The sequence below is a fragment of the Paraburkholderia sp. XV genome, assembly GCF_020177535.1.
GTDB classification, from domain to species: Bacteria; Pseudomonadota; Gammaproteobacteria; order Burkholderiales; family Burkholderiaceae; genus Paraburkholderia; species Paraburkholderia caribensis.
This window is the reverse complement of sequence record NZ_JAGUUD010000034.1, coordinates 1-56,101: the sequence shown is the minus strand read 5'-3', so window position 1 is coordinate 56,101 and position 56,101 is coordinate 1. Positions and strand designations below refer to the sequence as shown.

Annotated in this window: 60 protein-coding genes (1 of these 60 cut by a window edge); 53 read left to right on the top strand and 7 right to left on the bottom strand. The window is 61.2% G+C overall.

Annotated elements, in window-relative coordinates; genetic code table 11:
- The 37 genes from rpoC to dsbD all read left to right on the top strand — a co-directional run.
- A protein-coding gene (gene rpoC, locus KFO72_RS18195; protein WP_054929170.1) for a DNA-directed RNA polymerase subunit beta' crosses the window boundary here: on the top strand, window positions 1-2,579 show its 3' portion. The gene continues 1,663 nt to the left of window position 1, outside the view; the window shows 2,579 of its 4,242 coding nt (coding positions 1,664-4,242); the start codon falls outside the window, past its left edge; the stop codon is at window positions 2,577-2,579.
- 220 nt (window positions 2,580-2,799) lie between these two features.
- A complete protein-coding gene (gene recQ, locus KFO72_RS18190; RefSeq protein WP_054929169.1) occupies window positions 2,800-4,647 on the top strand; it encodes a DNA helicase RecQ in 1,848 nt (615 codons plus the stop codon).
- Between the two features lie 219 nt (window positions 4,648-4,866).
- On the top strand, window positions 4,867-5,247 hold the full coding sequence (gene rpsL / locus KFO72_RS18185; RefSeq protein ID WP_006053290.1) for a 30S ribosomal protein S12: 381 nt from the start codon (window positions 4,867-4,869) through the stop codon (window positions 5,245-5,247).
- Between the two features lie 184 nt (window positions 5,248-5,431).
- A complete protein-coding gene (gene rpsG, locus KFO72_RS18180) occupies window positions 5,432-5,902 on the top strand; it encodes a 30S ribosomal protein S7 (RefSeq protein WP_006053291.1) in 471 nt (156 codons plus the stop codon).
- Window positions 5,903-6,032: 130 nt separating this feature from the next.
- Window positions 6,033-8,135 carry an elongation factor G gene (gene fusA, locus KFO72_RS18175; protein WP_054929168.1) on the top strand — a complete coding sequence of 701 codons (2,103 nt, stop codon included), beginning with the start codon at window positions 6,033-6,035 and terminating at the stop codon, window positions 8,133-8,135.
- Between the two features lie 48 nt (window positions 8,136-8,183).
- On the top strand, window positions 8,184-9,374 hold the full coding sequence (tuf, locus tag KFO72_RS18170) for an elongation factor Tu (protein ID WP_028371383.1): 1,191 nt from the start codon (window positions 8,184-8,186) through the stop codon (window positions 9,372-9,374).
- A gap of 126 nt (window positions 9,375-9,500) precedes the next feature.
- Window positions 9,501-9,812: a 30S ribosomal protein S10 gene (rpsJ, locus tag KFO72_RS18165; RefSeq protein ID WP_006998489.1), complete on the top strand. Its 312-nt coding sequence runs from the start codon at window positions 9,501-9,503 to the stop codon at window positions 9,810-9,812.
- A 188-nt stretch (window positions 9,813-10,000) separates the two neighbouring features.
- A complete protein-coding gene (rplC, locus tag KFO72_RS18160; RefSeq protein ID WP_035991100.1) occupies window positions 10,001-10,660 on the top strand; it encodes a 50S ribosomal protein L3 in 660 nt (219 codons plus the stop codon).
- Window positions 10,660-11,280, top strand: coding sequence for a 50S ribosomal protein L4 (rplD, locus tag KFO72_RS18155; RefSeq protein ID WP_007730523.1), 621 nt, complete (start codon window positions 10,660-10,662; stop codon window positions 11,278-11,280). The genes rplC and rplD overlap by 1 nt, the downstream gene beginning before the upstream one ends.
- Window positions 11,277-11,591 carry a 50S ribosomal protein L23 gene (rplW, locus tag KFO72_RS18150; protein ID WP_007730525.1) on the top strand — a complete coding sequence of 105 codons (315 nt, stop codon included), beginning with the start codon at window positions 11,277-11,279 and terminating at the stop codon, window positions 11,589-11,591. Before rplD ends, rplW begins: the two co-directional genes overlap by 4 nt.
- A gap of 2 nt (window positions 11,592-11,593) precedes the next feature.
- On the top strand, window positions 11,594-12,421 hold the full coding sequence (gene rplB, locus KFO72_RS18145) for a 50S ribosomal protein L2 (RefSeq protein WP_060599589.1): 828 nt from the start codon (window positions 11,594-11,596) through the stop codon (window positions 12,419-12,421).
- A gap of 10 nt (window positions 12,422-12,431) precedes the next feature.
- A complete protein-coding gene (gene rpsS, locus KFO72_RS18140) occupies window positions 12,432-12,707 on the top strand; it encodes a 30S ribosomal protein S19 (RefSeq protein ID WP_006998484.1) in 276 nt (91 codons plus the stop codon).
- Between the two features lie 12 nt (window positions 12,708-12,719).
- Complete coding sequence (gene rplV / locus KFO72_RS18135; RefSeq protein WP_007730533.1) at window positions 12,720-13,049, top strand: 50S ribosomal protein L22; 330 nt, start codon at window positions 12,720-12,722, stop codon at window positions 13,047-13,049.
- An 11-nt stretch (window positions 13,050-13,060) separates the two neighbouring features.
- A complete protein-coding gene (gene rpsC / locus KFO72_RS18130) occupies window positions 13,061-13,855 on the top strand; it encodes a 30S ribosomal protein S3 (RefSeq protein WP_012402193.1) in 795 nt (264 codons plus the stop codon).
- Between the two features lie 2 nt (window positions 13,856-13,857).
- The gene (rplP, locus tag KFO72_RS18125; protein ID WP_007730545.1) at window positions 13,858-14,274 is read left to right on the top strand and encodes a 50S ribosomal protein L16; all 417 of its coding nucleotides are present in this window, start codon (window positions 13,858-13,860) and stop codon (window positions 14,272-14,274) included.
- Window positions 14,275-14,284: 10 nt separating this feature from the next.
- Entirely contained in the window at window positions 14,285-14,479 is a 195-nt protein-coding gene (rpmC, locus tag KFO72_RS18120) for a 50S ribosomal protein L29 (protein ID WP_007180130.1), read from the top strand.
- Window positions 14,476-14,748, top strand: a complete 273-nt coding sequence (rpsQ, locus tag KFO72_RS18115; RefSeq protein ID WP_007730563.1) for a 30S ribosomal protein S17 — start codon at window positions 14,476-14,478, stop codon at window positions 14,746-14,748. Before rpmC ends, rpsQ begins: the two co-directional genes overlap by 4 nt.
- A 292-nt stretch (window positions 14,749-15,040) precedes the next feature.
- Window positions 15,041-15,409: a 50S ribosomal protein L14 gene (gene rplN, locus KFO72_RS18110; RefSeq protein WP_012402188.1), complete on the top strand. Its 369-nt coding sequence runs from the start codon at window positions 15,041-15,043 to the stop codon at window positions 15,407-15,409.
- Between the two features lie 9 nt (window positions 15,410-15,418).
- On the top strand, window positions 15,419-15,727 hold the full coding sequence (rplX, locus tag KFO72_RS18105; protein WP_054929163.1) for a 50S ribosomal protein L24: 309 nt from the start codon (window positions 15,419-15,421) through the stop codon (window positions 15,725-15,727).
- Between the two features lie 16 nt (window positions 15,728-15,743).
- Window positions 15,744-16,283, top strand: a complete 540-nt coding sequence (rplE, locus tag KFO72_RS18100) for a 50S ribosomal protein L5 (RefSeq protein ID WP_006052214.1) — start codon at window positions 15,744-15,746, stop codon at window positions 16,281-16,283.
- A gap of 7 nt (window positions 16,284-16,290) precedes the next feature.
- Window positions 16,291-16,596 (top strand): 30S ribosomal protein S14, encoded by a 306-nt coding sequence (gene rpsN / locus KFO72_RS18095; protein ID WP_007730586.1) that lies wholly within the window; start codon window positions 16,291-16,293, stop codon window positions 16,594-16,596.
- Window positions 16,597-16,610: 14 nt separating this feature from the next.
- Complete coding sequence (gene rpsH / locus KFO72_RS18090; RefSeq protein ID WP_006477185.1) at window positions 16,611-17,006, top strand: 30S ribosomal protein S8; 396 nt, start codon at window positions 16,611-16,613, stop codon at window positions 17,004-17,006.
- Between the two features lie 19 nt (window positions 17,007-17,025).
- Window positions 17,026-17,556 carry a 50S ribosomal protein L6 gene (gene rplF / locus KFO72_RS18085; RefSeq protein WP_035988814.1) on the top strand — a complete coding sequence of 177 codons (531 nt, stop codon included), beginning with the start codon at window positions 17,026-17,028 and terminating at the stop codon, window positions 17,554-17,556.
- Between the two features lie 12 nt (window positions 17,557-17,568).
- Window positions 17,569-17,934 (top strand): 50S ribosomal protein L18, encoded by a 366-nt coding sequence (gene rplR, locus KFO72_RS18080; RefSeq protein WP_008923336.1) that lies wholly within the window; start codon window positions 17,569-17,571, stop codon window positions 17,932-17,934.
- Window positions 17,935-17,948: 14 nt separating this feature from the next.
- Window positions 17,949-18,467, top strand: coding sequence for a 30S ribosomal protein S5 (gene rpsE / locus KFO72_RS18075; RefSeq protein WP_007730604.1), 519 nt, complete (start codon window positions 17,949-17,951; stop codon window positions 18,465-18,467).
- 10 nt (window positions 18,468-18,477) lie between these two features.
- Complete coding sequence (rpmD, locus tag KFO72_RS18070) at window positions 18,478-18,660, top strand: 50S ribosomal protein L30 (protein WP_004202755.1); 183 nt, start codon at window positions 18,478-18,480, stop codon at window positions 18,658-18,660.
- Window positions 18,661-18,690: 30 nt separating this feature from the next.
- On the top strand, window positions 18,691-19,125 hold the full coding sequence (rplO, locus tag KFO72_RS18065; RefSeq protein ID WP_035988819.1) for a 50S ribosomal protein L15: 435 nt from the start codon (window positions 18,691-18,693) through the stop codon (window positions 19,123-19,125).
- Between the two features lie 46 nt (window positions 19,126-19,171).
- Entirely contained in the window at window positions 19,172-20,518 is a 1,347-nt protein-coding gene (gene secY / locus KFO72_RS18060; protein WP_225032707.1) for a preprotein translocase subunit SecY, read from the top strand.
- A gap of 8 nt (window positions 20,519-20,526) precedes the next feature.
- Entirely contained in the window at window positions 20,527-20,745 is a 219-nt protein-coding gene (gene infA / locus KFO72_RS18055; RefSeq protein ID WP_004521905.1) for a translation initiation factor IF-1, read from the top strand.
- A gap of 20 nt (window positions 20,746-20,765) precedes the next feature.
- Window positions 20,766-20,882 (top strand): 50S ribosomal protein L36, encoded by a 117-nt coding sequence (gene rpmJ / locus KFO72_RS18050; RefSeq protein ID WP_004199844.1) that lies wholly within the window; start codon window positions 20,766-20,768, stop codon window positions 20,880-20,882.
- A 41-nt stretch (window positions 20,883-20,923) separates the two neighbouring features.
- Window positions 20,924-21,289, top strand: a complete 366-nt coding sequence (rpsM, locus tag KFO72_RS18045; RefSeq protein ID WP_035988822.1) for a 30S ribosomal protein S13 — start codon at window positions 20,924-20,926, stop codon at window positions 21,287-21,289.
- 28 nt (window positions 21,290-21,317) lie between these two features.
- Window positions 21,318-21,722, top strand: a complete 405-nt coding sequence (rpsK, locus tag KFO72_RS18040; RefSeq protein ID WP_006052224.1) for a 30S ribosomal protein S11 — start codon at window positions 21,318-21,320, stop codon at window positions 21,720-21,722.
- Between the two features lie 146 nt (window positions 21,723-21,868).
- Entirely contained in the window at window positions 21,869-22,492 is a 624-nt protein-coding gene (gene rpsD, locus KFO72_RS18035; RefSeq protein WP_035988825.1) for a 30S ribosomal protein S4, read from the top strand.
- Window positions 22,493-22,616: 124 nt separating this feature from the next.
- Window positions 22,617-23,594 (top strand): DNA-directed RNA polymerase subunit alpha, encoded by a 978-nt coding sequence (locus KFO72_RS18030; RefSeq protein WP_007730697.1) that lies wholly within the window; start codon window positions 22,617-22,619, stop codon window positions 23,592-23,594.
- A gap of 143 nt (window positions 23,595-23,737) precedes the next feature.
- The gene (gene rplQ / locus KFO72_RS18025; RefSeq protein WP_007730705.1) at window positions 23,738-24,133 is read left to right on the top strand and encodes a 50S ribosomal protein L17; all 396 of its coding nucleotides are present in this window, start codon (window positions 23,738-23,740) and stop codon (window positions 24,131-24,133) included.
- A gap of 156 nt (window positions 24,134-24,289) precedes the next feature.
- Complete coding sequence (gene cutA / locus KFO72_RS18020) at window positions 24,290-24,616, top strand: divalent-cation tolerance protein CutA (RefSeq protein WP_176956789.1); 327 nt, start codon at window positions 24,290-24,292, stop codon at window positions 24,614-24,616.
- Window positions 24,609-26,465 carry a protein-disulfide reductase DsbD gene (gene dsbD / locus KFO72_RS18015; protein ID WP_225032706.1) on the top strand — a complete coding sequence of 619 codons (1,857 nt, stop codon included), beginning with the start codon at window positions 24,609-24,611 and terminating at the stop codon, window positions 26,463-26,465. The genes cutA and dsbD overlap by 8 nt, the downstream gene beginning before the upstream one ends.
- Before the next feature lie 143 nt (window positions 26,466-26,608).
- Here dsbD and hemB read toward each other — a convergent pair whose 3' ends face one another.
- Window positions 26,609-27,607, bottom strand: a complete 999-nt coding sequence (gene hemB / locus KFO72_RS18010; RefSeq protein WP_035988834.1) for a porphobilinogen synthase — start codon at window positions 27,605-27,607, stop codon at window positions 26,609-26,611.
- 247 nt (window positions 27,608-27,854) lie between these two features.
- Window positions 27,855-28,517: a ribosome biogenesis GTP-binding protein YihA/YsxC gene (gene yihA / locus KFO72_RS18005; RefSeq protein WP_225032705.1), complete on the bottom strand. Its 663-nt coding sequence runs from the start codon at window positions 28,515-28,517 to the stop codon at window positions 27,855-27,857.
- Between the two features lie 267 nt (window positions 28,518-28,784).
- On the opposite strand from yihA, the gene KFO72_RS18000 reads away from it, so the two are divergent.
- The 5 genes from KFO72_RS18000 (at window position 28,785) to msrQ (ending at window position 34,946) form a co-directional block, all read left to right on the top strand.
- Window positions 28,785-29,438 (top strand): c-type cytochrome, encoded by a 654-nt coding sequence (locus KFO72_RS18000; RefSeq protein WP_225032704.1) that lies wholly within the window; start codon window positions 28,785-28,787, stop codon window positions 29,436-29,438.
- A gap of 129 nt (window positions 29,439-29,567) precedes the next feature.
- Window positions 29,568-31,802, top strand: coding sequence for a cytochrome c biogenesis protein ResB (locus KFO72_RS17995; protein ID WP_225032703.1), 2,235 nt, complete (start codon window positions 29,568-29,570; stop codon window positions 31,800-31,802).
- Window positions 31,803-31,806: 4 nt separating this feature from the next.
- Window positions 31,807-33,024, top strand: a complete 1,218-nt coding sequence (ccsB, locus tag KFO72_RS17990; protein ID WP_225032702.1) for a c-type cytochrome biogenesis protein CcsB — start codon at window positions 31,807-31,809, stop codon at window positions 33,022-33,024.
- Between the two features lie 195 nt (window positions 33,025-33,219).
- Window positions 33,220-34,212, top strand: coding sequence for a protein-methionine-sulfoxide reductase catalytic subunit MsrP (msrP, locus tag KFO72_RS17985; protein ID WP_054929155.1), 993 nt, complete (start codon window positions 33,220-33,222; stop codon window positions 34,210-34,212).
- On the top strand, window positions 34,212-34,946 hold the full coding sequence (gene msrQ / locus KFO72_RS17980; RefSeq protein ID WP_054929154.1) for a protein-methionine-sulfoxide reductase heme-binding subunit MsrQ: 735 nt from the start codon (window positions 34,212-34,214) through the stop codon (window positions 34,944-34,946). The genes msrP and msrQ overlap by 1 nt, the downstream gene beginning before the upstream one ends.
- Before the next feature lie 93 nt (window positions 34,947-35,039).
- Here msrQ and lysA read toward each other — a convergent pair whose 3' ends face one another.
- Together lysA and lptM are read right to left on the bottom strand one after the other, a co-directional pair.
- Entirely contained in the window at window positions 35,040-36,302 is a 1,263-nt protein-coding gene (gene lysA / locus KFO72_RS17975) for a diaminopimelate decarboxylase (protein ID WP_060599594.1), read from the bottom strand.
- A gap of 9 nt (window positions 36,303-36,311) precedes the next feature.
- Entirely contained in the window at window positions 36,312-36,629 is a 318-nt protein-coding gene (gene lptM / locus KFO72_RS17970; RefSeq protein WP_225032701.1) for an LPS translocon maturation chaperone LptM, read from the bottom strand.
- 35 nt (window positions 36,630-36,664) lie between these two features.
- On the opposite strand from lptM, the gene cyaY reads away from it, so the two are divergent.
- Entirely contained in the window at window positions 36,665-36,982 is a 318-nt protein-coding gene (gene cyaY, locus KFO72_RS17965) for an iron donor protein CyaY (protein ID WP_054929151.1), read from the top strand.
- Between the two features lie 102 nt (window positions 36,983-37,084).
- On the opposite strand, the gene KFO72_RS17960 is transcribed toward cyaY, so the two are convergent.
- On the bottom strand, window positions 37,085-39,478 hold the full coding sequence (locus KFO72_RS17960) for a penicillin-binding protein 1A (RefSeq protein WP_225032700.1): 2,394 nt from the start codon (window positions 39,476-39,478) through the stop codon (window positions 37,085-37,087).
- A 255-nt stretch (window positions 39,479-39,733) separates the two neighbouring features.
- Here KFO72_RS17960 and pilM point away from each other — a divergent pair, with 255 nt between their 5' ends.
- The 7 genes from pilM to KFO72_RS17925 all read left to right on the top strand — a co-directional run bounded on the left by pilM (window position 39,734) and on the right by KFO72_RS17925 (window position 46,858).
- Window positions 39,734-40,693 (top strand): type IV pilus biogenesis protein PilM, encoded by a 960-nt coding sequence (gene pilM, locus KFO72_RS17955; RefSeq protein WP_225032699.1) that lies wholly within the window; start codon window positions 39,734-39,736, stop codon window positions 40,691-40,693.
- Window positions 40,690-41,301 carry a hypothetical protein gene (locus KFO72_RS17950; protein ID WP_054929148.1) on the top strand — a complete coding sequence of 204 codons (612 nt, stop codon included), beginning with the start codon at window positions 40,690-40,692 and terminating at the stop codon, window positions 41,299-41,301. Before pilM ends, KFO72_RS17950 begins: the two co-directional genes overlap by 4 nt.
- Entirely contained in the window at window positions 41,298-42,212 is a 915-nt protein-coding gene (locus KFO72_RS17945) for a hypothetical protein (protein WP_107201955.1), read from the top strand. Before KFO72_RS17950 ends, KFO72_RS17945 begins: the two co-directional genes overlap by 4 nt.
- Window positions 42,209-43,792, top strand: a complete 1,584-nt coding sequence (pilQ, locus tag KFO72_RS17940) for a type IV pilus secretin PilQ (protein ID WP_225032698.1) — start codon at window positions 42,209-42,211, stop codon at window positions 43,790-43,792. The genes KFO72_RS17945 and pilQ overlap by 4 nt, the downstream gene beginning before the upstream one ends.
- 137 nt (window positions 43,793-43,929) lie before the next feature.
- Window positions 43,930-44,481, top strand: a complete 552-nt coding sequence (locus KFO72_RS17935; RefSeq protein WP_035988874.1) for a shikimate kinase — start codon at window positions 43,930-43,932, stop codon at window positions 44,479-44,481.
- Between the two features lie 16 nt (window positions 44,482-44,497).
- Window positions 44,498-45,580 (top strand): 3-dehydroquinate synthase, encoded by a 1,083-nt coding sequence (aroB, locus tag KFO72_RS17930; protein WP_054929166.1) that lies wholly within the window; start codon window positions 44,498-44,500, stop codon window positions 45,578-45,580.
- A 111-nt stretch (window positions 45,581-45,691) separates the two neighbouring features.
- On the top strand, window positions 45,692-46,858 hold the full coding sequence (locus tag KFO72_RS17925; protein WP_225032708.1) for a deoxyguanosinetriphosphate triphosphohydrolase: 1,167 nt from the start codon (window positions 45,692-45,694) through the stop codon (window positions 46,856-46,858).
- A 189-nt stretch (window positions 46,859-47,047) separates the two neighbouring features.
- On the opposite strand, the gene KFO72_RS17920 is transcribed toward KFO72_RS17925, so the two are convergent.
- Entirely contained in the window at window positions 47,048-47,431 is a 384-nt protein-coding gene (locus KFO72_RS17920; RefSeq protein WP_054929144.1) for a DUF883 family protein, read from the bottom strand.
- Window positions 47,432-47,762: 331 nt separating this feature from the next.
- Window positions 47,763-48,485: an OmpW/AlkL family protein gene (locus tag KFO72_RS17915; protein WP_054929143.1), complete on the bottom strand. Its 723-nt coding sequence runs from the start codon at window positions 48,483-48,485 to the stop codon at window positions 47,763-47,765.
- A gap of 187 nt (window positions 48,486-48,672) precedes the next feature.
- Here KFO72_RS17915 and KFO72_RS17910 point away from each other — a divergent pair, with 187 nt between their 5' ends.
- The 3 genes from KFO72_RS17910 to KFO72_RS17900 all read left to right on the top strand — a co-directional run bounded on the left by KFO72_RS17910 (window position 48,673) and on the right by KFO72_RS17900 (window position 55,962).
- The gene (locus tag KFO72_RS17910) at window positions 48,673-49,380 is read left to right on the top strand and encodes a transposase (RefSeq protein ID WP_035988887.1); all 708 of its coding nucleotides are present in this window, start codon (window positions 48,673-48,675) and stop codon (window positions 49,378-49,380) included.
- Window positions 49,381-49,690: 310 nt separating this feature from the next.
- Window positions 49,691-54,394 carry a glutamate synthase-related protein gene (locus KFO72_RS17905; protein WP_054929142.1) on the top strand — a complete coding sequence of 1,568 codons (4,704 nt, stop codon included), beginning with the start codon at window positions 49,691-49,693 and terminating at the stop codon, window positions 54,392-54,394.
- Between the two features lie 101 nt (window positions 54,395-54,495).
- Window positions 54,496-55,962, top strand: a complete 1,467-nt coding sequence (locus KFO72_RS17900; protein WP_054929141.1) for a glutamate synthase subunit beta — start codon at window positions 54,496-54,498, stop codon at window positions 55,960-55,962.
- The last annotated feature ends 139 nt before the right edge of the window (window positions 55,963-56,101 follow it).

Here is a 56,101-nt window from a genome sequence, read left to right as displayed (position 1 = left end):
TGGTCCATAACGAAGACAAGTCGGAAGGTGCGCCGGCATTCGTGCCGAAGGTCACGCTGTACGCGACGACCGTCGGCCGTTCGATCCTGTCGGAAATTCTGCCGCCGGGCCTGCCGTTCTCGGTGCTGAACAAGCCGCTGAAGAAGAAGGAAATCTCGCGTCTGATCAACACCGCATTCCGCAAGTGCGGTCTGCGTGAAACGGTGATTTTCGCCGACCAGTTGATGCAGTCGGGCTTCCGCCTGGCCACGCGCGCCGGTATCTCGATCTGCGTCGACGACATGCTCGTGCCGCCGCAGAAGGAGACCATCGTCGGCGACGCCGCGAAGAAGGTGAAGGAATACGACCGTCAGTACATGTCGGGTCTCGTCACCTCGCAGGAACGCTACAACAACGTGGTCGACATCTGGTCGGCAACGTCGGAAGCGGTCGGCAAGGCGATGATGGAGCAGCTGTCGACGGAACCGGTCGTGGACCGCGACGGCAACCAGACGCGTCAGGAGTCGTTCAACTCCATCTACATGATGGCCGACTCGGGTGCGCGTGGTTCGGCAGTTCAGATCCGTCAGCTCGCTGGTATGCGTGGCCTGATGGCGAAGCCGGACGGCTCGATCATCGAGACGCCGATTACGGCGAACTTCCGTGAAGGCCTGAACGTGTTGCAGTACTTCATCTCGACCCACGGTGCACGTAAGGGTCTGGCTGATACGGCACTGAAGACGGCGAACTCGGGTTACCTGACGCGTCGTCTCGTCGACGTGACGCAGGATCTCGTCGTGGTCGAAGACGATTGCGGTACGTCGAACGGCGTGGCAATGAAGGCGCTGGTCGAAGGCGGTGAAGTCGTCGAAGCACTGCGTGACCGTATTCTGGGTCGCGTTGCGGTGGCTGACGTCGTCAATCCGGAAACGCAGGAAACGCTGTTCGAATCGGGCACGCTGCTCGACGAAGACGCGGTCGAAGAAATCGAACGCCTGGGTATCGACGAAGTGCGCGTGCGTACGCCGCTGACTTGCGAAACGCGTTACGGTCTGTGCGCAGCCTGCTACGGCCGCGACCTGGGCCGCGGCTCGTCGGTCAACGTCGGCGAAGCAGTCGGCGTGATCGCTGCTCAGTCGATCGGTGAGCCGGGCACGCAGCTGACCATGCGTACGTTCCACATCGGTGGTGCGGCATCGCGTGCGGCAGTGGCGTCGTCGGTCGAAGCGAAGTCGAACGGTACGGTGCGTTTCACGTCGACGATGCGTTACGTGACGAATGCGAAGGGCGAGCAGATCGTCATCTCGCGTTCGGGCGAAGCGATGATCACCGACGATCACGGCCGCGAGCGCGAGCGTCACAAGGTGCCGTACGGCGCGACGCTGCTGCAACTCGACGGCGCGCAGATCAAGGCGGGCACGCAACTGGCCACGTGGGATCCGCTGACGCGTCCGATCATCACCGAGTGGGGCGGTACGGTGAAGTTCGAAAACGTCGAGGAAGGCGTGACGGTCGCGAAGCAGATCGACGACGTGACGGGTCTGTCCACTCTCGTCGTGATCGACGTGAAGCGCCGCGGCTCGCAGGCTTCGAAGAGCGTGCGTCCGCAGGTGAAGCTGCTCGACGCGAACGGCGACGAAGTCAAGATCCCGAACTCGGAGCACTCGGTTCAGATCGGCTTCCAGGTCGGCGCACTGATCACCGTGAAGGATGGTCAGCAGGTTCAGGTGGGTGAAGTGCTCGCACGTATCCCGACCGAAGCGCAGAAGACGCGTGACATTACGGGTGGTCTGCCGCGTGTGGCGGAACTGTTCGAAGCACGTTCGCCGAAGGACGCAGGTATCCTGGCGGAAGTCACGGGTACGACGTCGTTCGGTAAGGACACGAAGGGCAAGCAGCGTCTCGTTATCACGGACCTCGAAGGCAATCAGCACGAGTTCCTGATCGCGAAGGAAAAGCAGGTTCTGGTGCACGATGGTCAAGTCGTCAACAAGGGCGAAATGATCGTCGACGGGCCGGCCGATCCGCACGACATTCTGCGTTTGCAGGGTATCGAAGCGCTGTCGCGTTACATCGTGGACGAAGTGCAGGACGTGTACCGTCTGCAGGGCGTGAAGATCAACGACAAGCACATCGAGGTGATCGTCCGTCAGATGCTGCGTCGCGTGCAGATCACTGACAACGGCGATACGCGCTTCATCCCGGGTGAGCAGGTCGAGCGGTCGGACATGCTGGACGAAAACGATCGCATGATCGCGGAAGACAAGCGTCCGGCAACGTACGAGAACATCCTGCTGGGTATCACGAAGGCGTCGCTGTCGACCGACTCGTTCATCTCCGCGGCATCGTTCCAGGAAACGACCCGCGTGCTGACGGAAGCGGCGATCATGGGCAAGCGCGACGATCTGCGTGGCCTGAAGGAAAACGTGATCGTCGGTCGTCTGATTCCGGCCGGTACGGGTCTCGCGTTCCACAAGGCACGCAAGACCAAGGAAATGGCGGATCGCGAGCGTTTCGACCAGATCGCAGCAGAAGAGGCCTTCGAGTTCGGTACGCCGGAAACCCCGGCCGCCGAGCAAACGCCGCACACCAACGAATAAGCCGGCAGGCGGCATATGCCGCCATGCCTGTGAAGTTCGCTGAAGTTGCATGAACCGCCCGGTTTCGACCGGGCGGTTTTTTTTCGCCTTGCGGATTTGCGTTTCTTCCTATGCCCTTCGGACTCTGCCGGACGGTCAGTTACACGACAAACCTCGGGCGAAGTGCGATTGCATTGGTAAAATTCGAGTCACCCGCTCCGCGCACTTTTTTCTCTCCTTCATGTCCCGTCCGCTCCAGATCCTCAACGAAGTTTTCGGTTATCCCGCGTTTCGAGGGCAGCAGGGAGAAATCGTCGAACACGTTTCTTCTGGCGGCGACTGTCTGGTGCTGATGCCGACGGGCGGTGGCAAATCGCTGTGCTATCAGATTCCGTCGCTGGTGCGCCGCGAAGCCGGGTTGGGCGCAGGGATCGTCGTCTCGCCGCTGATCGCGTTGATGCAGGATCAGGTGGCGGCCTTGCGGGAAGTCGGCGTGCGCGCGGCGTATCTGAACTCGACGCTGTCAGGCGCCGATGCAGCAGCGACGGAGCGCGCCTTGCGTGAGGGCGAAATCGATCTGCTGTACGTCGCTCCTGAACGGCTGATGACGCCGCGCTTTCTCGATCTGCTCGAGCGCGCGCGCATCGGTTTGTTCGCTATCGACGAAGCACATTGCGTGTCGCAATGGGGGCACGATTTCAGACCCGAGTACATCCAGCTGTCGGTGTTGCACGAGCGGTTCCCTTCGGTACCGCGCATCGCGCTGACGGCCACGGCCGACGCGATCACGCGCGACGAAATCATTCATCGCCTCGCGCTCGACGACGCGCGTGTGTTCGTATCGAGTTTCGATCGGCCGAATATCCGCTATCGGATCGTCGAGAAGGACAACGCGCGTTCGCAACTGCTCGATTTCATCCGCGCGGAACACACGCGTCCGGACAACACGACCGACGCGGGGGTCGTGTATTGCCTGTCGCGCCGCAAGGTCGAAGAGACGGCTGAATGGCTGAAGGCGCAGGGCGTGCGAGCGCTGCCGTATCACGCGGGAATGGAGTTTGAGGTGCGCCAGCGGCATCAGGAAATCTTCCAGCGCGAAGAGGGCATCGTGATGTGCGCGACGATCGCGTTCGGCATGGGCATCGACAAACCGGACGTGCGCTTTGTCGCGCATCTCGATTTGCCGAAGAGCGTCGAAGGCTATTACCAGGAAACAGGGCGCGCCGGCCGCGATGGTTTGCCGGCGAACGCCTGGATGACGTACGGTCTCGGCGATGTCGTGCAGCAGCGCAAGATGATCGACGAATCCGACGCCGACGATGCGCATAAGCGCGTGCAAACCGGCAAGCTCGATGCGTTGCTCGGTTTATGCGAAACGGCTACGTGCCGGCGCGTGCGATTGCTGGCTTACTTCGGCGAAGAGGGCAAGCCCTGCGGCAACTGTGATACATGTCTCGAGCCGCCGGCATCGTGGGATGCCACGCGTGAATCGCAGATGGCGCTGTCATGCGCGTTTCGTGCGCAGCGCGCTAGCGGATTCAATTTCGGCGCAGGACATCTGATCGACATTCTTCGCGGCAATCGTACCGAGAAGATTCTGCAGCGTGGCCACGAGAAGCTGAGCACATTCGGAATTGGTGCGGCGCTATCCGAGCATGAATGGCGAGCGGTGTTTCGCCAGTTGGTCGCATTCGGATTTCTCACCGTCGATCACGACGGTTTCGGTGCCCTCGTGCTGACGGAAGCCAGCAAGCCTGTCCTAAAAGGCGAGCAACAAGTGACGATGCGGCGCTATGTGAAGCCAGTGCGCACGCGTCAATCCTCCGGACGCACAAGCGAACGCGCCGATCCGACAGCGGGCATGAATTCACGCGAGCGCGCGCGCTGGGACCGTCTGCGCGCGTGGCGCACGGAAACCGCGAAGAGCGATGGCGTGCCGGCTTACGTCATTTTCCACGATGCCACGCTGGCCGAAATTGCGCGCAACTCCCCGGGGTCGCTCGAAGATTTGCGCCATATTCCGGGTATGGGCGCACGTAAGCTCGACCGTTTCGGCGACGAACTGCTCGAAGTCGTCGCTGCGGATTGAGTCCCAGTGCGCCGCCAACCCTTTCGAATCGGCGCAACCTGTTGACTCGTTTGGGATTTTCGGAATATGATGCTAGGTTCCGGTTCTTGGCAGGATTCCGTGCGGCGCGAGCGTGTCGCCAAAACGTCAGGGCTGGAAATCAGCAGTAGTCAGAACGCGTCATTTTCTGCTTTGCCCAGAAATGAACGCGTCGATTTTGTTCAATTTCAGGAATAAACAATGCCAACCATCAATCAACTGGTTCGCAAAGGCCGCACGTCGGAAACGACGAAGAGCAAGAGCCCGGCCTTGCAGGACTGCCCCCAGCGTCGCGGCGTGTGCACCCGTGTGTACACCACGACGCCTAAGAAGCCGAACTCGGCACTCCGTAAGGTCGCCAAGGTGCGCCTGACGAACGGCTTCGAAGTCATTTCGTACATCGGTGGTGAAGGCCACAACCTGCAGGAACACTCGGTCGTGCTGATTCGCGGCGGCCGTGTGAAGGACTTGCCGGGTGTGCGTTACCACATGGTTCGTGGCTCGCTGGATACCCAGGGCGTCAAGGATCGTAAGCAGGCTCGCTCGAAGTACGGTGCGAAGCGTGCCAAGGCTGGCAAGTAAGAAGCCGGTCGGCAGTAACAGGTCGCTCACAAGAGCGGTTTAGCGGTGGTGCCGGATAGCCGGTGCTGTCGAGTAAGTGGTCACCCGACCAGGCTGGTAAGTCGTAATGGATGAATCGGGTTAGTTGGTGGCCGCGGGGTGAGTGCAGAGTCACTGCTCCAACTGAAAAGTCAAAGGAAGAAACATGCCGCGTCGTCGCGAAGTCCCCAAGCGGGAAGTGTTGCCGGATCCGAAGTTCGGTAACGTTGATGTTGCAAAATTCATGAACGTGCTGATGCTCTCCGGCAAGAAGTCGGTTGCCGAGCGCATCGTGTACGGCGCTTTCGAACAGATCCAGACCAAGGGTGGCAAGGACCCGCTGGAAGTGTTCACGGTAGCGCTCAACAACGTGAAGCCGGTGGTCGAAGTGAAGAGCCGTCGCGTTGGTGGTGCGAACTATCAGGTTCCGGTCGAAGTGCGTCCGTCGCGTCGTATGGCATTGGCGATGCGTTGGCTGCGTGAAGCCGCGAAGAAGCGCAGCGAGAAGTCGATGGCTCTGCGTCTGGCTGGTGAACTCTCCGAAGCGGCTGAAGGCCGTGGCGGCGCGATGAAGAAGCGCGACGAAGTTCACCGGATGGCAGAAGCCAACAAGGCGTTCTCGCATTTCCGTTTCTAAGCATCCCGTCCCCGGGCTGGCAGTAAAGCGGAAAGAAATTCCGGGCGGGTGCGCTTGCAAAGCGCCTCGCCCGTTTGTGTTAGAGCGCGATGGACTGGTTTCCATCGTGTCATCCCAATAGAGGATCAAAGTGGCTCGCAAGACTCCTATCGAGCGCTACCGCAACATCGGTATTAGCGCTCACATCGACGCCGGCAAAACGACGACGACCGAGCGCATCCTGTTCTATACCGGCGTGAACCACAAGATCGGTGAAGTGCACGACGGCGCCGCTACCATGGACTGGATGGAGCAGGAACAGGAACGTGGTATTACCATCACGTCCGCTGCTACGACGGCGTTCTGGAAGGGCATGGCGGGCGACCGTGCCGAGCACCGCATCAACATCATCGACACGCCGGGCCACGTCGACTTCACGATTGAAGTTGAGCGCTCGATGCGCGTGCTCGACGGTGCGTGCATGGTCTACTGCGCAGTGGGCGGCGTGCAGCCGCAATCGGAAACGGTGTGGCGCCAGGCTAACAAGTACAAGGTTCCCCGTCTCGCGTTCATCAACAAGATGGACCGTACCGGCGCGAACTTCTTCAAGGTCTACGACCAGCTCAAGCTGCGTCTGAAGGCGAACCCGGTTCCCGTCGTCGTGCCGATCGGCGCGGAAGAGAACTTCACAGGCGTCGTCGATCTGATGAAGATGAAGGCGATCATTTGGGACGAAGCGTCCCAAGGCACCAAGTTCTCGTACGAAGACATCCCGGCTGAACTGGTCGATTCGTGCAACGAATGGCGCGAAAAGATGATCGAAGCCGCCGCTGAGTCGAGCGAAGACTTGATGAACAAGTACCTCGAAGACGGCGAACTGTCGGAAGCGGAAATCATCAAGGGTCTGCGCGACCGTACGATCGCTTGCGAAATCCAGCCGATGCTGTGCGGCACCGCGTTCAAGAACAAGGGCGTGCAACGCATGCTGGACGCAGTTCTGGACTTCCTGCCGTCGCCCGTCGACATTCCGCCGGTTACCGGCGAACTGGAAAACGGCGAGAAGGCTGAGCGCCGCGCTGCTGACGACGAAAAGTTCTCGGCACTGGCATTCAAGATCATGACCGACCCGTTCGTCGGCCAGCTGATCTTCTTCCGTGTGTATTCGGGCGTCGTCAATTCGGGCGACACGGTTCTGAACGCGACCAAAGACAAGAAGGAACGTCTGGGCCGTATTCTGCAGATGCACGCGAACCAGCGCGAAGAAATCAAGGAAGTGCGCGCGGGCGACATCGCTGCAGCCGTTGGCCTGAAGGAAGCGACGACGGGCGACACGCTGTGCGATCCGCAAAACCCGATCGTGCTGGAACGCATGATTTTCCCGGAGCCGGTGATCTCGCAGGCTGTCGAGCCGAAGACCAAGGCTGACCAGGAGAAGATGGGTCTCGCACTGAACCGTCTGGCTCAGGAAGATCCGTCGTTCCGCGTTCAGACGGACGAAGAATCGGGTCAAACCATCATTTCGGGCATGGGCGAGCTCCACCTCGAAATTCTGGTTGACCGGATGAAGCGTGAATTCGGCGTCGAAGCAACCGTTGGTAAGCCGCAGGTGGCATACCGCGAAACGATTCGCGCGACGGCAGCCGACGTTGACGGCAAGTTCGTCAAGCAGTCGGGCGGCCGCGGCCAGTACGGCCACGCTGTCATCACGCTCGAGCCGAATGAACAAGGCAAGGGCTACGAGTTCCTGGACGAGATCAAGGGTGGTGTGATTCCGCGTGAATACATCCCGGCGGTCGACAAGGGTATCCAGGAAACGCTCAAGGCCGGCGTGCTGGCGGGCTTCCCGGTTGTCGACGTGAAGGTCCACCTGACGTTCGGTTCGTACCACGACGTTGACTCGAACGAAAATGCGTTCCGCATGGCTGGTTCGATGGCGTTCAAGGAAGCAATGCGCAAGGCGAGCCCGGTCATCCTCGAACCGATGATGGCAGTGGAAGTCGAAACGCCTGAAGACTATATGGGCAACGTGATGGGCGACCTGTCGGGCCGTCGCGGTATCGTCCAGGGCATGGAAGACATGGTGGGCGGCGGCAAGATCGTCCGCGCTGAAGTGCCGCTGTCGGAGATGTTTGGCTACTCGACGTCGCTGCGCTCGCTGACGCAAGGCCGCGCAACGTACACGATGGAATTCAAGCACTACGCAGAAGCTCCGCGTAACGTGTCGGAAGCGATCATCAACGCGAAGTCGAAGTAAGACCTCGCATAGTCATTCATCGAACAACTTTTTTGAAAGAAGAGAAACATGGCTAAAGGTAAATTCGAACGGACCAAGCCGCACGTGAACGTCGGCACGATCGGTCACGTTGACCACGGCAAGACCACGCTGACGGCAGCGATCACGACGGTGCTGACCGCGAAGTTCGGCGGCGAAGCAAAGGCCTACGACCAGATCGACGCAGCGCCGGAAGAAAAGGCGCGCGGTATCACGATCAACACGGCACACGTCGAGTACGAAACGGCGAACCGCCACTACGCGCACGTCGACTGCCCGGGCCACGCTGACTATGTGAAGAACATGATCACGGGCGCAGCGCAGATGGACGGCGCAATTCTGGTGTGCTCGGCTGCTGACGGCCCGATGCCGCAAACGCGTGAGCACATCCTGCTGGCGCGTCAGGTCGGTGTGCCGTACATCATCGTGTTCCTGAACAAGTGCGACATGGTGGACGACGCCGAGCTGCTCGAGCTGGTCGAAATGGAAGTGCGCGAACTTCTGTCGAAGTACGACTTCCCGGGCGACGACACGCCGATCATCAAGGGTTCGGCGAAGCTGGCGCTCGAAGGCGACAAGGGCGAGCTGGGCGAAGTGGCGATCATGAACCTGGCCGACGCCCTGGACACGTACATCCCGACGCCGGAGCGCGCGGTTGACGGCGCGTTCCTGATGCCGGTGGAAGACGTGTTCTCGATCTCGGGTCGTGGCACGGTGGTGACGGGTCGCGTCGAGCGCGGCATCGTCAAGGTCGGCGAAGAAATCGAAATCGTCGGTATCAAGCCGACGGTGAAGACGACCTGCACGGGCGTGGAAATGTTCCGCAAGCTGCTCGACCAGGGTCAGGCAGGCGACAACGTCGGTATCCTGCTGCGCGGCACGAAGCGTGAAGACGTGGAGCGTGGCCAGGTGCTGGCCAAGCCGGGTTCGATCACGCCGCACACGCACTTCACGGCTGAAGTGTACGTGCTGAGCAAGGACGAAGGCGGCCGTCACACGCCGTTCTTCAACAACTATCGTCCGCAGTTCTACTTCCGTACGACGGACGTGACGGGCTCGATCGAGCTGCCGAAGGACAAGGAAATGGTGATGCCGGGCGACAACGTGTCGATCACGGTGAAGCTGATCGCTCCGATCGCCATGGAAGAAGGTCTGCGCTTCGCAATCCGCGAAGGTGGCCGTACCGTCGGCGCAGGTGTCGTTGCTAAGATCATCGAGTAAAATCGAAGATTGCTGTAGCAGTATGCAGTGCCCGGGTCTGGGCACTCGCGCCAAGCGGGCGCCCAGACCTACGCTCTTTTTTAATCGGCGGTGCAATATCGCCTCGCTCTTTCCAAGGAATTCGTCATGCAGAACCAGAAAATCCGCATTCGCCTCAAAGCGTTCGACTATCGTCTGATCGATCAATCGGCAGCTGAGATCGTCGACACGGCAAAGCGGACTGGCGCAATCGTTCGTGGTCCGGTGCCCCTGCCGACCCGCATCCAGCGTTTCGACATCCTTCGTTCGCCGCACGTCAACAAGACGTCGCGCGACCAGCTCGAAATCCGCACGCACCAACGCCTGATGGACATCGTCGATCCGACGGACAAGACCGTCGACGCATTGATGAAGCTGGATCTGCCGGCTGGTGTCGACGTCGAAATCAAGCTGCAGTAAAGGCTGCGAGCGGTTACCAGATTATTGGATGCCGCTAAGTCTTTGATTGCTTGCAGAAAACGAAAAGCCTCGCTATAATGCAAGGCTTTTCGCGCATTTGCGTAAAAAAGCCGTCGCGTTTCGCCTCTGAAGCGCGAGGCATTTTGTAAATTAGCCCCGACCAATCGCAGTCGGGAATGGAGAAAACGATGAGCCTTGGACTCGTAGGTCGCAAGGTTGGCATGACCCGTATCTTCACGGCTGAAGGGGATTCGATTCCCGTCACCGTGCTGGACGTGTCCGACAACCGCGTGACGCAGATCAAGACTGTTGAAACCGACGGCTACACGGCCGTTCAGGTTGCCTTCGGTACGCGCCGTGCATCGCGTGTGACGAAGCCGTTGGCAGGTCATCTCGCCAAAGCCGGCGTTCAAGCCGGTGAAATCCTCAAGGAATTCCAGATCGACGCCGTCAAGGCCGCCGAGCTGTCGAATGGCGCAGTGATCGGTGTGGATCTCTTCGAAGTAGGTCAGAAGGTCGACGTGCAAGGCACCTCGATCGGTAAGGGCTACGCCGGTACCATCAAGCGCTACAACTTCGCGTCGGGTCGTGCATCGCACGGTAACTCGCGTTCGCACAACGTGCCGGGTTCGATCGGTATGGCGCAGGATCCGGGTCGTGTTTTCCCGGGTAAGCGCATGACGGGTCATATGGGTGACGAGACGGTCACCGTGCAGAACCTCGAAATCGCACGTATCGACGCAGATCGCAAGCTGCTGCTGGTCAAGGGTGCTGTTCCGGGTGCGAAGGGCGGCAAGGTTTTCGTGACGCCGGCTGTGAAGACGCGCGCCGTGAAAGGAGCGAAATAATGGAACTTAAGCTCCTGAATGCCAACGGTCAGGAAGGCGCAGCAGTTAACGCGTCGGACGTCGTGTTCGGCCGTGACTACAACGAAGCCCTGATCCACCAGATCGTCGTCGCTTATCAGGCGAACGCACGTAGCGGTAACCGCGCTCAGAAGGATCGTGAGCAGGTCAAGCACACCACGAAAAAGCCGTGGCGCCAGAAGGGTACGGGCCGTGCTCGTGCCGGTATGTCGTCGAGCCCGTTGTGGCGTGGCGGTGGTCGTATCTTCCCGAATTCGCCGGAAGAAAATTTCTCGCACAAGGTCAACAAGAAGATGCATCGCGCAGGTCTCTGCTCGATCTTCTCGCAGCTGGCCCGCGAAGGCCGCATCGCGGTTGTCGACGAGCTGACGCTCGAAGCACCGAAGACGAAGCTGCTGGCCGAAAAGTTCAAGGCAATGGGTCTCGACTCCGTGCTGGTCATCACCGACACGGTTGACGAAAACCTGTACCTCGCGTCGCGCAACCTGGCCCATGTGGCGGTTGTCGAGCCGCGTTACGCCGACCCCCTGTCGCTGATCTACTTCAAGAAAGTGCTGATCACGAAGGCTGCGGTCGCCCAGATCGAGGAGTTGCTGTCATGAGCGAAGTTCGCAAAAACGATCATCGTTTGATGCAAGTTCTGCTCGCGCCGGTGATCTCCGAAAAGGCGACCCTGGTGGCTGACAAGAACGAGCAAGTCGTGTTCGAAGTTGCGCCGGACGCTACGAAGCAGGAAGTGAAGGCTGCTGTCGAGCTGCTGTTCAAGGTGGAAGTCAATTCCGTCAACGTGCTGGTCCAGAAGGGCAAAGCAAAGCGCTTTGGCCGTTTCATGGGCAAGCGCAAGGACGTGAAGAAGGCCTACGTCTGCCTGAAGCCCGGCCAGGAAATCAACTTTGAAGCGGAGGCCAAGTAATCATGGCAATCGTGAAAGTTAAGCCGACTTCGCCGGGCCGCCGCGCGATGGTCAAGGTGGTCAACAAGGATCTGCATAAGGGCAAGCCGTACGCGCCGCTGCTCGACGTGCAGAGCAAGACCGCCGGCCGTAACAACAACGGCCACATCACCACGCGTCACAAAGGCGGTGGTCATAAGCAACACTACCGTATCGTCGATTTCCGTCGCACGAAGGATGGTATTCCGGCAAAGGTTGAACGCCTCGAATACGATCCGAACCGTAGCGCGAACATCGCGCTGGTCCTGTACGCAGACGGCGAGCGTCGTTACATCATCGCTCCGAAGGGCGTGACGGTTGGTACGCAACTGATGTCGGGTTCGGAAGCTCCGATCCGCGCAGGCAACACGCTGCCGATCCGCAACATCCCGGTCGGTACGACGATTCACTGCATCGAGATGCTGCCGGGCAAGGGCGCGCAAATGGCGCGTTCGGCTGGTACGTCGGCGATGCTGCTGGCTCGCGAAGGCACCTATGCGCAGGTTCGTCTGCGTTCGGGCGAAATCCGCCGCGTTCACATCGAATGCCGCGCGACGATCGGTGAAGTAGGCAACGAAGAGCACAGCCTCCGTCAAATCGGTAAGGCTGGCGCGAACCGCTGGCGCGGTATCCGTCCGACGGTGCGTGGCGTTGTTATGAACCCGGTCGATCACCCGCACGGTGGTGGTGAAGGCAAGACGGCTGCAGGTCGCGATCCGGTGAGCCCGTGGGGCACGCCGACGAAGGGTTATCGCACCCGTAGCAACAAGCGCACGACGAGCATGATCGTCCAGCGCCGTCACAAGCGTTAAGGAGTAGGCAATGGCACGTTCTATTAAAAAAGGTCCGTTCTGCGACGCCCATTTGCTGAAGAAAGTTGAGGCGGCTGCAGCATCGCGCGACAAGAAGCCAATCAAGACCTGGTCGCGTCGCTCGACGATCCTGCCGGACTTTATCGGTCTGACGATCGCCGTTCATAACGGCCGTCAACACGTTCCGGTGTACGTCACGGAAAACATGGTCGGCCACAAGCTTGGCGAGTTCGCACTGACCCGTACGTTCAAGGGTCACGCGGCCGACAAGAAGGCCAAGAAATAAGGGGCAATCAAGATGGAAGTGAAAGCAATTCATCGCGGTGCCCGCATCTCGGCGCAGAAAACGCGCCTTGTGGCTGACCAGATTCGTGGTTTGCCGGTCGACAAGGCGCTGAACGTTCTGACGTTCTCGCCGAAGAAGGCGGCGGGTATCGTTAAGAAGGTCGTGTTGTCTGCGATCGCGAATGCGGAACACAACGAAGGCGCCGATATCGACGAGCTCAAGATCACGAGCATCTACGTCGACAAGGCTGCTTCGCTGAAGCGTTTCACCGCACGCGCAAAGGGTCGCGGTAACCGCATCGAGAAGCAATCCTGTCACATCACTGTGACGGTCGGGAATTAAGGAGCCATACGATGGGACAGAAAATTCATCCGACTGGCTTCCGTTTGGCCGTCAGCCGCAATTGGGCTTCGCGTTGGTACGCGAACAACAACAATTTCGCGGCGATGTTGCAGGAAGACATCGGTGTTCGTGAATACCTGAAGAAGAAGCTGAAGAACGCGTCCGTCGGCCGCGTTGTGATCGAGCGTCCTGCAAAGAACGCACGTATCACGATTTTCAGCTCGCGTCCGGGTGTCGTGATCGGTAAGAAGGGTGAAGACATTGAACTGCTGAAGTCCGAGCTGCAAAAGCGCATGGGCGTTCCGGTTCACGTCAACATCGAAGAAATCCGCAAGCCGGAAACCGACGCGCAACTGATCGCCGATTCGATCACGCAGCAGCTTGAGCGCCGGATTATGTTCCGCCGCGCAATGAAGCGTGCGATGCAAAACGCGATGCGTCTGGGTGCCCAAGGCATCAAGATCATGAGCGCTGGCCGTCTGAACGGCATCGAAATCGCCCGTACGGAATGGTATCGCGAAGGTCGCGTGCCCCTGCACACGCTGCGTGCGGACATCGACTACGCAACCTCGGAAGCGAAGACGACGTACGGCATCATCGGCGTGAAGGTGTGGGTCTACAAGGGCGACACGCTCGGCCGCAATGACGCTCCGGTGGTGGAAGAAGTCGCCGAAGAAAAGCGTCCGCGCCGCAACGCACGTCCGGGCGATCGCCGCCCGCGTCGCGATGGTGAAGGTGCACCGGCAGGTGCTCGCCGTGGTGCTCCGCGCCGTGGCGGTGCCGGCGACGGTAAGACTGGAGAATAACGATGCTGCAACCGAAACGCAGGAAGTATCGCAAAGAGCAGAAGGGTCGTAACACGGGCGTCGCAACGCGTGGTAACGCGGTGTCGTTCGGTGAGTACGGTCTTAAGGCTATCGGTCGCGGCCGCCTGACCGCGCGTCAGATTGAGGCAGCGCGTCGTGCAATGACGCGTCACATCAAGCGCGGCGGCCGCATCTGGATCCGTATTTTCCCGGACAAGCCGATCTCGCAAAAGCCGGCGGAAGTGCGTATGGGTAACGGTAAGGGTAACCCTGAGTACTACGTCGCTGAGATTCAGCCGGGCAAGATGCTGTACGAAATGGATGGTGTGACCGAAGAACTGGCACGTGAAGCGTTCCGTCTGGCTGCAGCCAAGCTGCCGCTGAAGACGACGTTCATGGTTCGCCAGCTCGGCGCCTAAGGAGTGAATGATGAAGGCATCCGAACTTCACCAGAAAGATCAGGCCGCGCTCAACAAGGAGCTGTCGGACCTGTTGAAGGCGCAATTCGGCCTGCGCATGCAACTCGCGACCCAGCAGCTCACGAACACGAGCCAGCTGAAGAAGGTCCGTCGCGACATCGCGCGTGTGCGGACCGTCCTGACTGAGAAGGCGAACCAGAAATGAACGATAGCGTAAAAACCTCGCTCAAGCGGACGCTGGTCGGCAAGGTCGTCAGCAACAAGATGGACAAGACGGTTACCGTGCTGGTCGAGCATCGCGTGAAGCACCCGATCTACGGCAAGTACGTCGTGCGTTCGAAGAAGTACCACGCTCACGACGAAGCGAACACCTATAACGAGGGCGATCTCGTTGAAATCCAGGAAACTCGTCCGGTGTCGAAGACGAAGGCTTGGGCGGTGTCGCGTCTGATCGAAGCTGCTCGAATCATCTAAAGCGGCTGAGCTGTAAGAAGTAGTTGAAATCGCAGTAGATTTCGCTTGCAAGACCGAGATTATTTGTTATAATCTCGGTCTTCCCTCTTTGTGGGAGCCCCATCGCGGGCGAAGTCGTAGGTGGGGGAAGCGACCTGGGCGCCAGTCCATGTCGACAGAATCACCGGATTGCGATGGCGGGTTTCGTTTGCCGTCGCTGCTGTTCTAACCCAAGCAGCCGTTGGCTGACGGGACCAAGACTGACCGAGTGCATCATGGTGGTGCAACCGGATTAAGTTGGGAAAGATAAACCATGATCCAGACCGAAACTCGGCTAGAAGTGGCCGACAACACGGGTGCGCGTGAAGTCATGTGCATCAAGGTGCTCGGCGGCTCGAAGCGTCGTTATGCCAACATCGGCGACATCATCAAGGTGAGCGTCAAAGAGGCAACGCCGCGCGGGCGCGTGAAGAAAGGCGAAATCTACAACGCCGTGGTGGTTCGCACCGCCAAGGGCGTGCGTCGTCAAGACGGCTCGCTGATCAAGTTCGACGGCAACGCAGCCGTGCTTTTGAATACCAAGCTCGAGCCTATCGGCACCCGCATCTTCGGGCCGGTTACGCGTGAGCTGCGCAGCGAACGTTTCATGAAGATCGTTTCGCTCGCGCCGGAAGTGCTGTAAGGAGCCGAGATGAACAAGATTCGCAAGGGTGACGAAGTCGTCGTCATCACCGGCAAGGACAAGGGCAAGCGCGGTGTCGTGCTGGCTGTTGCTGATGACCGCGTGACCGTCGAAGGCCTGAATATCGCCAAGAAGCATGTTAAGCCGAACCCGATGAAGGGTACGACGGGCGGCGTGGAAGCGAAGGCAATGCCGTTGCATATTTCGAACGTCGCGCTGGTCGACGCGAATGGCAAGCCGTCGCGTGTCGGCATCAAGGTCGAGGGAGACAAGAAGGTTCGTTTCCTGAAGTCGACCGGTGCTGTGCTGAGCGCCTGACGCTGCGGAGTAAAAAATGGCACGTTTGCAAGAATTTTATAAAGAGAAGGTTGTTCCCGGCCTGATCGAGAAGTTCGGTTACAAGTCCGTGATGGAAGTGCCGCGCATCACCAAGATCACCCTGAACATGGGTCTTGGCGAAGCCGTCGCTGACAAGAAGATCATCGAGAACGCCGTTGGCGATCTGACGAAGATTGCGGGCCAGAAGCCGGTCATCACGAAGGCACGCAAGGCAATCGCAGGCTTCAAGATCCGTCAGGGTTACCCGATCGGCGCGATGGTCACGCTGCGTGGCCAGGCAATGTACGAATTTCTCGATCGTTTCGTGACGGTTGCGCTCCCGCGTGTGCGTGACTTCCGTGGCGTGTCGGGCCGTGCATTCGACGGTCGTGGCAACTACAACATCGGTGTGAAAGAGCAGATCATTTTCCCCGAAATCGACTACGACAAAATCGACGCGCTGCGTGGGCTGAACATCAGCATCACGACTACTGCGAAGACTGACGACGAAGCAAAGGCACTGCTCGCCAGCTTCAAGTTCCCGTTCAGAAACTGAGGTTACCGTGGCTAAACTGGCACTGATCGAACGTGAAAAGAAGCGTGCGCGCCTGGCTGCCAAGTTCGCACCGAAGCGTGCTGAGCTGAAGGCAATCATCGACGACCAAAGCAAGTCGGAAGAAGAGCGTTATGCGGCTCGTCTGGAGCTGCAACAACTGCCGCGCAATTCGAACCCGACCCGCAAGCGCAATCGTTGCGCAATCACCGGTCGTCCGCGTGGCACCTTCCGTAAATTCGGGCTGGCGCGTAACAAGATTCGTGAAATCGCGTTCCGCGGCGAGATCCCTGGCCTGACCAAGGCGAGCTGGTAATAGGAGAAACGTAAATGAGCATGAGTGATCCTATCGCCGATATGCTGACTCGCATCCGCAACGCGCAGATGGTTGAGAAGGTTTCGGTGGCGATGCCCTCGTCGAAAGTCAAGGTTGCGATCGCGCAAGTCCTGAAGGATGAAGGCTATATCGACGATTTCGCAGTGAAGGCTGAAGGTGCGAAGTCGGAATTGAACATCGCGTTGAAGTACTACGCTGGCCGTCCGGTTATCGAGCGCCTCGAGCGCGTCTCGAAGCCTGGTCTGCGTGTGTATCGCGGCCGTAACGACATCCCACAAGTCATGAATGGGTTGGGCGTTGCGATCGTTTCGACGCCGAAGGGTGTGATGACCGACCGCAAGGCGCGCGCTACTGGCGTGGGCGGCGAAGTCATCTGCTACGTCGCTTAAGACCGAAGGGAGAAGAAACATGTCTCGAGTAGGTAAAAGCCCGATCGCGCTGCAAGGCGCAGAAGTGGCCCTGAGCGACGAGCGCATTACCGTCAAGGGTCCGCTGGGTACGATCTCGCAGAACGCGAATCGTCTCGTAAAGGTGGTGAACGACAACGGCACGCTGAAGTTCGAGCCGGTTGACGAAAGCCGCGAAGCAAATGCTATGTCGGGCACGATGCGCGCGCTGGTCGCGAACATGGTGCAAGGCGTGACCAAGGGTTTCGAGCGCAAGCTGACGCTGGTTGGCGTTGGTTATCGTGCGCAAGCGCAAGGCGACAAGCTGAACCTGTCGCTGGGTTTCTCGCACCCGGTGGTGCACCAGATGCCGGAAGGCGTCAAGGCAGAAACCCCGTCGCAAACCGAAATCGTGATCAAGGGGATCAACAAGCAACAAGTTGGCCAAGTCGCTGCAGAAGTGCGCGGCTACCGTCCGCCGGAGCCTTATAAGGGCAAGGGCGTGCGTTACGCCAACGAGGTTGTGATCCTCAAAGAAACGAAGAAGAAGTAAGGGTGCGCAATCATGGATAAGACTCAATCACGCCTGCGCCGCGCTCGTCAGACGCGTATCAAGATCGCTGAGCTGCAAGTCGCGCGTCTGGCCGTGCATCGCACGAACACGCACATCTATGCGCAAGTGTTCTCGCCGTGCGGCACCAAGGTGCTCGCCAGCGCGTCGACGCTCGAAGCCGAAGTGCGTGCGCAATTGGCCGACCAGTCGGGCAAGGGTGGCAATGTTGCCGCTGCGACCCTGATCGGCAAGCGCATCGCAGAAAAGGCTAAGGCTGCCGGCATCGAATCCGTCGCCTTCGACCGCTCGGGTTTCCGCTACCACGGCCGCGTGAAAGCGCTGGCTGATGCGGCGCGCGAAGCCGGGCTCAAGTTCTAAGGAAGGAATTCGTCATGGCAAAGATGCAAGCGAAAGTTCAGGCTGACGAACGCGACGACGGCCTCCGCGAAAAGATGATTTCGGTCAACCGCGTGACCAAGGTCGTGAAGGGTGGCCGTATTCTCGGTTTCGCCGCACTGACCGTGGTTGGCGACGGTGATGGCCGCGTCGGTATGGGCAAGGGCAAGGCCAAGGAAGTTCCGGTCGCTGTTCAGAAGGCAATGGAACAAGCCCGCCGCAACATGTTCAAGGTGCCGCTCAAGAACGGTACGCTGCAACACGAAGTGCACGGCAAGCACGGCGCATCGACGGTTCTCCTCGCTCCGGCGAAGGACGGTACCGGCGTGATCGCTGGCGGCCCGATGCGCGCAGTGTTCGACGTGATGGGCGTGCAAAACGTTGTGGCCAAGAGCCACGGTTCGACGAACCCGTACAACCTCGTTCGTGCGACGCTGGATGGTCTGCGCAAGCAGTCGACGCCGGCTGACATCGCGGCGAAGCGTGGTAAGTCCGTCGAAGACATTCTGGGCTAAGGTGGTCACCATGTCTGAAAAAACTGTCAAGGTTCAGCTCGTCAAGAGCCTGATTGGGACCCGCGAATCGCACCGCGCAACGGTGCGAGGTCTTGGCCTGCGCCGTCTGAACTCGGTTAGCGAGCTGCAGGACACGCCGGCTGTGCGCGGCATGATCAACAAGGTCTCGTACCTCGTTAAGGTCATCGGCTAAGCGGCCGTTCGGGCACTCAAGGAGTTGATAATGGAATTGAATAACCTGAAGCCGGCTGAAGGCGCGAAGCACGCAAAGCGTCGCGTTGGTCGCGGCATCGGCTCCGGCCTCGGCAAGACCGCTGGCCGTGGTCACAAGGGTCAGAAGTCGCGTTCGGGTGGCTTTCACAAGGTCGGCTTCGAAGGCGGTCAGATGCCGCTGCAACGCCGTCTGCCGAAGCGTGGCTTTACCTCGCTGACGAAGGAATTCGTTGGTGAAGTGCGTCTCGGCGATCTGGAGAAGCTGCCGGTCGATGAAATCGATCTGCTGGCACTGAAGCAAGCCGGTCTGGTCGGCGAGCTGATGACTAGCGCCAAGATCATCGCGACGGGCGAGCTGAAGCGCAAGGTCGTTGTGAAGGGGCTGGGTGCGACGAAGGGCGCGCGCGCTGCGATCGAAGCAGCTGGCGGTTCTTTCGCCGAGTAACGTGCAAGTCGATTGCCGTCACTAGCATTTGCATCGGAGAAGGTTCTTGGCTAACAGCCCGAGTATCGCAAAACCCGGTCGAAGCGCGGCGAAGTTTGGCGATCTGCGCCGGCGTGCAGTGTTCCTGCTGCTGGCGCTGGTCGTCTACCGCATCGGCGCGCATATTCCGGTGCCGGGTATCGACCCGGACCAGCTGGCGAAGTTGTTTCAGAGCCAGTCGGGCGGCATCCTTGGCATGTTCAACATGTTCTCGGGTGGCGCACTTTCGCGGTTCACGATTTTCGCGCTGGGGATCATGCCGTACATCTCGGCGTCGATCATCATGCAGTTGCTGGCGATCGTCTCGCCGCAACTCGAAGCGCTGAAGAAGGAAGGACAGGCGGGGCAACGGAAGATTACGCAGTACACGCGTATCTTTACCGTGGTTCTTGCCACGTTCCAGGCTTTTGGTATCGCTGTTGCGCTGGAGAATCAGCCGGCATTGGTGATCGATCCTGGCATGGTCTTCCGGCTGACGACGGTTGTGACGCTCGTGACCGGCACGATGTTCCTGATGTGGCTCGGTGAGCAAATCACGGAACGCGGTCTGGGTAACGGGATTTCGATCATTATTTTCGGCGGCATTGCAGCGGGTTTCCCCAATGCGATCGGTGGTCTCTTCGAACTGGTTCGTACTGGCTCGATGAGTATCATCTCGGCGATCATCGTGGTCGCGCTGATTGCAGCTGTGACGTATCTGGTGGTGTTCATCGAACGCGGCCAGCGCAAGATTCTTGTGAACTACGCGAAGCGGCAAGTCGGCAACAAGATTTACGGTGGACAGTCGTCGCATCTGCCGCTGAAGTTGAACATGTCGGGTGTGATTCCGCCGATCTTCGCATCGTCGATCATCCTGTTCCCGGCAACCATCCTGAACTGGTTCAGTTCAGGGTCGCGGACCGGTTGGTTCGCGGACACGCTGCACAATGTGGCTGAAGCGCTCAAGCCCGGTCAACCGGTGTACGTGTTGCTGTACGCGTTGGCGATCGTGTTCTTCTGCTTTTTCTACACCGCGCTGGTGTTCAACAGCAGGGAGACGGCCGACAACCTGAAGAAGAGTGGTGCATTCGTCCCGGGTATTCGTCCGGGTGACCAGACGGCACGCTATATTGACCGCATCCTGACGCGTTTGACGCTGGCCGGTGCGATCTACATTGTGTTCGTTTGCTTGCTGCCCGAGTTTCTGGTGCTGCGCTGGAATGTGCCGTTTTATTTTGGTGGAACGTCGCTGCTGATCATTGTCGTCGTCACAATGGATTTCATGGCGCAGGTGCAGTCGTACGTTATGTCGCAACAGTATGAGTCGCTGCTGAAGAAGGCTAACTTCAAGGGCGGCGGCGTCCCGATGCGTTGAAAGGACTTATGGCCAAAGACGATGTAATCCAGATGCAGGGCGAGGTTATCGAAAACCTCCCCAACGCTACCTTTCGGGTGAAGCTGGAAAACGGCCATGTCGTATTGGGACACATATCCGGCAAGATGCGGATGCACTACATCCGTATCCTTCCGGGCGACAAGGTTACGGTTGAATTGACGCCTTACGATCTGTCGCGTGCGCGGATCGTGTTCCGGGCGAAGTGATTTGAAAAAAGGGTAATATCATGAAAGTGATGGCATCGGTTAAGCGCATTTGCCGCAATTGCAAGATCATCAAGCGCAAGGGCGTCGTTCGCGTGATTTGCAGCTCCGATCCGCGCCACAAGCAGCGTCAAGGCTGAACGCCGCGCTTTTGTTTGCGCTTTTTGTTTGAGGAAAAACAATGGCTCGTATCGCAGGGGTTAACATCCCGAACCACCAGCATACCGAAATCGGCCTGACGGCAATTTACGGTATCGGCCGCACGCGCTCGCGCGACATTTGCGTCGCTGCTGGTGTGGCATTTTCGAAGAAGGTCAAGGACCTGAACGACGCAGATCTCGAAAAGCTGCGTGAAGAGGTCGGCAAGTTCATCGTTGAAGGCGATCTGCGCCGTGAAACGACGATGAACATTAAGCGCCTGATGGATCTCGGTTGCTATCGTGGCGTGCGCCATCGCAAGGGCCTGCCCCTGCGTGGTCAGCGTACGCGTACGAATGCTCGTACGCGCAAGGGTCCGCGTCGTGCAGCGCAAGCGCTGAAGAAGTAAGCGAGACTGACAGTTACAGGAAAACGTAATGGCTAAGGCTTCGAACAACTCCGCGGCGCAACGCGTTCGCAAGAAGGTCAAGAAGAACGTCGCCGAGGGCGTGGTTCACGTTCACGCGTCGTTCAACAACACCATCATCACGATCACCGATCGTCAAGGCAATGCATTGGCTTGGGCGACGTCGGGTGGCCAGGGCTTCAAGGGTTCGCGTAAGTCGACCCCGTTTGCTGCTCAGGTCGCTGCGGAATCGGCTGGTCGTGTGGCGATGGAATACGGCGTGAAGAACCTCGAAGTGCGGATCAAGGGCCCTGGTCCTGGCCGTGAGTCCGCGGTGCGCGCGCTGCATGGTCTTGGCATCAAGATCACCGCGATCTCCGACGTGACGCCGGTTCCGCACAACGGCTGCCGTCCGCCGAAGCGTCGTCGTATCTAAGACGCACGCGCCGCTTGCGCCTGTTGCCGCTAACGGCGGTAACAGGCTGCTTGCGTTATTGAATTGACTAAGCCCACCGTTCGACCCAAAGGGTTCGGACTAGCGTGAATGGAAGTTCACGTGATCAATCATAGAAGGAATGCAAAGTGGCACGCTATATCGGCCCTAAAGCCAAGCTGTCTCGCCGTGAAGGCACCGATCTCTTCCTGAAGAGCGCCCGTCGTTCGCTCGCTGACAAGTGCAAGCTTGACAGCAAGCCGGGTCAACATGGCCGCACCTCGGGCGCGCGTACGTCCGATTACGGTACGCAGCTGCGCGAAAAGCAAAAAGTGAAGCGCATCTACGGCGTTCTCGAGCGCCAGTTCCGCCGTTACTTCGCTGAAGCCGACCGTCGCAAGGGCAACACGGGTGAGAACCTGCTGAAGTTGCTCGAGTCGCGTCTGGACAACGTCGTGTATCGCATGGGTTTCGGTTCGACGCGCGCTGAAGCGCGTCAGCTCGTGAGCCACAAGTCGATCACGGTGAACGGCGTCGTCGCGAACATCCCGTCGCTGCAAGTCAAGGCTGGCGACGTGGTTGCCGTGCGCGAACAGGCGAAGAAGCAGGCTCGTATTCTCGAAGCGCTGTCGCTCGCCGAACAGGGCGGTCTGCCGCAGTGGGTTGCTGTCGATTCGAAGAAATTCGAAGGCACGTTCAAGCAAATGCCGGAACGCAGCGACATCGCTGGCGACATCAACGAAAGCCTGATCGTCGAATTGTATTCGCGCTAATCGGATTGACGGCCGAGGTTCCCCGATTGCGTTAGGCAAGGGGGCACCTCGGCTGTTTATTTTCAGGTTGTTACCGGTCAGCCTTATCGGTGTAACGAGCCGAGGGTATTGAAAAGGAAAACCTATGCAAACCAGTTTGTTGAAGCCCAAGATCATCGCTGTTGAGTCGCTTGGCGAAAGCCATGCGAAAGTGGTCATGGAACCGTTTGAACGGGGTTATGGCCACACCTTGGGTAACGCGCTCCGGCGCGTGTTGCTGTCGTCGATGGTGGGCTACGCGCCGACCGAAGTGACGATCGCAGGCGTCGTGCACGAATACTCGACGCTCGATGGTGTGCAGGAGGACGTGGTCAACCTGTTGTTGAACCTGAAGGGCGTGGTGTTCAAGCTGCATAACCGTGACGAAGTGACGGTTACGCTGCGCAAGGAAGGCGAAGGCGTTGTCACGGCTGGCGACATCGAACTCGCACACGACTGCGAAGTGATCAACCCGGATCACGTGATTGCGCATCTGTCGAAGGGCGGTAAGCTCGACGTGCAGATCAAGGTCGAAAAGGGCCGTGGCTATGTCCCGGGCAATGTGCGTCGTTACGGTGAAGAATCGGCCAAGATCATTGGTCGTATCGTGCTGGACGCGTCGTTCTCGCCGGTTCGCCGCGTGAGCTACGCAGTGGAAAGCGCGCGTGTCGAACAGCGGACCGACCTCGACAAGCTCGTGATGAACATCGAAACCAACGGTGTGATTTCGCCGGAAGAAGCGATCCGTCAATCGGCGCGTATTCTGGTTGATCAGCTGTCGGTCTTCGCAGCGCTGGAAGGTACGGAAGCAGCGGCAGAAGCGCCGTCGCGCGCTCCGCAAATCGATCCGATCCTGCTGCGTCCGGTCGATGATCTCGAACTGACGGTTCGTTCCGCGAACTGCCTGAAGGCCGAGAACATCTACTACATCGGCGACCTGATCCAACGCACGGAAAACGAGCTGCTGAAGACGCCGAACCTGGGCCGCAAGTCGCTGAACGAGATCAAGGAAGTGCTCGCTTCGCGTGGCCTGACGCTTGGCATGAAGCTCGAAAACTGGCCGCCGGCCGGTCTCGACAAGTAAGACACGTAGTAGCGTCTGGCGAGGACGCGGATTTTCCTTTAAAATCCGCGTCTTGCCTTTTTCACTACCGGCCCGTGCTTTCCAGGTTACACAGGGAAAGCGATAGAAGAGCTGGACCAAAACTTTGATTCAAGGAAATTGAAATGCGTCACCGTCATGGTCTGCGGAAACTGAACCGCACGAGCAGCCACCGTCTGGCAATGCTCCGTAACATGTCCAACTCGCTGATCGAGCACGAAGTCATCAAGACGACGCTGCCGAAGGCGAAGGAACTCCGTAAAGTCGTCGAGCCGCTGATCACGCTCGGCAAGAAGCCGTCGCTGGCTAACCGTCGTCTGGCGTTCAATCGCCTGCGCGACCGTGACTCGGTCACGAAGCTGTTCGACGTGCTGGGCCCGCGCTTCGCGAACCGTCCGGGTGGCTACCTGCGCATCCTGAAGTTCGGTTTCCGCGTCGGCGACAATGCACCGATGGCGCTGGTCGAACTGCTCGACCGTCCGGAAGTCGAGGAAGTCGAGAACGTTGCAGAAGCTGAATAAGGTTTCTGACAGCGACCAAAAAAGCCAGGCTTGAGCCTGGCTTTTTTGTTTTCCACCGTGCGTTTTGCCTATGCCATTCGAGCGACAGCGAGCGATCAGGGCAAGGTGATACGATAACGTCACCCTGTTTTGGAAGCGCTGGAGCCGTCGGTGAACGTGAATGTGAGTTTGGTCTTGACGACCGTACCGGACCTCGAAACGGCGCAAACATTGGCTGAGCATGTGCTTTCTGCTCGTCTCGCTGCGTGTGTGACGCAACTTGGCAGCGTGCAGTCGAGCTACCACTGGCAGGGCAAGATCGAATCGGCGGAAGAGATCCAGTTGCTGTTCAAGACGAGCGTCGTGCGAACGCTTGAGCTCGAACAGTTCATCCAGGCTCAGCATCCGTACGACACGCCCGAAATCCTTTCCTGGCAAGTCACTGCGTCGGCCGCGTATGGCCAATGGGTGAATGCCGAAACGCAACGCCCAATCCATGTTTAACGGTTTGTTCCGGCGCGGGCGGAATGTCGCGCGCTTTCTCACCTTTGTCGCAGGCGTACTGCTGCTGTCGCTGACTACGGCGACGGTCGCTCGTGCGGCGGACGACTTTCTCGATCCCTCGGTCGCATTCAGATTCAGCGCATCCGAGGAGCCAGGCGAGGTGCTGGTTCACTACAAGATCGCGGACGGTTACTACATGTACCGGGAGCGATTCGCCTTCGTGACTCGCAACGGTACGGCCACGGTGGGTGACGCGCAATTGCCCGCGGGACATGTGAAGTTCGATCAAACCTTCGGGAAAAATGTCGAGACTTACCGCGGAGAATTGACCGTCCGTGTCCCCGTGAAGCAAGCGAGCGGTCCGTTCGATCTCGCCGTTACGTCGCAGGGCTGCGCCGACGCGGGCATCTGCTACCCGCCAATGGAGCGCGTCTATCACGTCACGGGAGCGGCGTTGCACGCTGCCATTGCGGGCAATACGAACACGCTGTCGGCTCCGGACGCTCAAAGCAGCGGCTCGTGGTACGAGCGCGCGACCAGCGCAGACTATGCGCAATCGCTGCTGCAAGGCGGCGGTTTCTTCGCGATCGTCGGGTTGTATTTCGTGGCCGGTATCGTGTTGAGTCTACTTCCCTGTTCGTACCCGATGATCCCGATCCTGTCGGCAATCATCATCGGCGAGGGGCCACGGGTCACACGCGCACGCGGTTTCACGCTGTCGTTAGCTTACGTTGTCGGGATGGCGCTCGTGTACACAGTGCTTGGCATCGCGGCGGCGCTCGTTGGACAAAGCCTCGGCGCCTGGCTGCAAAACCCTTGGGTGCTCGGCGCGTTTGGCGTTTTGCTGTCCCTCTTTGCGCTCACATTGATCGCGGGTGTCGATATCGCGTTGCCTCAGCGCTTGCAGAGCGGCGTCTCAGCGGCGTCCGGCAAGCATGCGGGAGGCAAATTCGCGGCCGTCGCGGTGATGGGGGCGCTTTCTGCGCTGGTGGTCGGTGCGTGCATGACGGCACCGCTGTTTGCCGTCTTGGCGTTCGTAGCGCATACCGGTAATGCGGTGCTGGGCGGTGCGGCACTGTTTTCGATGGGGATCGGGCTTGGTGTACCGCTGCTCATCATCGGGCTCGGTGCGGGAACGTTGCTGCCGCGTGCGGGTGCCTGGATGGACAGCGTCAAGGTTCTCTTCGGCATTGTGCTGCTCGCGGCCGCGCTCTGGATCGTGTGGCCGGTCTTGGGCCCGGTTGCGCAAATGCTGTTGGCCGCGCTGTGGCTACTGGTCGCGGCTGCCGGTCTGGGGCTATTTTCTCCGCATGCGGGCGCAGGCTCGATCTGGCGCGGTCTTGGGCGCGGAATCGGCGCCGCATTTGCGATCTGGGCCGCCACATTACTGGTCGGCCTGGCTGCGGGATCGACAGACCCGTTGAAGCCGCTCGCCGTGCTCGCGAGTCGGACATCGAATGCGCCGTCCGGGGAGGCCCAACAGGCCGATCTGGCCTTCGCGCCGGTGAGCACATCCGGTCAGCTCGACGAAGCCGTCAAAACGGCCGCACAGCCCGCCATGCTCGATTTTTACGCGGACTGGTGCGTCAGCTGCAAGGAAATGGAGAAGTTCACCTTCAAGGACCCGCGCGTCCAGGCGAAGCTCAAGCAAATGAATCTGCTGCGCGCGGACGTGACGGCGAACAACGCAGACGATCAGGTTCTGCTCAAACGGTTCAACTTGTTCGGGCCACCGGGAATCATCTTTTTCGACCGCGGCGGGAGAGAAATACTGCGCGTCGTCGGATACGAATCGGCGGACAAATTCCTGAGAAGTCTCGACCGCGCAATGGCGGCACCACAGACCTGAGCATCAAAACGTCACCCACCATAAGCAACGCCGCCCGCTTCAGCCCGCAATCAAAAAAAGCGGAGATCGCAAGGCGATCTCCGCTTCCAGTCCCTGCACACTGCGACACCGTGACGCCGTAGTACGCGGCGGGAATCGCAACCTTACTTCTGCGCCTTCAGCAAGCGTGCAGCGTCCAGCGCGAAGTAGGTCAGCACGCCGTCCGCGCCAGCGCGCTTGAACGCGAGCAGCGATTCCATCATCACCTTGTCGTGATCGAGCCAGCCGTTTTGCGCGGCGGCCTTCAGCATCGCGTATTCGCCGCTCACCTGGTACACGTAAGTCGGGAAGCGGAACTCGTCCTTCACACGGCGCAAGATATCCAGATAAGGCATGCCCGGCTTGACCATCACCATGTCCGCACCCTCGTCGATGTCGGCGCGCACTTCGCGCAGCGCCTCGTCGGAGTTTGCGGGGTCGAGCTGATAGGTCATCTTGTTGCCTTTGCCGAGATTCGCTGCGGAACCGACAGCATCGCGGAACGGGCCGTAGAACGCCGACGCGAACTTCGCCGAGTAAGCCATGATCCGCGTGTGAATATGGCCTTCGCTCTCCAGCATCTCGCGAATCGAGCCGATCCGGCCGTCCATCATGTCGGACGGAGCAACGATGTCGACGCCCGCCTGAGCCTGCGTCTGTGCCTGCTCGACAAGAATCTCGACCGTTTCGTCGTTGATCACGTAGCCATTTTCATCCAGCACGCCGTCCTGGCCGTGGCTCGTGTACGGATCGAGCGCGACGTCGGTCAGCACGCCGAGCTCGGGAAAGCGTTGCTTCAACTCCCGCACCGCGCGTGGAATCAGGCCGGCTTCATTGGTTGCCTCGCGGCCGTCGGGCGTCTTCAGCGACGGCTCGATCACCGGGAAGAGCGACAGCACGGGCACGCCCAGCTCGAGACACTGTTCGGCGACGCCCATCAACAGATCGACGGACACTCGCTCGACGCCCGGCATCGACGGTACGGCCTGACGGACATTCGTCCCTTCGATCACGAAGACGGGGTAGATCAGATCATTGGTGGTGAGGATGTTTTCGCGCATCAGGCGGCGCGAAAAGTCGTCCCGGCGCATGCGGCGCGGGCGGTGATGCGGATAGAAGCTCATGTGAGGATATCTGCAAAAGTCAAAAATGCTGGCGGCACCCTGCCAGAAACTTTTCGAGACAATGGTATATCATACCGATCGAGCAAGGCGCCTAGCGCTGACCTCCCCGCTTCTCCTCCCTGAGCGGGTGCCTGTCGTTTTTCGATTAGGCTGTTTAACCCGCCGTTATCTAGCGGCGGGTTTTTTTCTGGGCGAACGAAAAGCGCTGCCCGCGTTTCGCGGCGGGCCTTTGCGCGTTATCTGGACTTTATTCAGCCGCGGCAGGTTCGTCGGAATCGCCCGCCGTGCCGGGCGCGATCCAGCTTTCGATCAGTTCGTGCGCTTCGTCGAGGCCGACCCGCTTGAGCGCGGAGAATAGCTGGGCCGACAGTTCGCCCTGATAGCCCGCCGCACGGTATTCTTCCAGCCCTTTCTTCGTCGCCCGCAGCGCATTGATGCTCTCCTGACGAGTCAATTTGTCGCACTTGGTGAGCAATGTGTGAATCGGCTTGCCCGTCGGCGCGAACCACTCGATCATCCGTCGATCCAGCTCCGTAAGCGGCCGGCGCGAATCCATCATCAGGATCATGCCGCGCAGCTGCGATCGCGTTTGCAGATAGCTCGACAGCAACTGCTCCCAATGAGCCTTCGCCGCGCCGGGCACCTCGGCATAGCCGTAGCCGGGCAGATCGACGAGATTCGCGACAGGCTCGTCCGCCGGTCCCACCGAAAAATAGTTGATGTGCTGCGTGCGTCCCGGCGTCTTACTGGCAAACGCGAGCCGCTTCTGGTTGCAGAGGATGTTGATGGCCGTCGACTTTCCCGCATTCGACCGCCCCGCGAAAGCGACCTCGGGTTGCGGCGTAGGCGGCAAATCGCGCAAATGGTTGACGGTCGTGAAGAAGCGCGCTTGGTGGAGCAGAAAAGACATGGAGAAGACCAGATGGAGGGGTGAATGGACGTCGAGCGGACGTCCTGCGCACATCGGCGGACGTGATGAATTGCCCTGCAAGGGCGATGCAGCCCCGCCGTAAAGGCCGGAGAGGCCCGACTGGCGCCAGATCGATTAGCGAGTTATTGTACAATACGATGGTTTACTGAAAACCTGAGAGGCCGCCGCGCGGGCCTCGGCGGCTGATCGGTCGCTGTCGTATTTTGCAAAACCTCTAATTCCCACAAGACGAAACAGGGTGTGCGAATGAATCGACTGGGCAAGTTTCTGGTGGTACTTCACACAGCAGCAGGTCTTTCAGGTTTGGCGGTACAGGCAAGAGCAGCAGATCAGGCAAAGCCGGATTTGAATCGGGGACAGGCAATCGCAGCGCAGGTGTGCGCCTCATGTCACGGTGCGGATGGCAACAGTGCGGGTGGCGCGTATCCGAAGCTTGCCGGCCAACATCCCGAGTATCTCGTCAAGCAGCTCAAGGATTTCAAAACCCAGCCAGGTGCGAAGCAGGCCGCGCGCAACAATGCGATTATGGCGGGTATGGCCGCGGCGCTGACCGATCAGGACATGGTCAACGTGTCGGCATATTTCGCGTCGCAGGCACCGAAGCCCGGTTACGCGCACAACAAGGACACCGTGCCCCTCGGGCAGAAGATTTATCGCGCAGGACTCGCCGACAAGGGCGTCCCGGCGTGCGCAAGCTGTCACGGGCCGACGGGACAGGGCATTCCGTCACAGTATCCGCGCCTGTCGGGACAATGGGCGGATTACACCGTGGCACAGTTGACGGCATTCACGCAGGGCCCGGGCGCGCGTAACAATAACGAAGCAATGCACGCCGTCGCATCGCGTTTGTCGGATAGCGAGATCAAGGCGGTGGCCGATTACATCGCGGGCTTGCATTAAGAGCCCGTACGAAAGCGAAGCCGGCCTAAGGCGAGTCGTAAGATGGCCGGCGAAAAAACAAGAAAAGGGTGAGGGAATCGCACGCAGCGATATCCCTGCACCCTTTTTTGCTGTTCAGTCGGAGTTTGAATGAGCGTCACCACGTCGGGTTTGGAGTTGAAGTCGCGGCAGCGCTTCCTGCGCACGTCGGTCGAATTGCTGAGTTCGATGCGCTTTGCGATCGCGTTGCTCGTGATCCTGTCGATTGCGAGCATCATCGGCACGGTGCTCACGCAGGACGATCCGTATCCGAACTACGTCAACCAGTTCGGGCCGTTCTGGGCTGACATCTTCCGCTCGCTGAGCTTGTACAACGTGTACAGCGCGTGGTGGTTCATGCTGATCCTCGGCTTTCTGGTCGTGTCGGTCTCGCTGTGCGTGATCCGCAACGCGCCGAAGATGATCGCCGACACGAAAAGCTGGAAGGACAAGGTCCGCGAAGGCAGCCTGCGCGCGTTCCACCACAAGGGCGAGTTCGCGGTGCCGAACGCGACGCGCGCGCAAGCCGTGGCCACGCTCGGCAAGCTGTCGGCGAAGCTCGGCTACAAGTACGTGACGCGCGAATCGGAAGGCGCCACGCTGATCGCCGCAAAGCGCGGCGCGCTGACCAAGCTCGGCTACATCTCCGCGCACATCGCGATCGTGATCATTTGCATCGGCGGTTTGCTCGACAGCAATCTGCCCATCAAGCTGCAGATGTGGCTGTTCGACAAGACGCCGATCCGCGGCAACACCGTCATCAACGAGATCCCGCCCGAGCATCGCCTGTCGCAAGGCAATCCGACCTTCCGCGGCTACGCGTGGGTGCCGGAAGGCCAGCATGTATCGACGGCGATCCTGAACCAGCAGGACGGCTCGCTGATCCAGGATTTGCCGTTTTCGATCGAACTCAACAAGTTCATCGTCGATTACTACTCGACGGGCATGCCGAAGCTCTTTGCCAGCGACATCGTCGTGATCGACCACAAGACGGGCGCGCGGGTGCCGGCACGCGTCGAGGTGAACAAGCCGTTCGAATACGACGGCGTGTCGATCTATCAGTCGAGCTTCCAGGACGGCGGCTCGCAGATGCAGACGACGGCGTGGCCGATGACGGGCAGCAGCGTCAAGAGCGAGCCGTTCAGCGGCGAGATCGGCGGCTCGAAGGTATTGAGCGCGTCGATGCCCGGCGCGGACGGCCAGACGGTCGAATTTGCCGATTTCCGCGCAATCAATGTCGAGAACATCTCGAACGGCAACGGCCAGAACGATGCGCGCGGCGTCGCCGCGCATCAGTCGCTGAAGGAAGCCTTCGACGAGCGCCTCGGCTCGGGCGCCAAGACGTCGAAGCCGGTCGATCTGCGTAACGTCGGCCCGTCGGTGCAATACAAGGTGCGCGACAAGGACGGTCAGGCGCGCGAGTACAACAACTACATGCTGCCCGTCGATGTAAGCGGCGAGCGGGTGTTTCTCGCGGGCATGCGCGCCAATCCTGACGATGCCTTCCGCTATCTGCGCATCCCCGCCGACGCGGGCGGCACGGTCAACGAATGGATGCGCATGCGCGCGGCGCTCGAGGACCCCGCCATCCGTGCACAGGCGGCACGCGATTTCGCGCAACGCTCGGTGCAGTCGAACGCGGAACTGCAGCAGCATCTGGAGGAAAGCGCATCGCGCGTGCTGACGCTGTTCGCCGGTGACGATCCGAGCCTGGGCAAGGCCGCCAACGGTCAGAAGGTTGGCGGCTTCCAGGCAGTCGCCGCCTTCATCGACCGTTCTGTCCCCAAGGCTGAGCAAGAGAAGGCGGCAGGACTCTTGCTTCGCATGCTCGAAGGCTCGATGTGGGATGTGTGGCAACTCGCGCGCAAGCAGGCGGGAGAAGGCCCGGCGACAGCCGATCCGACCACGAGCCGCTTTGTCCAAAGCTCGATCAACGCGATTTCGGACAGCTTTCTGTACGGTTCGCCTGTCTATTTGCAGCTTGACTCCTTCAAGCAGGTGCAAGCTTCGGTATTTCAGTTGACGCGCGCGCCGGGCAAAAAAGTCGTGTATCTTGGCAGCCTGCTCCTTGTGTTGGGCATCTTTTCGATGTTCTATGTTCGTGAGCGGCGGCTGTGGTTTTGGCTCAAGGACGCGGATCGCAGCGGAAATGGCGTGAACGTCGTGATGGCGATGTCGACGGCGCGCAAGACATTCGATTTCGAGAAGGAGTTCGTCCAAACCCGCGAAGCCGTCGGCGTCGCGCTGGGCGGCAGGCCTGTCGATGCCGATCCCGCCTACGAGGCGAAGGGCGCCGCGCGTGCAGCGAGCGAAGCGTCCGAAGATTCATCCGATTCGACCCGGTAAGATCATGGACCTGACTCAAGTTTCCTCATCCTCGCGCGCCAAGCCGCGTGCCGATACGGCGGCTCACTCGACCCCGCATCTGACGGGCGAAGCGCTGCTGGACGATCGTCCATTCCTGAAGCGCCTCGGTCCGTTCGACTGGCTGTTCGCGCTCGCGCTGGTTGCGGGCGCCGGGTTTGCGCTGTCGCGCTACCACGACTACATGAATTACTACGACAAGCTGGTGCTGGTGTGCACGGTGCCTGCTTTCGTCGCGTTAGGCTGGCGCTGGAAGCCCGCCCGTCTGCTGATGGCGTGTATCGCGGTGCTGTCGCTGTCGGCCATCCAGATTTACGGCGGCGATCTTGCCCGCGCCGATCACGCGTTCTTCCTCAAGTATTTCCTGTCGAGCCAGTCGGCCATCCTGTGGATGAGCGCACTGATCGTGCTGGCCACGCTGTTCTACTGGATCGGCACGTTGTCGCGTTCGCCGACGGGCGCCGCGATCGGCTCGAAGATGACGTGGGTGGCGGTGCTGATGGGCTTCGTCGGCCTCATGGTGCGCTGGTACGAGTCGTATCTGATCGGCTCGGATGTCGGCCATATTCCAATCTCGAACCTGTACGAAGTGTTCGTGCTGTTCAGCCTGATTACGGCGTTGTTCTACCTGTACTACGAGCAGCATTACAACACCCGCTCGCTTGGCGCCTTTGTGCTGCTGGTGATCAGCGCGGCCGTCGGCTTCCTGATGTGGTACTCGATCGCGCGCGACGCCCAGCAGATCCAGCCGCTCGTGCCCGCGCTGCAAAGCTGGTGGATGAAGATTCACGTGCCGGCAAACTTCATCGGCTACGGCAGCTTCGCGCTGTCGGCGATGGTTGGCGTCGCGTATCTGATGAAAGAACGCGGCGTGCTGGCCGACCGTCTGCCGACGCTCGACGTGCTCGACGACGTGATGTACAAGTCGATCGCCGTCGGCTTCGCGTTCTTCACGATTGCGACGATTCTCGGCGCGCTGTGGGCGGCCGAAGCATGGGGCGGCTACTGGAGCTGGGACCCGAAGGAAACGTGGGCGCTAATCGTCTGGCTGAACTACGCGGCGTGGCTGCACATGCGTCTGATGAAAGGTCTGCGCGGCGCGGTCGCTGCATGGTGGGCGCTGACGGGCCTGCTGGTGACGACTTTCGCGTTCCTCGGCGTCAATATGTTCCTGTCGGGGCTGCACAGCTACGGCAAGCTGTAAGTTTCAGTTTCTCCGGGCCGGAACGACCAGAAACCGCCGCGTGCGCCGCACCGGCGGTTTTTTTATGCCGGTATGGAAGAATCGCCCGCCGCGTGTGTTAACAGAACGAAGAACCGGTAACGTAGAACGGTGACTCGCCTGCGCGAGTCGAACGAATATCGATCGGGCGAAGGCGCCCGGCAAGGAGTTTTCAGCATGTGGATCAAGCGAAGCGACCGAGGCCAGCTGTATGGCGACGACATCGCGCGCAGCGAAATTACGCCGCAGCGCGTGTTCGAAAATCGCCGGCGCATCCTGCAGGCAGCGGGCGCAGTCGCGCTCGGCGGCCTGATCGGCGTGCACGGCGAGGCGTACGCGGAATATTCGTCGCCCGATCCGAAAGCGCTGAAGCTCGGCGCGAAGGCCAACCCGAAATTCGTCGTCGCCGACAAGGTCACGTCTTACAAAGACATCACCACGTACAACAACTTCTACGAGTTCGGCACCGACAAAAGCGACCCCGCGCACAACGCCGGGACGTTGCGGCCGCGTCCGTGGAAGGTGAGCGTCGAAGGCGAGGTGAAGAACGCGAAGGTCTACGACATCGACGAATTGCTGAAGCTCGCGCCGCTCGAGGAGCGCGTGTACCGGCTGCGTTGCGTGGAAGGCTGGTCGATGGTGATTCCGTGGATCGGCATTCCGCTGTCGGAACTCATCAAGCGCGCGCAGCCCACGGCGAACGCGAAATACGTGCAGTTCATCACGCTTGCCGATCCGTCGCAGATGCCCGGACTGTCGGAGCCGATTCTCGAATGGCCCTATTCGGAAGGTCTGCGCATGGACGAAGCAATGAATCCGCTGACGCTGCTGACGATGGGCGTCTACGGCCAGGTGCTGCCGAATCAGAACGGCGCGCCCGTGCGCATCATCGTGCCGTGGAAGTACGGCTTCAAGAGCGCGAAGTCGCTGGTGAAAATCCGCTTCGTCGAAAAGCAGCCGCCGACCAGTTGGAACACCTACGCGCCGAGCGAGTACGGTTTCTATTCGAACGTGAACCCGAACGTCGACCATCCGCGCTGGAGCCAGGCGACTGAACGGCGCATCGGTGACGGCATCTTCACGCCCAAGCGGAACACGCTGATGTACAACGGCTACGGCGATCTGGTCGCGTCGATGTATCAGGGCATGGACCTGAAGAAGAACTTTTGATGGCGGCGCGCATGGCAACCGACACGACCCGAACCGCGACCGCAACGAGCAGCGCCGCAAGCGCCAAAACCGCCTCGAACACCGTGCGTTCGACGCGACAAGCCGGCACTGCGAGCGCCAACGCCAGCCGCTGGGTCGGCCCGGCGAAGATCGCGGTATTCGTCGCGGCGTTGTACCCGCTTGCGCGCATTGTGTTGTTCGGCTTCACGGGCGGACTGGGCGCAAACCCCATCGAGTTCATCACGCGCTCGACGGGTTTGTGGACGCTGGTGTTCATCTGCATCACGCTCGCGGTGACGCCGCTACGCAAGTTGACCGGCTGGAACGCGTTGCTGCGCTTTCGCCGGATGCTCGGCCTCTACGCGTTCTTCTACGCCGCGCTGCATTTCACGACCTACTTCTGGTTCGACAAGTGGTTCGACATCGCCGCGATCGTGAAGGACATCGGCAAGCGGCCGTTCATCACAGTCGGCTTTGCGGCGTTCGTTCTGCTGGTGCCGCTTGCCGTCACGTCGCCGAAAGCCATGGTGCGCAAGCTCGGCCGACGCTGGCAGACGCTGCACCGCGCCATCTATCCGATCGCCGCGCTCGCGATCCTGCATTTCTGGTGGATGAAGGCGGGCAAGCACGATCTGATCTTGCCGAAGATCTACGGGGCGATCGTGATTGCGTTGCTGGGCTGGCGCGTGCTGGTTTGGGCGCGCGACAGAATCAGGCAGCGCGCAAAAATCTGACGAGCCCGAATCGACAGGCGAAAAAAAGGCGATGCGTGGTGAGCGCATCGCCTTTTTGCTTTGAGCGTTCGAAACGCACGCTGTCTATCAGCGTTATTCCGGCAGAACCGTCTCGCCCGCGAACAGGTCTTTCACTTCTTCGCGTTTGCGCACGACGTACGCCTTGTCGCCGTCGACCATCACTTCGGCTGCGCGCACACGCGTGTTGTAGTTCGAGCTCATCGCGAAACCGTAGGCGCCCGCGGAGCGGATCGCGAGCAGATCGCCGGGCTCGACGGCGAGTTTGCGTTCGCGTCCGAGCCAGTCTCCGCTTTCGCACACGGGACCGACGACGTCATAAACATGCTTGTCGCCTGCGCGCTGCAGGACGGGTTCGATTGCGTGATAAGCCTCGTACATCGCGGGGCGCGCAAGGTCGTTCATCGCCGCGTCGACGATCGCAAAATTCTTCTCGACGCCCGGCTTCAGAAACTCGACGCGCGTGAGCAGCATGCCCGCATTGCCGACGAGCGAGCGGCCCGGCTCGAAATACACTTCGCGGTGGCCATGCCCGCGCGCTTCGATCCGGTCGAGCAAGGTGCGCACGAAATCGCCGATATCCGGCGGCGTTTCGTCGTCGTAGGTGATACCGAGGCCGCCGCCGACATCGATATGCTTGATCTTCACGCCGTCTGCCTCGATCTGTTCGACGAGTTCCAGCAGTTTGTCCACGGCGTCGAGATACGGCGCGACTTCCGTGATCTGCGAACCGATATGACAGTCGATGCCGACCACGTCGAGGTGCTTCATTGCGGCGGCGGCGCGATACGTGGCGCGCGCTTCGTCGAACGCAACGCCGAACTTGTTCGACTTGAGGCCCGTCGAAATGTACGGATGCGTCTTCGCGTCGACATCAGGATTCACGCGCAGCGACACGGGCGCCTTCTTGCCCATTTCACCCGCTACGGCATTGAGGCGGTCGAGTTCGGGAATCGATTCGACGTTGAAGCATTTCACGCCCGCCGCAAGCCCTTCGCGCATTTCCGCGACGCTCTTGCCGACGCCCGAGAACACGGTGTTTTCCGCTTTGCCGCCCGCAGCGAGCACGCGCGCCAGCTCGCCGCCCGACACGATGTCGAAGCCCGCGCCCATGCGCGCGAACAGGTTGAGCACGGCGAGGTTGCTGTTCGCCTTCACGGCGACGTGCACGGTAGCGCGCCGGCCGGCGCATGCGTCCGCGTAGGCGTGCCATGCGTTGCTGAGCGCGGCGCGCGAGTAGACATACAGCGGCGTGCCGAACTGCTCGGCAAGCGATGCGGCGGACACGCCTTCAGCGTGCAGCACGCCGTCGACGTAGGCAAAAGCGGATTGAGTCATACGGCAGTCTTATTGAGCTTCGGACGCGCCGGACGCCGGTTGGGCGGGCGCGTTCGACGTCGGCGCAGTGCGCAGTTCGGAATCGGGCGACAGGGACAATGGCGTGCCCGACGTATCCGGCACGGAATCCTGAGCGGATTCGGCGCCGGGTTTCACTTCGTTGGGCGAGCGCAACTGGGTCTGTTCGTTCGGTTTGGCCGGAAGAGGCGGAACGGTAGGCATATACAGCGAACCGCGTTGTCCGCAACCGCTGAGCGCTACACCTGCGACAATAGCCAGAGTCGCTAGAATCGTGGCCGTGGCGCTCGTCCGGAAAACGACTCGCATGACTGTCCCTGAATAATTAATCGCTGGAGTTTAGCATGTCCGACAGTGAATACCTGACCCGCGCCGAGGCTGTGCTGGCAGCCATCGAACGCTCGCTCGACGATACGGACGCCGACGTCGAATTCGAGCGCAGCGGCAACGTGCTGACGCTCGAATTCGAGAACGGCACGAAGATCATCGTGAATCTTCAGCCGCCGATGCAGGAGATCTGGATCGCCGCGAAGTCGGGCGGATACCACTTCCGTTTTGTCGACGGTGCGTGGCGCGATACGCGCAATGGCACCGAGTTCTACGCGGCGCTTTCCGACTACGCGACGCAGCAGGCAGGCGAAGACGTCCATATCGCGCCCTGAGCGTCTCGAGCCGGCGCGTCTGATGCCGATGCGCGTTTGCCGAAATGAAAAAGCCGCCGCGTTCGACACGCGGCGGCTTTGTTTCTGCGCGGCAACCGGGACTCAGTGGCCTTTGAACAGGTTCATGATGTCTTCTTTTTCCTGCGCGCCGACCGCGGCAGGCGCAGCGCTCGCTGCATCGCTGGCTCCCGGCGGCGGCAGCGTCACCCCGACCGTCGACACAAAGCCGTTGCCGGGCGTGAAGTCGTCGAAGTACAGCTCGTCGCCGATCGACACGACGTCTTCCGGCATCGGCATCTTGTACTCGGGCACGCCCTTGAGCGCGCGTCCCATGTAGTCGATCCACACGGGCAGTGCGAGCCCGCCGCCCGTTTCCTTGTCGCCGAGACTGCGCGGGCTGTCGTAGCCCATCCACGCAATCGCGCAAAGCGTGTGCTGATAGCCGGCGAACCACGCGTCGCGAGAATCGTTGGTAGTGCCCGTCTTGCCTGCGAGGTCCGTGCGCTTCAGAACGTTCGACTTCGCCCCCGTGCCGCGCTGCGCCACGCTCGTCAGCAGGCTGTTCATCACGTACGCATTGCGTGCTTCGATTGCGTGCGGCGCGTTGCTGCCGGCGACGAGCGGGTCAGCATGCGCGACGACCATGCCGCGCTGATCGGTGACTTCGGCGATCAGATACGGATTCACGCGAAAGCCGCCGTTGGCGAACACCGAGTAGCCAGCCGCCATCTGCAGCGGCGTGACGAGGCCCGCGCCCAGTGCCATCGGCAGATAGGCGGGGTGACGTTCAGCATCGAAACCGAAGCGCGTGATGTACTGCTGTGCGTACTTCGTGCCGATGTGGTTGAGGATGCGGATCGACACGAGGTTCTTCGACTTCTGCAGCGCAGTGCGCATCGACATCGGGCCGTCGAAGCCGCCGCCGTAGTTCTTCGGCTCCCACGCCTGGCCGCCTGTTTCAGCTGCGCTGAAAAAGAGCGGCGCGTCGTTGATGACGGTTGCCGGTCCCAAACCCTTTTCTAGCGACGCCGAATAGATGAACGGCTTGAAGCTCGAACCCGGCTGACGCCACGCCTGCGTCACGTGATTGAACTTGTTCTTGTTGAAGTCGAAGCCGCCGACGAGCGCGCGGATCGCGCCATCCTGCGGCACGACGGAGACGAACGCGCCTTCGATCTGCGGCAATTGTGTGATCGACCAGTTGCCGTCGTCGTTCTTCACGATACGGATGATCGCGCCCGGCCGCACGCGCTGGTTCGGCTGAGCGCGCGTGCTCAGTGCGAATGTCGCGTAGCGCAGCCCGTCGCCCTGGATCGTCACGGCGTTGCCGTCGATCAGCGTCGCCTGAACCTGCTTCGGACTTGCCGACGTGACGACGGCCGCGATGATTTCGCCGTTGTCGGGATGCTCGAGCAGCGCGTCGTCGATGGCCTGCTCGCGTGCGTCCGCGTCGGCGGGCAGGTCGATGAATGCTTCCGGACCGCGATAGCCGTGACGCCGTTCATAGTCCATCAAGCCCTTGCGCAACGCACGGTATGCGGCGTCCTGATCGGCGGAATCGATGGTCGTCACGACGTTCAGGCCGCGCGTGTACGCCTCTTCGCGGTACTGCGCATACATCATCTGCCGCACCATTTCCGCGACGTACTCCGCGTGCACGCTGAACTCCTTGCCAGCGCCCTTGACGATGAGCGGCTGACGGCTCGCCGTGTCGTACTGGTCCTGCGTGATATAGCCGAGTTCCAGCATGCGCTGAAGGATGTATTCCTGACGCACTTTCGCGCGCTTCGGATTCACCACCGGGTTATACGCGGACGGCGCTTTGGGCAGACCGGCGAGCATCGCGCATTCGGCCAGCGACAGGTCTTTCAGGTCCTTGCCAAAGTACACCCGCGCCGCGCTCGCGAAGCCGTACGCACGCTGGCCGAGATAGATCTGATTCATGTACACCTCGAGAATCTGATCTTTGCTCAGCTTCGATTCGATCTTATACGCGAGCAGCATCTCGTAGATCTTGCGCGTGTACGTCTTCTCGCTGGACAGGAAGAAGTTGCGCGCAACCTGCATCGTGATCGTGCTCGCGCCTTGCGTTGCGTGGCCGTTCGTGAGCGCGACCACGCCGGCGCGCGCGATACCCATCAGATCGACGCCGCCGTGGTCGTAGAAACGCGCGTCTTCGATGGCGAGCACGGCCTTCTTCAGATTGTCCGGCACCTCGCGCATGTGCACGATGTCGCGGCGTTCTTCGCCGAATTCGCCGATCAGCACGTGATCTGCCGTGTAGATGCGCAGCGGCACCTTCGGGCGATAGTCCGTCAACGCGTCGAGCGAAGGCAGATTGGGCGTGGCGACGACCAGCGCGTAACCCAGCACGAGCAAAACGCAGAGGATTCCGGCGAAGATCAGCCCGACGAAGCCAAGGATGATCTTCAGCCACAGCGGACGCTTGCGCTTCTGCGGGGGTGGAGGCGGAGACGTAGGAGTCGTGGATTGCATATGAACACCAGAAAACGGTCCCGCGATTATAGCCGCCCGACCCGCCAGCTTTCGGCGTGCTTACGGCCGACGCGGTCCGCACGGCTATGAGAACACTGTAGTGCCTTTGATTGTCGCCGGATATCCGTCACCCGACCATTAGCCATTCGGCTGAATTTCGCCTGTGTGCCGCGCTGCGCAGAATGCCTTCCGTTGCCCGCGTTTCTCCGGATGCCGCGGGCCTTCAGTTTCCGTTGGTATCTGAGGGAGGATGGAATGGCGTTGAAAGACTCGTTACGAATGGCGATGCGGCGTCAGGCAGTCGGCATCGATGTCGGTGCGCAGGCGGTGAGGATCGTGGCGCTGAGCGGCAGCGCGCGAAAGGCGGGACCTGTGCGCATCGAATGCATTGCTTTGGAGCCGCTCGCGCCGGGCGCGATGGCTGGCGCGGAGATCGTGGACCGGCAAGCGGTGGCGCGCGCGGTGTCCGAGGCATTCTGTCGGGTGCCCCAGCAATGCATGTCGGCGGCACTGCGATGCGCAATGGCGATTCCGGGCTCCGCGACCTTCACGGCGCATCTCCCCATCAATCACGTGAGCGGGCCGCGTGGTTCGGGTGCGTCACTCGAGCCCACGGTGCTGATGGAAGCCGAGCGCGTCGCGGGCATCGAGCGTCACGCGCTCGCCGTCGACTGGTACGTCGACGAGTCGCCGTCGAATCCTGGCAGGGTGTCGATTGCCGCGACGGCGCGCGCGCATCTCGAAGCGCGCATCGAAAGCGCGGCCATGGCAGGCGTGACGCTGACCACGGTCGACGTCGAGCCGCATGCGGCGTTGCGCGCGCTGCGTCACGCCGCGACTTTCGAACTCGAGCTGCACGAGCCGTATGCGGCGATCTGGATCGGCAGCGATGGCGTGTACGGCTGGCGCGTCGAAGGGGAAGCGATCGCGGACGAAATCCGTTACCCGTCGCCTGAATATTCGTGCGTCGCCGACGCGTTGCGCGATCTCGCGGAAAACAACCTGAACGTGTGCGCGCTGGTGGGCGGCGAAATCGAATTGCTCGATGGCGTGTGCTTTTCACTTGCCGATGTCGGTGATGTGCTGGGCTGTTCCGTGTTGCCGTTCGACTGTTCTTCACTCAGCGACGGCAACGTGATACCCGACTCGGAACTGTTGCATGAGCCTTCGTTCGCGGTCGCCTTCGGTCTGGCATTGCGGGGCGTGACGCAATGACCTTCGCCCACGGTTTCAATCTGTTGCCGCACCGGCAGCGCGATGCGCGGCTCGCGCGCCGGCGCCGCTATGTCGAATGGACGAGTGCGACGCTGTGTGGTTGCACCGCTGTGGCATTGCTGATGGTGTGGCAGGCGTTCGAGCGGGTGCGTATCGACAGGCAGCGCGCGGCGATCGAGCAACGCCTTGCCGTGCTTGCGCCGCCGCTTGCCGAACACACGCGGCTCGTGGGCGAGGCACGCGAGGAGCGTCTGAGAAACGAGCGCGCCGCGACGCTTTCCGAACCGCTCATGCACCTGCTCGATCTGCTCGATGCGTTGGGCCGGGAGTCGTCCGAGGCTGTCGCCGTCAGGCAGTTGCGGCAACGCGGACGGGATACGGAACTGCTTGCCGCGTCTTCCGATCATGCAGCGTCGGCGGCGTGGCTGAACCGCCTCGCCGCGTTGAAAGGCGTGAAGGACTCCGACTTGAGCGACATGCGTCGGGCGACGGGCGCAACGGAGGCATCGTCGGCGTTCGAAATCAAAGCCCATCTGAAATGGGACGGGCCGCCTGAAAAAAAACGGGCGCAGGCAGAGGCGCATCAGAACACGAGAGGGAAGCAATGAACACGACTATTGCTGGCCGCATCGGCATGCCAACGACGCGCGAGCGGTTCGGCCACACGCTGGTCGAGCGCTTGCGCGTGCCACTCGAAGCATGGAGCGTGCGACGACGTTGGGCCGTCGCATTGTGCATAGCTGTGGCTGCCTTCGTGCTCGGCGCGAATGCATGGCTCGCCACGGATATGAGCGGAGTCCAGGCGAGCCGCGAAATGTTATCGGCGGCGCAGGGCAAGCTGGGCGAAGCGGAAGCGGTCGTCACGCAGTTGCCTGCATTGCGTCGGGAGGCAAGCGTCGCGCCGATGCCTTCGAACTGGACCTCGGCCGACGACATACGCGTGATCTCACAGCTTGCGGCGCGCAACGAGGTGACGCTGCTCGCAATCGAGCCGGGCGTCGTCACGGGTAGCGGACTCGACGCCATGCGTCCGCTGCATGTGACGGCTCAAGCCGACTTCGATCATGTCGTCGATTTTCTGGAAGGGCTTGCGGGTTTGCCCGTCCTCGTGGTGCCTGAAGACGTGACGCTCAAGCGTCAGGGCGAGGTCTTGTCAATCAATGCGACGCTGCATTCGTTCAGCGCGGTTCATCCAGTGCGGGATGTCACGCGTCGAACGGTGCGCGATGATCCTGACGCGTTCGATCCCGACGAAGAGATCGTGTTCTACGATCCGTTTCAACCTGCGGCGCTTGCGTCGGTCCAGGGGGACGCTTCGTCATCGATGCGGCTGGTCGGGCTTCTGGCCGACCGCCTGCGAGGTCTCGCGCTGATCGAAGCGGGCGACAACGCAGAGACGCTCGAACCGGGGCAACAGTGGGGCGAAGAGCGGGTTGCGCATGTCGATGCACGCGCCCTCACGTTTGCAAAGCGCGATGGCAGCTCGTATTCGCTGACGCTCGCGGAGGCCGTCGAATGATGCGGCTCAATGTCATGCGCTCGATGCTCGCGTGTGCTGCTTTCGTCGCCATGGCGGCGCGCGCATCGTTGCCGCCGCTTCCCGCCGACATGCCGTTCGACGAGGCGCTCACACCCGCCGGCATGCCGCCGTTGCCGCGCGTGGTGACGACGGACGTCGCCAATCCGTTCACGCCGGATGCAACCGATGAAGCGGGCGCGGCCGGGCGCGAGACGGACCCGGCGCGGGATGCGGCACAACCGCCTTCCGCCGCGCGCATCGAAACCGAACCGAAACGCCAGGACGAAGCGCGCACGGAGCCGCTGGAAGGCCCGCCCGTGCCGCTTCCGCCCGCCGCCCGTCTGAGCACGAACGCCTCGCCGTCGATTCCTGCGGACAGCCCGATTACGTTGCATTTCCAGCACGCCGAACTGGGTGCGGTGCTCGGCGCGTTCGCGAAATTCACCGGCCTGAACATCGTCGCCAGCGACAAGGCGCGCGGCGCGGTCACGCTGCATCTGGACAACGTGCCGTGGCGCGCCGCGTTCGATACGCTGCTCGACGTCAACGGCCTCGCGATGGAGCAGCGCAGCAACGTGATCTGGGTCGCGCCGCTGTCCGAACTGGCGGCGCGCGAGCGTCAGCGCTTCGAAGCGCATGCACGCGCCGCCGAGCTCGAGCCGCTCGCGAGCCGCACTTTCGAGCTGCACTACGCGCACGCCGAAGAACTGCGCAAGCTGCTGACGGCGTCGGGCAATCAGCGTGTGTTGTCCAAACGCGGCGCGGCGATGGCCGACCCGCGCACCAATCTGCTGTTCGTCACCGATCTCGATGCGCGCCTCGCGCAGATCGCGGAACTGATCGCGTCGCTCGACCGGCCGACGCGTCAGGTGCTGATCGAGGCGCGCATCGTCGAAGCGGAGAAGGGTTTTTCGCGCAACCTCGGCGTGAAACTGTCGATGCTCGCCACGAACGAAGACGGCAAGGCGATCGGTGTCGTCGGCGGCAAGGAGGGCGCGATCTACGATCTGTCGGCGCGGCCGATCTCCGGCTTCGACGCGGCCACGGCGGGTTTCACGCTGTTCGCCGCGCAGGCGACGCGGCTCGTGAACATCGAGTTGAGCGCACTCGAAGCGGAAGGGCTCGGAAGAATCGTGTCCAGTCCGCGCGTGGTGACGGCGGACCGGATGAAGGCGATCGTCGAGCAGGGCACCGAACTGCCGTATCAGGCGAAAGTCGGGCAGGGCGTGTCGGGCGTGCAGTTTCGCCGCGCCAGCCTCAAACTGGAGGTCGAGCCGCAAATCACGCCGGACGGCCGGGTCGTGCTGGATCTCGACGTCGCGAAGGACAGTGTCGGCGAGCAGACGGCGTCGGGGCCCGCCATCAACACCAAACATGTGCAGACGCGCGTCGAGATGGAGGACGGCGGAACGGTGTCGATTGGCGGAATCTACGAGTCGGACGACCGCGATGATGTGACGCGCGTGCCGCTCCTGGGCAAAATACCGCTTTTGGGCGCGCTTTTCCGGCATCGCGCCCACCGCGATCTGACCAGCGAACTCGTCGTTTTCATCACCCCGAGGGTTGTGCAGACAAATTGACGGATCGTCGGGAAAGCGCCATGGGCGCGGGCCGAAAGCATGATCGGCGGCAGCCGCTCCGGCCGTCAGGCTCGACAAGGCAGGCGCTTTGCCAGTAAGCTGCCGCACGAACTACACCGGATTAGCCAGAGGATAAGTTGCAACCGCGGGACGCACACGCCAACGTTTTTTTTGTAGGGCTCATGGGGGCAGGTAAGACCACCGTGGGCCGGGCCGTGGCGCGCCGGCTGGATCGCCCGTTCTTCGACTCCGATCATGAAATCGAGGCGCGCACGGGTGCGCGCATCCCGGTGATCTTCGAACTCGAAGGCGAATCGGGCTTTCGCGACCGCGAGGCCCAAGTGATCGCCGAACTCACCGGACGCGAAAGCATCGTGCTCGCGACGGGCGGCGGCGCGGTCTTGCGCCCGGAAAACCGCGACGCGCTGCGAGCGCACGGCATCGTCGTCTATCTGCGCGCCAATCCGCACGACCTCTGGCTGCGCACGCGCCGCGACAAGAACCGGCCGCTTCTGCAGACCGAAGACCCGAAAGGGCGCCTCGAAGCCCTCTATGAAGTGCGCGATCCGCTCTACCGCGAATGCGCCCATTTCGTGATCGAAACGGGGCGTCCGTCCGTCAACGGGCTCGTCAACATGGTGCTGATGCAGCTCGAGATGGCGGGCGTCGCCAAGCCTGCTACGTCATAATGGCGAGATGAATTCCATGATTACCGTCAACGTCGAACTGGGCGAGCGCGCCTATCCCATACACATCGGCGCCGATCTGATCGGCCGCAGCGAACTGTTCGCGCCGCATATTCGCGGCGCGTCGGTGACGATCGTCACCAACACGACGGTCGATCCCCTGTACGGCGACACCCTGCGCAAGGCGCTCGCGCCGCTCGGCAAGGACGTGTCGACGGTCGTGCTGCCTGACGGCGAGGCGCACAAGAATTGGGAAACGCTGAATCTGATCTTCGACGCGCTGCTCGGCGCGCGGGCCGATCGCAAGACCACGCTGATCGCGCTCGGCGGCGGCGTGATCGGCGACATGACGGGTTTCGCGGCGGCCTGCTACATGCGCGGCGTGCCGTTCATCCAGGTGCCAACCACGCTGTTGTCGCAGGTCGATTCGTCGGTCGGTGGCAAGACGGGCATCAACCATCCGCTCGGCAAGAACATGATCGGCGCGTTCTACCAGCCGCAAGCGGTGATCGCCGATATCGGCGCGCTGCGCACGCTGCCGCCGCGCGAACTGGCGGCAGGGGTCGCGGAAGTCATCAAGACAGGCGCGATTGCCGACGCAACGTTCTTCGACTGGATCGAAGCGAACATCGAGGCGCTCAATCGCCGTGAGCCGGAAGCGCTTGCCGAAGCGGTCAAGCGGTCGTGCGAGATCAAGGCTTCCGTCGTCGCGGCCGACGAGCGTGAAGGCGGTCTGCGCGCCATCCTCAACTTCGGGCATACGTTCGGTCACGCGATCGAAGCGGGGCTCGGCTATGGCGAGTGGCTGCACGGCGAAGCGGTGGGCTGCGGGATGGTAATGGCGGCGGACCTGTCCGTGCGTCTCGGCCATCTGGACGAAGCCGCGCGCAAGCGGCTGGTCGCCGTCATCGAGGCTGCGCATCTTCCGGTTCAGGCACCCACGCTCGGCGCGGCGCGCTACGTCGATCTGATGCGCGTCGACAAGAAGGCGGAGGCGGGCGAAATCAAGTTCATCCTGCTGAAGCGTTTCGGCGACACACTGATTACCCGCGCCCCCGACGAGGCGGTGCTCCAAACGCTAGACGCCAGCGTCGGCACCTGACGCGAAGCGCAGCGGCCCCGCCAGACAGCGGCCGTCGCATCTGATTCGGAGATATCGGTGAGTGAAATACGCAGCGACCCTCTGAGCGAATCACTCGACGCCGCTTCGGTCATGCCCGTTACCGGCGTCGTATCGCTGCCCACCATCGCCGCGCTCGAAGCGCACCTCGCGCCGTATGCCGCGCATTCTTCCCAATCGCGCGGCCGGCGCCATCACGAAGCGCCGCCGAGCGCGCGCACAGAATTTCAACGGGATCGCGACCGCATTGTTCATTCGACCGCTTTCCGAAGGCTCGAGTACAAGACCCAGGTCTTCGTGAATCACGAGGGCGATCTGTTTCGCACACGGCTCACGCACAGTCTCGAAGTCGCGCAGATCGCGCGTTCTGTCGCGCGCAATCTGCGCGTGAACGAAGATCTCGTCGAGGCGATTTCGCTGGCACACGATCTCGGACACACGCCCTTCGGCCATGCCGGGCAGGATGCGCTCAACGAATGCATGCGCGACTACGGCGGCTTCGAGCACAACTTGCAGAGTCTCGCCGTCGTCGACGATCTCGAAGAGCATTACGGCGCGTTCGACGGCCTTAACCTGTGCTTCGAGACGCGCGAAGGCATCCTCAAGCATTGCTCACGCGAAAACGCCCGGCGTCTGGGCGAACTGGGCGAGCGTTTTTTGCAAGGGCGGCAACCGTCGATCGAAGCGCAGATCGCCAATCTCGCCGACGAAATCGCATACAACAACCACGACGTGGACGACGGTCTGCGTTCGGGGTTGCTCACGATCGAGCAGCTCGCCGAAGTCGAGCTATGGCACACGCACTACGACGCAGCGCGGCGCGACTATCCGCAGATCGAGGGGCGCCGGCTGATTCACGAGACGGTGCGGCGCATCATCAACACGCTGATCGTCGATCTGATCGACACGACCACGCGCAATATTGCGCAGCATGCGCCGGCGTCGCTGGACGACGTGCGCCGCGCGCCGCCGCTCGTCGCGCACAGCGACGCTGTCGCTGCGCAGGCCACACAGCTCAAGCGGTTTCTCTTCAAGAACCTGTATCGCCACTATCGCGTCATGCGGATGGCCAACAAGGCTCAACGGGTGATCGCCGGTTTGTTCGACGCGTTCATCGACGATCCCCGCCTGCTGCCGCCCGCCTACCAGACGCCGGACGCAGCGAAGCAGCCGCGCCTCATCGCGCATTACATCGCGGGCATGACGGACCGCTACGCTTCGAAGGAATACCAGCGACTGTTCATCGTAGACGGCGATTGACGTGGTCACGTCTCGCGCCTGACAACGCTGCCAGAGCCGCGCGAACCGCGACGTCAGCAGTCTGCGCAACGATGCCGCGCGCGCGAACTTCCGCTCGCCCGGCTCGACATATCGAAGGGAAGCGGCGCGCAGTCACGCGCCGTGCCCGTGCTGCGCAACGATCCGAGGTCCAGCCCGGCGCCGCGTGCGTCAGCGCGAGCCGCCTCGCGCAAGCAGGGCGCCTGCGATCAGCGCGACGCCACCAACAATGGCAATCGTCCGCCACGGATTTTCATGCACGTAATCATCGGCATCGTGGATTGCCGCTTCGGCGCGCTCGCGCATCGCATCGCGCGTGTCGTTCAGACGTGTGCGCGCTTCGTCGAGACGTTTGCGCATTTGCGTGCGCAGCACCGCGGCGTCCGCTTGCGTGCCGTCTCCGAGCGTATTCTCGAGTTCGGTCATCAGGGTGCGCAGTTCGCTTGCAATATCTTCTGCGGCATGTCGACTGTGGCGCGCAATGCGTCGCGCACGACGTCCAGCCGTGGTCCAGGATTCGCCCAGGGCATCTCGCGTGTTAGGAAGTGCAGTCATGGTCGCTCCGTCGATGAAGGTAGTTTGAGTATCCCCGCAACACAGCGCGGGAAGTATCCTCTGACGCAACTTCGATGCCCGCCCGGCGATCTGATCCACACAGACGCTCCCACTGCACCGATGCATGCCGCATGCGGCAGAAATTGCACCGCTGGCGCGCCCGTTTCAGTCAAATTTACAACGGGCGGCGGCGTGTATGGCGGGAATGATGTCGCGATCCGTCGGAGACGAAGGCGTGTACATACAGGTATCGTGATCGCATGGAAAAACGCCGACGCGCTTTTGCAGATCGGCGTTGTTCAAGCCCGAAAATCTCGTCTACCCTGTTGTGTTAGAACCGGTAACCGAGGTTCACATACGTGACGATCGGGTTCAGACGAATCTTCGTTTCCGACTGGACGTTGACGGTACCGATGGGAGTCTGCGCCTGGGTGTTCAGCTTGGCGGTCGTCGAGAGCGGCAGATACGAGATAGAGAAGCCCGCGAACCAGTGGTCGGTGAACGCGTACGTGAAGCCGGCATTAAACACGGGCTCCCACGAACTATCCGTTGTTACCGTGGTCGGACCATGAAGTACGTTGGCTTCGAAAGCACCGTTCGTGATGTGCTCGTCGGTAAACGAGACGCGGCTCACACCCAAGCCCAGATACGGACGGAACTTCGCTTGCGGCTGGTTGAAGTAGTACTTGAACAGCAGCGTCGGGCTCCACTGTTTTGCTGAGCCGAGCTTGCCATATTGCTGGAATGCGCCGCTGCCGTGCAGGTCGAATTGCGGCGGTACGCCGATCACGAACTCGGTGGCGATATGGTCGGTGACGAAGTAACCCCCGGTGAAACCGATGGTGTCGCCGCTGCCGAGTGTGGCGCCCGTGTTGGGCACAGTGATATTGACGGGCGTGCCGTTGACGTTTGTCTCTCTCAGCGGGTCACTACTGGACTGAGGCGCGAGATGGAACCACCCTGTTGTAACGAAGAAACTGCCGGCCGATTGCGCGTGCGCTGTGGTTGTTATGCAAGCGAGTGCCGCGACCCCCAAGGCCTGTTTTAATTTCATTTGTGCTCCTCCAAAAAAGGCCCGCCAATTATGACCACAACGTTTCAAACAAACCATACGCACCGGTTAGAGCGTTCTGCCTAGGCTTTTTGCCGTTTTCCGGCAGACCCGCTTGGCGCGTGAGGCCGCGCCGGCGCAGCTTTTCGGACCTTCGGGTATGTACCAACGCGACTTTGGATAATCCAGCATGGCACGGCTTGCACGTCTTTATGTCCCCGACCAGCCGCAACACGTGATCCTGCGCGGACTCGACCAGCAGCCCGCATTCGTCGACGACCAGGATTACGAACTGTTCATCGATTGCCTGAAGGCGGCTTCGCGCGATCACCATTTATCCGTTCACGCATACGCGCTGATGCCGGGCGCGGTGCAGCTGCTCGTCACGCCCACCGACGAATCGAGCCTGCCGAAAGCGATGCAGGCGGTCGGCCGACGTTACGTTGCGCACTTCAATCGCCGATACTCGCGGCGCGGCACGTTGTGGGAAGGCCGCTATCGCGCGACGGTGATCGAAGGCGAGAAGTACTTCCTGCTCGCGAGCCGCGTGGTCGAAATGTCGCCGGTGCGCAACCAGCTGGTGAGCACGCCCGAAGACTACCGATGGTCCAGTTATCGGCATCACATCGGCCTGACCTTAGACAGTTTGATCACCGATCATCGTTTGTACTGGTCGCTCGGCAATACGCCATTCGAGCGGCAGCGCGCGTACCGCGAACTGTGCGAGCAGCCGCTCGACGAACGCGAAGCCAGCCAGCTTCAGCAGGCCACCTTGAAGGGCTGGGTGCTCGGTAGCGACTCGTATCGGGAGTGGGCGGCGCGGGCCGCGAACCGGCGCGTCTCGCCCTTGCCAAGGGGCCGGCCGCGCAAGGTCCGGGAGACGCCGCAAACCCAATAAGCCTTTTGTGTTCAACGGCTTGCTGGCAAAAGCAGAAAGAAAACGGCATTCACGCATGCCGTTTTCTTTTGCCCCGTTTTGATGTGGCACCAATTAACGGGGCGAAAAATGCACCACATTGATAATAGGGGCCCGACCATCACATTTTGTTTGCTATTCCTTTGATTCGTCGCGTATATTCCGATTTCCGGCGTCCCGATGTGCAACTGCAATATCGCGCGTCCGCGGCCGCCCGCGCGGTCGAAGTCCGCACCGCGGGCAAAAACAAAATGGTTCAACGGCCCCACGGCCCCTGACAGACGGTGTCCCCATGAACGACCATCAGCAGCCGCTTTCCACGGTTCCCGCCGCGCAAGGTCTTTACGACCCCGCAAACGAGCACGACGCATGCGGCGTCGGCTTTGTTGCGCATATCAAGGGCAAGAAAAGCCACGAAATCATCCAGCAGGGCCTGAAGATCCTCGAAAACCTGGATCACCGGGGCGCCGTCGGCGCCGACCCGCTGATGGGCGACGGCGCGGGCATCCTGATCCAGATTCCGGACTCGTTCTACCGCGAGGAGATGGCGAAGCAGGGCGTGACGCTGCCGCCCGAGGGCGAATACGGCGTGGGCATGATCTTCCTGCCGAAGGAACACGCATCGCGTCTCGCCTGCGAACAGGAACTGGAGCGCACGGTGAAGGCCGAAGGCCAGGTCGTGCTCGGCTGGCGCGACGTGCCCGCGGACCACACCATGCCCATTTCGCCGACCGTGAAGGCGAGCGAGCCGCTGATCCGCCAGATTTTCATCGGCCGCGGCAAGGACATCATGGTGACGGACGCGCTGGAGCGGAAGCTGTACGTGATCCGCAAGACGGCGAGCCACCGCATTCAGGCGCTCAAGCTGAAGCACGGCAAGGAATACTTCGTGCCGTCCATGTCCGCGCGCACGGTCGTCTACAAGGGGCTGCTGCTGGCAGGCCAGGTCGGCGTGTACTACCGCGACCTGCAGGACGAGCGCGTCGTGTCGGCGCTCGCGCTCGTGCACCAGCGTTTCTCGACCAACACGTTCCCGGCGTGGGAGCTGGCTCACCCGTACCGCATGATCGCCCACAACGGCGAAATCAACACGGTGAAGGGCAACGTCAACTGGCTGAACGCGCGTACGGGCGCGATCGCCTCGCACGTGCTCGGCGACGACCTGCCGAAGCTGTGGCCGCTGATCTATCCGGGCCAATCGGACACGGCGTCGTTCGACAACTGTCTCGAACTGCTCGTGATGGCCGGTTACCCGCTGGTCCACGCAGTGATGATGATGATTCCCGAAGCATGGGAACAGCACACGCTGATGGACGACAACCGCCGCGCGTTCTACGAATACCACGCCGCGATGATGGAACCGTGGGACGGCCCCGCTGCCATCGCGTTCACCGACGGCCGCCAGATCGGCGCGACGCTCGACCGTAACGGCCTGCGTCCGGCGCGCTACATCGTCACGGACGACGACCTCGTGATCATGGCGTCGGAGGCGGGCACGCTGCCCATTCCGGAGTCGAAGATCGTCAAGAAGTGGCGTCTGCAGCCGGGCAAGATGTTCCTGATCGACATGGAGCACGGCCGCATCATCGACGACAAGGAACTGAAGGACAACCTCGCGAACGCCAAGCCGTACAAGAGCTGGATCGACGCCGTGCGCATCAAGCTCGACGAAATCGAGCCGAACGCGGAAGACGTCGTCACGGAGCGCCGCGAAGCGGCTGCGCTGCTCGATCGCCAGCAGGCGTTCGGCTACACGCAGGAAGACCTCAAGTTCCTGATGGCGCCGATGGCGCAGGCAGGCGAAGAAGCCGTTGGCTCGATGGGCAACGACTCGCCGCTGGCCGTCATGTCCAACAAGAACAAGACGCTCTATCACTACTTCAAGCAGCTGTTCGCGCAGGTCACGAACCCGCCCATCGACCCGATCCGTGAAAACATGGTGATGTCGCTGGTGTCGTTCGTCGGCCCGAAGCCGAACCTGCTCGACACGAACAACATCAACCCGCCGATGCGCCTCGAAGTGTCGCAGCCTGTGCTCGACTTCAAGGACATCGCGAAGATCCGCGCGATCGATCAATACACGGGCGGCAAGTTCAGCTCGTACGAACTGAACATCTGCTACCCCGTGAGCTGGGGCAAGGAAGGCATCGAAGCGCGCCTGGCATCGCTGTGCGCGGAAGCCGTGGATGCCGTCAAGTCCGGCTACAACATGCTCATCGTGTCGGACCGCAAGACCGACCGCGACAACGTCGCGATTCCGGCGCTGCTGGCTACGTCCGCGATCCATTCGCACCTCGTGCAGCAAGGTCTGCGCACGAGCACGGGCCTCGTCGTCGAAACGGGCTCGGCGCGCGAGACGCACCATTTCGCGCTGCTCGCGGGCTTCGGCGCGGAAGCCGTTCACCCGTACCTGGCAATGGAAACGCTCGCGCAGATGGCCGCGGGCATGAAGGGCGACCTGTCGGCGGAAAAGGCGGTCTACAACTTCACGAAGGCAATCGGCAAGGGCCTGCACAAGGTCATGTCGAAGATGGGTATCTCGACGTACATGTCGTACACGGGCGCGCAGATTTTCGAAGCAGTCGGTCTCGCTGAAGATCTCGTGAACAAGTACTTCAAGGGCACGGCGTCGAAGGTCGGCGGCATTGGCCTGTTCGAAGTGGCGGAAGAAGCGATCCGTCTGCACCGCGACGCGTTCGGCGACAACCCGGTTCTCGCCAACATGCTCGACGCGGGTGGCGAGTACGCCTACCGCGTGCGCGGCGAAGACCACATGTGGACGCCAGATGCGATCGCCAAGCTGCAGCACTCGGCGCGCAGCAACTCGTATCAGACGTACAAGGAATACGCGCACCTGATCAACGACCAGACGAAGCGTCATATGACGTTCCGTGGCCTGTTCGAGTTCAAGGTCGATCCGTCGAAGGCGATTCCGCTGGACGAAGTGGAATCGGCGAAGGAAATCGTCAAGCGCTTTGCAACGGGCGCGATGTCGCTCGGCTCGATCTCGACGGAAGCGCACGCCACGCTGGCTGTGGCGATGAACCGTATCGGCGGCAAGTCGAACACGGGTGAGGGCGGCGAAGATGAAAACCGCTATCGCAACGAACTGCGCGGCATTCCGATCAAGAATGGCGACACGATGAAGTCCATCCTCGGCGATGAAGTCGTGACCGACATCCCGCTGAAGGAAGGCGATTCGCTGCGCTCCAAGATCAAGCAGGTCGCGTCGGGCCGCTTCGGCGTGACGGCGGAATATCTCGCTTCTGCCGACCAGATCCAGATCAAGATGGCGCAGGGCGCGAAGCCCGGCGAAGGCGGCCAGTTGCCGGGTCACAAGGTGTCCGAGTACATCGGCAAGCTGCGTTACTCGGTGCCGGGCGTCGGCCTGATCTCGCCGCCGCCGCACCACGACATCTATTCCATCGAAGACCTGGCTCAGCTGATCCACGATCTGAAGAATGCCAACCCGGCGGCGAGCATCTCGGTGAAGCTGGTGTCGGAAGTGGGTGTCGGCACGGTCGCTGCGGGTGTCGCGAAGGCGAAGGCCGATCACGTCGTGATCGCCGGTCATGATGGCGGCACGGGCGCATCGCCGCTGTCGTCGGTGAAGCACGCCGGCACGCCGTGGGAACTGGGCCTCGCTGAAACGCAGCAGACGCTGGTGCTGAACCAGTTGCGCGGCCGTATCCGCGTGCAGGCCGACGGCCAGATGAAAACGGGCCGCGACGTCGTGATCGGCGCGCTGCTCGGCGCGGACGAATTCGGCTTCGCGACGGCGCCGCTGGTCGTCGAAGGCTGCATCATGATGCGCAAGTGCCACCTGAACACGTGCCCGGTCGGCGTCGCGACGCAAGACCCCGTGCTGCGCGCGAAATTCCAGGGCCAGCCGGAACACGTCGTGAACTTCTTCTTCTTTATCGCGGAAGAAGTGCGCGAAATCATGGCGCAACTGGGCGTGCGCAAGTTCGACGACCTGATCGGCCACAGCGAATACCTCGATATGAAGAAGGGCATCGAGCACTGGAAGGCGAAGGGTCTCGACTTCTCGCGCGTGTTCTATCAGCCGGACGTTCCGGCGAGCGTCGCGCGCATGCATGTCGATTCGCAGGATCACGGCCTCGACCGCGCGCTCGATCACACGCTGATCGAGAAGGCGAAGGCGGCCATCGAGAAGGGCGAACACGTGTCGTTCATCCAGCCGGTGCGCAACGTGAACCGTACGGTCGGCGCGATGCTGTCCGGCACGATCGCGAAGAAGTACGGCCACGACGGTCTGCCCGACGACGCGATCCACATCCAGTTGAAGGGCACGGCGGGCCAGAGCTTCGGCGCGTTCCTCGCGAAGGGCATCACGCTGGATCTGGTCGGCGACGGCAACGACTATGTCGGCAAGGGTCTGTCGGGCGGGCGCATCATCATCCGTCCCACGAATGATTTCCGCGGCAAGTCCGAAGAAAACATCATCTGCGGCAACACGGTGATGTACGGCGCGATCGAAGGCGAATCGTTCTTCCGTGGTGTTGCGGGCGAGCGCTTCTGCGTGCGTAACTCGGGCGCGACGGCGGTCGTCGAAGGCACGGGCGACCACGGTTGCGAATACATGACGGGCGGCACGGTCGTCGTGCTCGGCGAAACGGGCCGTAACTTCGCGGCGGGCATGTCGGGCGGCCTCGCCTACGTGTACGACGTGGACGGTACGTTCGCGGCCAAGTGCAACAAGTCGATGGTCGCGCTGGAGCCGGTGCTGCAACAGGCCGAACAGGAACGCACGGTCGACAAGGCGCTGTGGCACATGGGCCAGACCGACGAAGCGCTGCTCAAGGGGCTCATCGAACGTCACTTCCAGTTCACCGGTTCGCCGCGCGCGAAGGCGCTGCTCGAAAACTGGGATGCGTCACGCCGTCAGTTCGTGAAGGTGTTCCCGACGGAATACAAGCGCGCGCTGGGCGAAATGGGCGCGAAGAAGGCAGCCAAGGAAGTACTCGCGGCCTGATCGTTTCCCGCCCCAACCCCTGACGACATAACGAAGCGCGCCCGCTGCAACACGCAGCGGGCGCCGATCCCCTCACCGATTAGATAGACATAGAGAACCACATGGGCAAGGCAACCGGTTTTCTCGAGTTCGAGCGCCGCCACGAGGCGTACGAAGCACCCCTCACGCGTGTGAAGCACTACAAGGAATTCGTCTCGGCATTGACCGACGACGAAGCCAAGATTCAGGGCGCGCGTTGCATGGACTGCGGCATCCCGTTCTGCAACAACGGCTGTCCGGTGAACAACATCATCCCGGACTTCAACGACCTGGTGTTCCGCCAGGACTGGAAGAACGCGATCGACGTCCTGCATTCGACGAACAACTTCCCCGAGTTCACGGGCCGCATCTGCCCGGCGCCGTGCGAAGCGGCGTGCACGCTCGGCATCAACGACGACCCGGTCGGCATCAAGTCGATCGAGCACGCAATCATCGACAAGGCGTGGGCCGAAGGCTGGGTTGCGCCGCAACCTCCGAAGCACAAGACGGGCAAGAAGGTTGCCGTGGTCGGTTCGGGCCCGGCGGGTCTGGCGGCTGCGCAGCAACTCGCGCGCGTCGGTCATGACGTCACGGTGTTCGAGAAGAACGACCGCGTTGGCGGGCTGCTGCGTTACGGCATCCCCGACTTCAAGCTGGAGAAGTGGCTGATCGACCGTCGCATGCGCCAGATGGAGGCGGAAGGCGTGACGTTCCGCGCGAACGTGTTCGTCGGTAAGGACCCGCTTCCGGCGCACATCGGCAACACGGCGAAGGAAACCATCACGCCGGAAGAACTGAAGGATCAGTTCGATGCCGTGATCCTGACGGGCGGCTCCGAGACGCCGCGTGATTTGCCTGTGCCGGGCCGTGAGCTTGCGGGCATTCATTACGCGATGGAATTTTTGCCGCAGCAGAACAAGGTCAACGCGGGCGACAAGGTTGCGGACCAGTTGCTTGCGAAGGGCAAGCATGTCGTCGTGATCGGCGGTGGCGATACGGGTTCGGATTGCGTTGGCACGTCGAACCGTCATGGCGCGAAGGGTGTCACGCAGTTCGAACTGCTGCCGCAGCCGCCGGAAGAGGAAAACAAGCCGCTCGTGTGGCCGTACTGGCCGGTCAAGCTGCGCACGTCGTCGTCGCATGAGGAAGGTTGCGAGCGGGATTGGGCGGTTGCTACGAAGCGTTTCGAAGGCAAGAACGGCAAGGTCGAGAAGCTGATCGCGGCGCGTGTCGAATGGAAGGACGGCAAGATGGTCGAAGTGCCCGATTCCGAGTTCGAAATGAAGGCCGATCTCGTGTTGCTGGCGATGGGCTTTACGCAACCTGTTTCGCCTGTGCTGGAGGCCTTCGGCGTCGATAAGGATGCGCGTGGGAATGTGCGTGCTTCTACCGAAGGCGATAAGGCTTATTACACGTCGGTGGAGAAGGTGTTCACGGCGGGGGATATGCGGCGCGGGCAGTCGCTCGTGGTGTGGGCGATTCGCGAGGGGCGGCAGTGTGCGCGGTCAGTTGATGCTTATCTGATGGGGCATTCTGAATTGCCGAGGTAGTTTTTGTTTGTCTGCGACGCTGGGCGGTTTGTTTGGGTTTTGCGCTGGCATCCGCGTGCGCTGGCATCCGCGATGCGTTATCTCGCTTCATGCGTCGCCCCTGTGCGGGGCGGCACCTACTTTTCTTTGCCGCCGCAAA

Bases quoted from the DNA above. Each gene is read 5' to 3' on its own strand.
- recQ (WP_054929169.1), top strand. From the start codon at position 2,800: ATGTCCCGTCCGCTCCAGATCCTCAACGAAGTTTTCGGTTATCCCGCG.
- rpsL (WP_006053290.1), top strand. From the start codon at position 4,867: ATGCCAACCATCAATCAACTGGTTCGCAAAGGCCGCACGTCGGAAACG.
- rpsG (WP_006053291.1), top strand. From the start codon at position 5,432: ATGCCGCGTCGTCGCGAAGTCCCCAAGCGGGAAGTGTTGCCGGATCCG.
- tuf (WP_028371383.1), top strand. From the start codon at position 8,184: ATGGCTAAAGGTAAATTCGAACGGACCAAGCCGCACGTGAACGTCGGC.
- rpsJ (WP_006998489.1), top strand. From the start codon at position 9,501: ATGCAGAACCAGAAAATCCGCATTCGCCTCAAAGCGTTCGACTATCGT.
- rplC (WP_035991100.1), top strand. From the start codon at position 10,001: ATGAGCCTTGGACTCGTAGGTCGCAAGGTTGGCATGACCCGTATCTTC.
- rplD (WP_007730523.1), top strand. From the start codon at position 10,660: ATGGAACTTAAGCTCCTGAATGCCAACGGTCAGGAAGGCGCAGCAGTT.
- rplW (WP_007730525.1), top strand. From the start codon at position 11,277: ATGAGCGAAGTTCGCAAAAACGATCATCGTTTGATGCAAGTTCTGCTC.
- rplB (WP_060599589.1), top strand. From the start codon at position 11,594: ATGGCAATCGTGAAAGTTAAGCCGACTTCGCCGGGCCGCCGCGCGATG.
- rpsS (WP_006998484.1), top strand. From the start codon at position 12,432: ATGGCACGTTCTATTAAAAAAGGTCCGTTCTGCGACGCCCATTTGCTG.
- rplV (WP_007730533.1), top strand. From the start codon at position 12,720: ATGGAAGTGAAAGCAATTCATCGCGGTGCCCGCATCTCGGCGCAGAAA.
- rpsC (WP_012402193.1), top strand. From the start codon at position 13,061: ATGGGACAGAAAATTCATCCGACTGGCTTCCGTTTGGCCGTCAGCCGC.
- rplP (WP_007730545.1), top strand. From the start codon at position 13,858: ATGCTGCAACCGAAACGCAGGAAGTATCGCAAAGAGCAGAAGGGTCGT.
- rpmC (WP_007180130.1), top strand. From the start codon at position 14,285: ATGAAGGCATCCGAACTTCACCAGAAAGATCAGGCCGCGCTCAACAAG.
- rpsQ (WP_007730563.1), top strand. From the start codon at position 14,476: ATGAACGATAGCGTAAAAACCTCGCTCAAGCGGACGCTGGTCGGCAAG.
- rplN (WP_012402188.1), top strand. From the start codon at position 15,041: ATGATCCAGACCGAAACTCGGCTAGAAGTGGCCGACAACACGGGTGCG.
- rplX (WP_054929163.1), top strand. From the start codon at position 15,419: ATGAACAAGATTCGCAAGGGTGACGAAGTCGTCGTCATCACCGGCAAG.
- rplE (WP_006052214.1), top strand. From the start codon at position 15,744: ATGGCACGTTTGCAAGAATTTTATAAAGAGAAGGTTGTTCCCGGCCTG.
- rpsH (WP_006477185.1), top strand. From the start codon at position 16,611: ATGAGCATGAGTGATCCTATCGCCGATATGCTGACTCGCATCCGCAAC.
- rplF (WP_035988814.1), top strand. From the start codon at position 17,026: ATGTCTCGAGTAGGTAAAAGCCCGATCGCGCTGCAAGGCGCAGAAGTG.
- rplR (WP_008923336.1), top strand. From the start codon at position 17,569: ATGGATAAGACTCAATCACGCCTGCGCCGCGCTCGTCAGACGCGTATC.
- rpsE (WP_007730604.1), top strand. From the start codon at position 17,949: ATGGCAAAGATGCAAGCGAAAGTTCAGGCTGACGAACGCGACGACGGC.
- rpmD (WP_004202755.1), top strand. From the start codon at position 18,478: ATGTCTGAAAAAACTGTCAAGGTTCAGCTCGTCAAGAGCCTGATTGGG.
- rplO (WP_035988819.1), top strand. From the start codon at position 18,691: ATGGAATTGAATAACCTGAAGCCGGCTGAAGGCGCGAAGCACGCAAAG.
- infA (WP_004521905.1), top strand. From the start codon at position 20,527: ATGGCCAAAGACGATGTAATCCAGATGCAGGGCGAGGTTATCGAAAAC.
- rpmJ (WP_004199844.1), top strand. From the start codon at position 20,766: ATGAAAGTGATGGCATCGGTTAAGCGCATTTGCCGCAATTGCAAGATC.
- rpsM (WP_035988822.1), top strand. From the start codon at position 20,924: ATGGCTCGTATCGCAGGGGTTAACATCCCGAACCACCAGCATACCGAA.
- rpsK (WP_006052224.1), top strand. From the start codon at position 21,318: ATGGCTAAGGCTTCGAACAACTCCGCGGCGCAACGCGTTCGCAAGAAG.
- KFO72_RS18030 (WP_007730697.1), top strand. From the start codon at position 22,617: ATGCAAACCAGTTTGTTGAAGCCCAAGATCATCGCTGTTGAGTCGCTT.
- rplQ (WP_007730705.1), top strand. From the start codon at position 23,738: ATGCGTCACCGTCATGGTCTGCGGAAACTGAACCGCACGAGCAGCCAC.
- dsbD (WP_225032706.1), top strand. From the start codon at position 24,609: ATGTTTAACGGTTTGTTCCGGCGCGGGCGGAATGTCGCGCGCTTTCTC.
- hemB (WP_035988834.1), bottom strand. From the start codon at position 27,607: ATGAGCTTCTATCCGCATCACCGCCCGCGCCGCATGCGCCGGGACGAC.
- yihA (WP_225032705.1), bottom strand. From the start codon at position 28,517: ATGTCTTTTCTGCTCCACCAAGCGCGCTTCTTCACGACCGTCAACCAT.
- KFO72_RS18000 (WP_225032704.1), top strand. From the start codon at position 28,785: ATGAATCGACTGGGCAAGTTTCTGGTGGTACTTCACACAGCAGCAGGT.
- KFO72_RS17995 (WP_225032703.1), top strand. From the start codon at position 29,568: ATGAGCGTCACCACGTCGGGTTTGGAGTTGAAGTCGCGGCAGCGCTTC.
- ccsB (WP_225032702.1), top strand. From the start codon at position 31,807: ATGGACCTGACTCAAGTTTCCTCATCCTCGCGCGCCAAGCCGCGTGCC.
- msrP (WP_054929155.1), top strand. From the start codon at position 33,220: ATGTGGATCAAGCGAAGCGACCGAGGCCAGCTGTATGGCGACGACATC.
- msrQ (WP_054929154.1), top strand. From the start codon at position 34,212: ATGGCGGCGCGCATGGCAACCGACACGACCCGAACCGCGACCGCAACG.
- lysA (WP_060599594.1), bottom strand. From the start codon at position 36,302: ATGACTCAATCCGCTTTTGCCTACGTCGACGGCGTGCTGCACGCTGAA.
- lptM (WP_225032701.1), bottom strand. From the start codon at position 36,629: ATGCGAGTCGTTTTCCGGACGAGCGCCACGGCCACGATTCTAGCGACT.
- cyaY (WP_054929151.1), top strand. From the start codon at position 36,665: ATGTCCGACAGTGAATACCTGACCCGCGCCGAGGCTGTGCTGGCAGCC.
- KFO72_RS17960 (WP_225032700.1), bottom strand. From the start codon at position 39,478: ATGCAATCCACGACTCCTACGTCTCCGCCTCCACCCCCGCAGAAGCGC.
- pilM (WP_225032699.1), top strand. From the start codon at position 39,734: ATGGCGTTGAAAGACTCGTTACGAATGGCGATGCGGCGTCAGGCAGTC.
- KFO72_RS17950 (WP_054929148.1), top strand. From the start codon at position 40,690: ATGACCTTCGCCCACGGTTTCAATCTGTTGCCGCACCGGCAGCGCGAT.
- KFO72_RS17945 (WP_107201955.1), top strand. From the start codon at position 41,298: ATGAACACGACTATTGCTGGCCGCATCGGCATGCCAACGACGCGCGAG.
- pilQ (WP_225032698.1), top strand. From the start codon at position 42,209: ATGATGCGGCTCAATGTCATGCGCTCGATGCTCGCGTGTGCTGCTTTC.
- aroB (WP_054929166.1), top strand. From the start codon at position 44,498: ATGATTACCGTCAACGTCGAACTGGGCGAGCGCGCCTATCCCATACAC.
- KFO72_RS17925 (WP_225032708.1), top strand. From the start codon at position 45,692: ATGCCCGTTACCGGCGTCGTATCGCTGCCCACCATCGCCGCGCTCGAA.
- KFO72_RS17920 (WP_054929144.1), bottom strand. From the start codon at position 47,431: ATGACTGCACTTCCTAACACGCGAGATGCCCTGGGCGAATCCTGGACC.
- KFO72_RS17915 (WP_054929143.1), bottom strand. From the start codon at position 48,485: ATGAAATTAAAACAGGCCTTGGGGGTCGCGGCACTCGCTTGCATAACA.
- KFO72_RS17910 (WP_035988887.1), top strand. From the start codon at position 48,673: ATGGCACGGCTTGCACGTCTTTATGTCCCCGACCAGCCGCAACACGTG.
- KFO72_RS17905 (WP_054929142.1), top strand. From the start codon at position 49,691: ATGAACGACCATCAGCAGCCGCTTTCCACGGTTCCCGCCGCGCAAGGT.
- KFO72_RS17900 (WP_054929141.1), top strand. From the start codon at position 54,496: ATGGGCAAGGCAACCGGTTTTCTCGAGTTCGAGCGCCGCCACGAGGCG.